This is a genomic window from Streptomyces sp. NPDC037401 (genome assembly GCF_055602345.1).
The window spans coordinates 1-57,671 of sequence record NZ_JBVJWO010000011.1 but is presented as its reverse complement, the minus strand read 5'-3'; the positions used below and the strand labels follow the sequence as shown (position 1 = coordinate 57,671).

The 57,671-nt window shown below is 72.3% G+C and carries 48 protein-coding genes and 1 pseudogene (1 of these 49 running past the window's edge); 28 read left to right on the top strand and 21 right to left on the bottom strand.

Annotation, left to right across the window (positions count from 1 at the left end; genetic code table 11):
• On the top strand, nt 1-853 hold the 3' portion of the coding sequence (locus tag ACZ7H1_RS13690; protein WP_470786394.1) for a dipeptidase. 323 nt of this gene lie to the left of the window's left edge; only the last 853 of its 1,176 coding nucleotides appear in the window; the start codon falls outside the window, past its left edge; the stop codon is at nt 851-853.
• Between the two features lie 135 nt (nt 854-988).
• Nucleotides 989-2,131: a membrane dipeptidase gene (locus tag ACZ7H1_RS13685; RefSeq protein WP_470786392.1), complete on the top strand. Its 1,143-nt coding sequence runs from the start codon at nt 989-991 to the stop codon at nt 2,129-2,131.
• Between the two features lie 139 nt (nt 2,132-2,270).
• Here the strand turns inward: ACZ7H1_RS13685 and ACZ7H1_RS13680 are convergent, their stop codons facing one another.
• A complete protein-coding gene (locus ACZ7H1_RS13680; RefSeq protein ID WP_470786391.1) occupies nt 2,271-2,633 on the bottom strand; it encodes a VOC family protein in 363 nt (120 codons plus the stop codon).
• A gap of 92 nt (nt 2,634-2,725) precedes the next feature.
• Between ACZ7H1_RS13680 and ACZ7H1_RS13675 the strand changes: the two genes are divergently transcribed.
• Nucleotides 2,726-3,238, top strand: coding sequence for a CGNR zinc finger domain-containing protein (locus ACZ7H1_RS13675; RefSeq protein WP_470786390.1), 513 nt, complete (start codon nt 2,726-2,728; stop codon nt 3,236-3,238).
• 10 nt (nt 3,239-3,248) lie between these two features.
• Here the strand turns inward: ACZ7H1_RS13675 and ACZ7H1_RS13670 are convergent, their stop codons facing one another.
• Entirely contained in the window at nt 3,249-4,589 is a 1,341-nt protein-coding gene (locus ACZ7H1_RS13670; RefSeq protein WP_470786388.1) for a UDP-glucose dehydrogenase family protein, read from the bottom strand.
• A gap of 259 nt (nt 4,590-4,848) precedes the next feature.
• On the opposite strand from ACZ7H1_RS13670, the gene ACZ7H1_RS13665 reads away from it, so the two are divergent.
• On the top strand, nt 4,849-5,955 hold the full coding sequence (locus tag ACZ7H1_RS13665) for an acyl-CoA dehydrogenase family protein (protein ID WP_470786387.1): 1,107 nt from the start codon (nt 4,849-4,851) through the stop codon (nt 5,953-5,955).
• Between the two features lie 201 nt (nt 5,956-6,156).
• On the opposite strand, the gene ACZ7H1_RS13660 is transcribed toward ACZ7H1_RS13665, so the two are convergent.
• A complete protein-coding gene (locus ACZ7H1_RS13660; RefSeq protein WP_470786635.1) occupies nt 6,157-7,332 on the bottom strand; it encodes a tyrosine-type recombinase/integrase in 1,176 nt (391 codons plus the stop codon).
• 126 nt (nt 7,333-7,458) lie between these two features.
• Between ACZ7H1_RS13660 and ACZ7H1_RS13655 the strand changes: the two genes are divergently transcribed.
• Entirely contained in the window at nt 7,459-8,001 is a 543-nt protein-coding gene (locus tag ACZ7H1_RS13655) for a hypothetical protein (RefSeq protein ID WP_470786385.1), read from the top strand.
• Between the two features lie 136 nt (nt 8,002-8,137).
• Here the strand turns inward: ACZ7H1_RS13655 and ACZ7H1_RS13650 are convergent, their stop codons facing one another.
• Both ACZ7H1_RS13650 and ACZ7H1_RS13645 read right to left on the bottom strand, forming a co-directional pair.
• Complete coding sequence (locus ACZ7H1_RS13650) at nt 8,138-8,773, bottom strand: class I SAM-dependent methyltransferase (protein WP_470786383.1); 636 nt, start codon at nt 8,771-8,773, stop codon at nt 8,138-8,140.
• 129 nt (nt 8,774-8,902) lie between these two features.
• On the bottom strand, nt 8,903-9,364 hold the full coding sequence (locus tag ACZ7H1_RS13645) for a glycine-rich domain-containing protein (protein ID WP_470786381.1): 462 nt from the start codon (nt 9,362-9,364) through the stop codon (nt 8,903-8,905).
• Nucleotides 9,365-9,914: 550 nt separating this feature from the next.
• Here ACZ7H1_RS13645 and ACZ7H1_RS13640 point away from each other — a divergent pair.
• Entirely contained in the window at nt 9,915-10,694 is a 780-nt protein-coding gene (locus ACZ7H1_RS13640; RefSeq protein ID WP_470786379.1) for a helix-turn-helix domain-containing protein, read from the top strand.
• A gap of 269 nt (nt 10,695-10,963) precedes the next feature.
• Here ACZ7H1_RS13640 and ACZ7H1_RS13635 read toward each other — a convergent pair whose 3' ends face one another.
• Nucleotides 10,964-11,278, bottom strand: a complete 315-nt coding sequence (locus ACZ7H1_RS13635; RefSeq protein WP_470786377.1) for an antibiotic biosynthesis monooxygenase family protein — start codon at nt 11,276-11,278, stop codon at nt 10,964-10,966.
• Nucleotides 11,279-11,324: 46 nt separating this feature from the next.
• Nucleotides 11,325-11,963 (bottom strand): tellurium resistance protein, encoded by a 639-nt coding sequence (locus tag ACZ7H1_RS13630; RefSeq protein WP_470786375.1) that lies wholly within the window; start codon nt 11,961-11,963, stop codon nt 11,325-11,327.
• Between the two features lie 88 nt (nt 11,964-12,051).
• Between ACZ7H1_RS13630 and ACZ7H1_RS13625 the strand changes: the two genes are divergently transcribed.
• Genes ACZ7H1_RS13625 through ACZ7H1_RS13605 form a run of 5 tightly spaced genes read left to right on the top strand, consistent with a single transcriptional unit; the run spans nt 12,052 to nt 17,116 of the window.
• Complete coding sequence (locus ACZ7H1_RS13625) at nt 12,052-13,500, top strand: methyl-accepting chemotaxis protein (RefSeq protein WP_470786373.1); 1,449 nt, start codon at nt 12,052-12,054, stop codon at nt 13,498-13,500.
• Nucleotides 13,497-13,991 (top strand): hypothetical protein, encoded by a 495-nt coding sequence (locus ACZ7H1_RS13620; protein WP_470786372.1) that lies wholly within the window; start codon nt 13,497-13,499, stop codon nt 13,989-13,991. Before ACZ7H1_RS13625 ends, ACZ7H1_RS13620 begins: the two co-directional genes overlap by 4 nt.
• Before the next feature lie 20 nt (nt 13,992-14,011).
• A complete protein-coding gene (locus tag ACZ7H1_RS13615) occupies nt 14,012-14,677 on the top strand; it encodes a vWA domain-containing protein (protein WP_470786371.1) in 666 nt (221 codons plus the stop codon).
• A 7-nt stretch (nt 14,678-14,684) separates the two neighbouring features.
• A complete protein-coding gene (locus ACZ7H1_RS13610) occupies nt 14,685-16,172 on the top strand; it encodes a PP2C family serine/threonine-protein phosphatase (protein ID WP_470786369.1) in 1,488 nt (495 codons plus the stop codon).
• Nucleotides 16,169-17,116 (top strand): hypothetical protein, encoded by a 948-nt coding sequence (locus ACZ7H1_RS13605; protein ID WP_470786367.1) that lies wholly within the window; start codon nt 16,169-16,171, stop codon nt 17,114-17,116. The genes ACZ7H1_RS13610 and ACZ7H1_RS13605 overlap by 4 nt, the downstream gene beginning before the upstream one ends.
• Before the next feature lie 95 nt (nt 17,117-17,211).
• Here the strand turns inward: ACZ7H1_RS13605 and ACZ7H1_RS13600 are convergent, their stop codons facing one another.
• Entirely contained in the window at nt 17,212-18,516 is a 1,305-nt protein-coding gene (locus ACZ7H1_RS13600; RefSeq protein ID WP_470786366.1) for an LCP family protein, read from the bottom strand.
• A 105-nt stretch (nt 18,517-18,621) separates the two neighbouring features.
• Between ACZ7H1_RS13600 and ACZ7H1_RS13595 the strand changes: the two genes are divergently transcribed.
• Nucleotides 18,622-19,158, top strand: a complete 537-nt coding sequence (locus ACZ7H1_RS13595; protein WP_470786365.1) for an acyl-CoA thioesterase — start codon at nt 18,622-18,624, stop codon at nt 19,156-19,158.
• 79 nt (nt 19,159-19,237) lie between these two features.
• On the opposite strand, the gene ACZ7H1_RS13590 is transcribed toward ACZ7H1_RS13595, so the two are convergent.
• Complete coding sequence (locus ACZ7H1_RS13590; protein ID WP_470786363.1) at nt 19,238-20,698, bottom strand: LCP family protein; 1,461 nt, start codon at nt 20,696-20,698, stop codon at nt 19,238-19,240.
• A gap of 156 nt (nt 20,699-20,854) precedes the next feature.
• Here ACZ7H1_RS13590 and ACZ7H1_RS13585 point away from each other — a divergent pair, with 156 nt between their 5' ends.
• Nucleotides 20,855-21,898, top strand: coding sequence for a glycosyltransferase family 2 protein (locus tag ACZ7H1_RS13585; protein WP_470786361.1), 1,044 nt, complete (start codon nt 20,855-20,857; stop codon nt 21,896-21,898).
• A 64-nt stretch (nt 21,899-21,962) separates the two neighbouring features.
• Here the strand turns inward: ACZ7H1_RS13585 and ACZ7H1_RS13580 are convergent, their stop codons facing one another.
• From ACZ7H1_RS13580 to ACZ7H1_RS13560, 5 genes are all read right to left on the bottom strand, one after another.
• Complete coding sequence (locus ACZ7H1_RS13580) at nt 21,963-24,551, bottom strand: FG-GAP repeat domain-containing protein (RefSeq protein ID WP_470786359.1); 2,589 nt, start codon at nt 24,549-24,551, stop codon at nt 21,963-21,965.
• 128 nt (nt 24,552-24,679) lie between these two features.
• Nucleotides 24,680-26,389 carry an LCP family protein gene (locus ACZ7H1_RS13575; protein WP_470786357.1) on the bottom strand — a complete coding sequence of 570 codons (1,710 nt, stop codon included), beginning with the start codon at nt 26,387-26,389 and terminating at the stop codon, nt 24,680-24,682.
• 81 nt (nt 26,390-26,470) lie between these two features.
• Complete coding sequence (locus ACZ7H1_RS13570; protein ID WP_470786355.1) at nt 26,471-28,207, bottom strand: LCP family protein; 1,737 nt, start codon at nt 28,205-28,207, stop codon at nt 26,471-26,473.
• 222 nt (nt 28,208-28,429) lie between these two features.
• Entirely contained in the window at nt 28,430-29,614 is a 1,185-nt protein-coding gene (locus ACZ7H1_RS13565) for an LCP family protein (RefSeq protein WP_470786634.1), read from the bottom strand.
• A 239-nt stretch (nt 29,615-29,853) separates the two neighbouring features.
• Entirely contained in the window at nt 29,854-30,612 is a 759-nt protein-coding gene (locus tag ACZ7H1_RS13560; RefSeq protein ID WP_470786353.1) for a TIGR03089 family protein, read from the bottom strand.
• Between the two features lie 139 nt (nt 30,613-30,751).
• Here ACZ7H1_RS13560 and ACZ7H1_RS13555 point away from each other — a divergent pair, with 139 nt between their 5' ends.
• From ACZ7H1_RS13555 to ACZ7H1_RS13545, 3 genes are all read left to right on the top strand, one after another.
• Nucleotides 30,752-32,152: a peptidoglycan recognition protein family protein gene (locus ACZ7H1_RS13555; protein WP_470786352.1), complete on the top strand. Its 1,401-nt coding sequence runs from the start codon at nt 30,752-30,754 to the stop codon at nt 32,150-32,152.
• Between the two features lie 63 nt (nt 32,153-32,215).
• A complete protein-coding gene (gene manB, locus ACZ7H1_RS13550; protein WP_470786351.1) occupies nt 32,216-33,298 on the top strand; it encodes a mannose-1-phosphate guanylyltransferase in 1,083 nt (360 codons plus the stop codon).
• Between the two features lie 179 nt (nt 33,299-33,477).
• On the top strand, nt 33,478-34,500 hold the full coding sequence (locus ACZ7H1_RS13545; RefSeq protein WP_470786349.1) for a DNA-3-methyladenine glycosylase family protein: 1,023 nt from the start codon (nt 33,478-33,480) through the stop codon (nt 34,498-34,500).
• 81 nt (nt 34,501-34,581) lie between these two features.
• Here the strand turns inward: ACZ7H1_RS13545 and ACZ7H1_RS13540 are convergent, their stop codons facing one another.
• The 3 genes from ACZ7H1_RS13540 to ACZ7H1_RS13530 form a co-directional block, all read right to left on the bottom strand.
• Nucleotides 34,582-35,874 carry a coenzyme F420-0:L-glutamate ligase gene (locus ACZ7H1_RS13540; protein WP_470786348.1) on the bottom strand — a complete coding sequence of 431 codons (1,293 nt, stop codon included), beginning with the start codon at nt 35,872-35,874 and terminating at the stop codon, nt 34,582-34,584.
• Complete coding sequence (cofD, locus tag ACZ7H1_RS13535; RefSeq protein WP_470786346.1) at nt 35,871-36,830, bottom strand: 2-phospho-L-lactate transferase; 960 nt, start codon at nt 36,828-36,830, stop codon at nt 35,871-35,873. The genes ACZ7H1_RS13540 and cofD overlap by 4 nt, the downstream gene beginning before the upstream one ends.
• Before the next feature lie 63 nt (nt 36,831-36,893).
• Complete coding sequence (locus ACZ7H1_RS13530) at nt 36,894-37,418, bottom strand: cysteine dioxygenase (protein ID WP_470786345.1); 525 nt, start codon at nt 37,416-37,418, stop codon at nt 36,894-36,896.
• A gap of 617 nt (nt 37,419-38,035) precedes the next feature.
• Between ACZ7H1_RS13530 and ACZ7H1_RS13525 the strand changes: the two genes are divergently transcribed.
• From ACZ7H1_RS13525 to ACZ7H1_RS13515, 3 genes are all read left to right on the top strand, one after another.
• Nucleotides 38,036-38,299: a WhiB family transcriptional regulator gene (locus tag ACZ7H1_RS13525; RefSeq protein WP_470786343.1), complete on the top strand. Its 264-nt coding sequence runs from the start codon at nt 38,036-38,038 to the stop codon at nt 38,297-38,299.
• A 262-nt stretch (nt 38,300-38,561) separates the two neighbouring features.
• Nucleotides 38,562-42,449 carry a glycosyltransferase family 2 protein gene (locus ACZ7H1_RS13520; RefSeq protein WP_470786341.1) on the top strand — a complete coding sequence of 1,296 codons (3,888 nt, stop codon included), beginning with the start codon at nt 38,562-38,564 and terminating at the stop codon, nt 42,447-42,449.
• On the top strand, nt 42,446-43,930 hold the full coding sequence (locus ACZ7H1_RS13515) for a DUF5719 family protein (protein WP_470786339.1): 1,485 nt from the start codon (nt 42,446-42,448) through the stop codon (nt 43,928-43,930). The genes ACZ7H1_RS13520 and ACZ7H1_RS13515 overlap by 4 nt, the downstream gene beginning before the upstream one ends.
• Nucleotides 43,931-43,982: 52 nt before the next feature.
• Here ACZ7H1_RS13515 and ACZ7H1_RS13510 read toward each other — a convergent pair whose 3' ends face one another.
• Nucleotides 43,983-44,459 carry a metallopeptidase family protein gene (locus ACZ7H1_RS13510; protein ID WP_470786632.1) on the bottom strand — a complete coding sequence of 159 codons (477 nt, stop codon included), beginning with the start codon at nt 44,457-44,459 and terminating at the stop codon, nt 43,983-43,985.
• A gap of 247 nt (nt 44,460-44,706) precedes the next feature.
• On the opposite strand from ACZ7H1_RS13510, the gene ACZ7H1_RS13505 reads away from it, so the two are divergent.
• The 6 genes from ACZ7H1_RS13505 (at nt 44,707) to ACZ7H1_RS13480 (ending at nt 50,236) form a co-directional block, all read left to right on the top strand.
• Nucleotides 44,707-45,120 (top strand): DUF3499 domain-containing protein, encoded by a 414-nt coding sequence (locus ACZ7H1_RS13505; RefSeq protein ID WP_470786631.1) that lies wholly within the window; start codon nt 44,707-44,709, stop codon nt 45,118-45,120.
• A gap of 66 nt (nt 45,121-45,186) precedes the next feature.
• A complete protein-coding gene (locus ACZ7H1_RS13500; RefSeq protein WP_470786338.1) occupies nt 45,187-46,551 on the top strand; it encodes a phosphomannomutase/phosphoglucomutase in 1,365 nt (454 codons plus the stop codon).
• Nucleotides 46,552-46,662: 111 nt separating this feature from the next.
• The gene (locus ACZ7H1_RS13495) at nt 46,663-46,845 is read left to right on the top strand and encodes a Trm112 family protein (protein WP_393573055.1); all 183 of its coding nucleotides are present in this window, start codon (nt 46,663-46,665) and stop codon (nt 46,843-46,845) included.
• A 24-nt stretch (nt 46,846-46,869) separates the two neighbouring features.
• Nucleotides 46,870-48,003 carry an SIS domain-containing protein gene (locus tag ACZ7H1_RS13490; RefSeq protein ID WP_470786335.1) on the top strand — a complete coding sequence of 378 codons (1,134 nt, stop codon included), beginning with the start codon at nt 46,870-46,872 and terminating at the stop codon, nt 48,001-48,003.
• A gap of 71 nt (nt 48,004-48,074) precedes the next feature.
• Complete coding sequence (manA, locus tag ACZ7H1_RS13485) at nt 48,075-49,232, top strand: mannose-6-phosphate isomerase, class I (RefSeq protein WP_470786334.1); 1,158 nt, start codon at nt 48,075-48,077, stop codon at nt 49,230-49,232.
• Between the two features lie 71 nt (nt 49,233-49,303).
• Nucleotides 49,304-50,236: a cation diffusion facilitator family transporter gene (locus ACZ7H1_RS13480; RefSeq protein ID WP_470786333.1), complete on the top strand. Its 933-nt coding sequence runs from the start codon at nt 49,304-49,306 to the stop codon at nt 50,234-50,236.
• 103 nt (nt 50,237-50,339) lie between these two features.
• Here the strand turns inward: ACZ7H1_RS13480 and lepB are convergent, their stop codons facing one another.
• Complete coding sequence (gene lepB / locus ACZ7H1_RS13475) at nt 50,340-51,038, bottom strand: signal peptidase I (RefSeq protein ID WP_470786332.1); 699 nt, start codon at nt 51,036-51,038, stop codon at nt 50,340-50,342.
• A 109-nt stretch (nt 51,039-51,147) separates the two neighbouring features.
• A pseudogene (locus ACZ7H1_RS13470) lies at nt 51,148-52,635 on the bottom strand (fructose PTS transporter subunit IIA).
• Between the two features lie 449 nt (nt 52,636-53,084).
• On the opposite strand from ACZ7H1_RS13470, the gene ahcY reads away from it, so the two are divergent.
• Nucleotides 53,085-54,521: an adenosylhomocysteinase gene (ahcY, locus tag ACZ7H1_RS13465; protein ID WP_470786330.1), complete on the top strand. Its 1,437-nt coding sequence runs from the start codon at nt 53,085-53,087 to the stop codon at nt 54,519-54,521.
• A 96-nt stretch (nt 54,522-54,617) separates the two neighbouring features.
• On the top strand, nt 54,618-55,256 hold the full coding sequence (locus ACZ7H1_RS13460) for a hypothetical protein (protein ID WP_470786329.1): 639 nt from the start codon (nt 54,618-54,620) through the stop codon (nt 55,254-55,256).
• Here the strand turns inward: ACZ7H1_RS13460 and ACZ7H1_RS13455 are convergent.
• Nucleotides 55,253-56,140, bottom strand: a complete 888-nt coding sequence (locus ACZ7H1_RS13455) for an RDD family protein (protein ID WP_470786328.1) — start codon at nt 56,138-56,140, stop codon at nt 55,253-55,255. The two genes, ACZ7H1_RS13460 and ACZ7H1_RS13455, sit on opposite strands and share 4 nt — an antisense overlap.
• Before the next feature lie 124 nt (nt 56,141-56,264).
• On the opposite strand from ACZ7H1_RS13455, the gene ACZ7H1_RS13450 reads away from it, so the two are divergent.
• Complete coding sequence (locus ACZ7H1_RS13450; protein ID WP_470786326.1) at nt 56,265-57,272, top strand: stage II sporulation protein M; 1,008 nt, start codon at nt 56,265-56,267, stop codon at nt 57,270-57,272.
• The last annotated feature ends 399 nt before the right edge of the window (nt 57,273-57,671 follow it).

Below are 57,671 nucleotides of genomic sequence, written 5' to 3'. Positions count from 1 at the left end.
GGCGGACGACATGGAGAAGGCCCGGTCCGAGGGCCGGATCGCCTCCCTGATGGGTGCCGAGGGCGGCCATTCCATCAACAACTCCCTCGCCACCCTGCGGGCCCTGCACCGGCTGGGCGTGCGCTACATGACGCTCACGCACAACGACACCATCGACTGGGCCGACTCGGCGACGGACGAGGCGCGGCACGGCGGTCTCACGGACTTCGGCCGCGAGGTCGTCCGCGAGATGAACCGGATCGGCATGCTGGTGGACCTCTCGCACGTGGCGGCGACCACGATGCGTGACGCCCTGGCCGTCACCACCGCGCCGGTGATCTTCAGCCACTCGTCCTCGCGGGCGGTCTGCGACCACCCGCGGAACATCCCGGACGACGTCCTGGCGCAGCTGCCCGGCAACGGCGGCGTCGCCATGGCCACCTTCGTGCCGAAGTTCATCCTCCCCGCGGCGGTGGCCTGGACGGCGGCGGCGGACGACAACCTGCGCGCGCACGGCTTCCACCACCTGGACACCACCGCCGAGGCGATGGCCCTGCACCGGGCGTTCGAGGCCGTCAACCCGCGCCCGGTCGCTACGGCGGCCACGGTGGCCGACCACCTCGACCACATGCGCGAGGTCGCGGGCATCGACCACATCGGCATCGGCGGGGACTACGACGGCACGGCCTTCACCCCGGCGGGCCTGGACGACGTCGCGGGCTACCCGAACCTGGTCGCGGAGCTCCTGACCCGCGGCTGGTCCCGTGCCGACCTGGCGAAGCTGACCTGGTCGAACGCCGTCCGGGTGCTGCGCGACGCGGAGGCGGTGGCGTCCGCGCAGGCCGCCCTGCCGCCGTCGAACGTCCGGCTCTAGGCGAGTCGGGGAGCGTACTCCGGGTGCCCCGTTCCAGGGCGGGGCACCCGAACGCCACATCCCACGAGAACCCACGCGTCCCACGTGTCACGGTGGCAACAACTCCCTGCTGCCTCCGAGACCGGAGCGAACGCCATGGCCGACCTGCAGGACGAAACCTCCCCCGTGGGGGCGGAGCCCGGGGCCGTCGGAGCCGACGACCCGCCCGCCTTCGAGACCGGGACGGACCCCGGCACCGATGCCGGAACCGACACCCGCACGGATCCCGGCACGCCGGGCATGAACGCGGCCGACCGCGCCGCGGCACTGCTCGCCGTGCACCCCGTCGCCGACGGGTTCAACACCCTCCCGTGGACGCTGCGCCAGAGTCCGTACCACGACATCTCGACCCCCGACACGGGCGTCGACACCGATATCCCGCGGCTGCGGGCGGGTGGTGTGGGCGCCCAGTTCTGGTCGCTCCTCGTGCCCGGGGCGGATACGGAAGCCGGCCCGCCGGGCGGCGACCGGATCGTCGCCGAGACCCTCGAGCAGATCGACGTGGGCCGCAACCTCGTCCGGAGCCATCCCGACGCGCTGTGCCTCGCGCTCTGCGCGGACGACATGGCCGATGCCCGCAACCGGGGCCGGATCGCGTCGTTCCTCGGCCCCGTGCCGGGCCGGACGCTCGCCGATTCGCTGGGCATCCTCCGCGCCTTCCACGCCCTCGGCGTCCGAAGCCTGGCCCCGGCGGGCGCGGCCTGGGCCGAGCCGGACCTGACGCCCTTCGGGCACGAGGTCGTACGGGAAGCCAACCGGCTGGCGGTGCTGCTGGACCTGACGGGCTGCGCGCCCGCGGCCGCGTGCAGCATCATCGCGGCCTCGAAGGCGCCGGTGCTGATCTCGCACACCGCGGCGGCCGCCCTCGTGCCCCATCCGGCGAACGTCCCGGACGAGGTGCTGGTGGCGCTGCGCGCCGGGAACGGCCTGTGCATGGTGACCTTCGCGGCGGACCAGGTGGGAGACCGGATCGCCATGGTCGCCGACCACCTGGACCACCTCCGTACGGTCGCCGGGCCGCACTGCGTGGGCCTGGGCGGCTCCTTCGGCGCCGAACCCCGCGCCCCCCGCCCTGAGGGCCTGACCGACCCGGCAGGCTATCCCCGCCTGGTCGCGGAACTCCTGGACCGCGGCTGGACGGAGCCGGACGTGTCCCTCCTGACCTGGGGCAACGCCCAGCGCGTCCTGCGCGACGCGGAATTCACCGCCCGAGCCGAACGCCACCGCCACCCGGCCTGACCCCTCTCTCGGGTTCAGCACGCGCAGAGGCAGAACGGGTGCCCCGCCGGGACCCATTTCCCGACGCCGCTCCCGCGGGTTTCGGCGCCGGGGCGCCTCACTGGCTTCGAGCGGCTGCGCCGGACTCCGTCCGTCGGGTTCAGCACGCGCAGAGGCAGAACGGGTGCCCCGCCGGATCGGCGTAGACGCGCCAGGTGCGGTCCTTGTCCGCGGCGTCGAGCGGTGTGGCGCCGAGGGCGAGGATCCGGCCCTCCGCGGCATCGAGGTCCTCGACGGTCAGGTCCAGGTGGAACTGCTGCGAGGCCTCGGCCGAGGGCCACTGCGGAGGCACGTGCCCGCTGGCCTTCTGGAAGGCCAGCGGGGTGCCCGCGTGGCCCGAGAGCTGCACCCACGTGTCGTCCTCGACGGCCGGGGTGCCGCCGAGGAGGCCGGCGTAGAACCCGGCGAGGGCCAGCGGGTCCGGACAGTCCAACACGACGGTGCCGAGCTTGGCGATGGCCATGATCTCTCCTCCGTTACCTGAACAACGCATGTACCGGTAACGCCCACCCTAGGCGTTACCGGTACTGCTGCCAAGGAGGTAACGTCGCGTGTATGACGGAGAGAGCGCCCGCACCCGGAGGCCTCGCGCTCGTGGAGGCGCTGGTCAACACGCTCAGCGTGGACACCGGACAGGACCGCCTTGCGGCGGAGTTCGGCCTCGCGGGCGACGCCCTCGCCGAGGCGGCCGAGCTGCGCGAAGCCCTGCGGGCGGCGTGCCTGGCGCACGCGGGCCACGGCATCCCCGATCACGGGCTCGACGCCCTGAACACCCTGCTCGCCGACGCCCCGCTCACCGTCCGGGTCGCGGCCGACGGGACCGCCGCGCTGACCGCCGTCGGCGAGGGGCTGCGGTCCCGGATCGCGGCGGCGATCGCCGCCGCGGTGGCGGACGGCACCTGGGTCCGGCTCAAGGCCTGCGAGGCCGAGGACTGCCGGTGGGCGTACTACGACCGCAGCCCGGCGGGCCGCAGCCGCTGGTGCACCATGTCGGTCTGCGGCAGCCGCGCCAAGATGCGCAGCTACCGCGCCCGCCGGGGGGACGGCCCCCCGGCTCCACGGGCCTGACGCAGGGGGATCAGGCGCGCGGGCGGCCCATCGCGCGGTACGTCCAGCCCGCCTCGCGCCACGCCTCCGCGTCCAGCGCGTTGCGGCCGTCCAGGATCAGCGGCCGGGTCACCGCACGGCCCAGCTCCGCCGGGTCCAGCTCGCGGAACTCGCGCCACTCGGTCAGGTGCAGCACCACGTCGGCTCCGCGCACCGCCTCCAGCGCCGAGTCCGCGTAACCGAGCGTGGGGAAGACGCGCCGGGCGTTCTCGATGCCCTTCGGGTCGTACACCGTGACCTGGCCGCCCTGGAGGTGGATCTGCCCGGCGACGTTCAGCGCGGGCGAGTCCCGGACGTCGTCCGAGTCCGGCTTGAAGGTGGCGCCCAGGACGGCCACCCGCTTGCCGAGGAACGCGCCGCCGACCGCGTCCCGCGCGAGCTCCACCATGTGCCCGCGCCGCCGCATGTTGATCGAGTCGACCTCGCGCAGGAAGGTCAGGGCCTGGTCGGCGCCCAGCTCCCCGGCGCGGGCCATGAACGCCCGGATGTCCTTGGGCAGGCAGCCGCCGCCGAAGCCGATGCCGGCCCGCAGGAACTTGGCGCCGATCCGGTCGTCGTGGCCGATGGCCTCGGCGAGCTTGACGACGTCGCCGCCGGCCGCCTCGCAGACCTCGGCCATGGCGTTGATGAAGGAGATCTTCGTGGCCAGGAAGGAATTGGCCGCGGTCTTCACGAGCTCGGCGGTCGGGAAGTCCGTCACGACCAGCGGGGACCCGGCCGCCATCGGGGTCGCGTACACCTCGCGCAGCAGCTTCTCGGCCTGCTCGCTGCGTACGCCGACCACGATCCGGTCCGGGCGCAGGGTGTCCTGGACGGCGAAGCCCTCGCGCAGGAACTCCGGGTTCCACGCCAGCTCCACCGCGTCCCCCGCGGGGGCCAGCTCCGCGAGGCGCGCCGCGAGCCGCTCGGCGGAGCCCACGGGCACGGTGGACTTGCCGACGACGAGCGCCGGCCGGGCCAGGTGCGGGGCGAGGGAGTCGACGGCGGCGTCGACGTACGACATGTCGCAGGCGTACTCGCCGTGCTTCTGCGGGGTGTTCACGCAGATGAAGTGGACGTCGCCGAACGCGCCGGCTTCCTCGTAGGAGGTGGTGAAGCGCAGCCGGCCGGTCGAGCCCTCGATGCCCGCCACGTGCGCCTTGAGCAGCTCCTCGAGCCCGGGCTCGTACATCGGGACGCGGCCTTCGGCCAGCATCTCGATCTTCTCGGGGAGGATGTCGAGCCCCAGCACCTCGAACCCCAGTTCGGCCATGGCTGCGGCGTGGGTGGCGCCGAGGTAGCCGGTGCCGATCACGGTGATCTTGAGGGCCATGCGTGCTCCTGGGAGGTGCGGTGCGGTGTGCGGCCACCGAGCATAGTCGGGCCCGTTCGGGGGACGTTTCCCCCCGAGGCCCCCTGCTGTCATGCAGCTCACGTGCGGCTCTCGTATCCCTGCACGGGACGGGGCCCTTAAGCTGGCACTGCAGCTGTGGTTACTTAACGGTAGTTAGCATGACCTTGGGGAGTGAGAGACCTTGGCGGGTTCTGCGAAGTCGGAGTTTGACCTGTACCGGCCGGCCGAGGAGCACGACATGCTCCGCGAGTCCGTCCGTGCGCTCTGCGAGGCCAAGATCGCGCCGTTCGCCGCCGCGGTCGACGAGGAGGCCCGCTTCCCGCAGGAGGCCCTCGACGCGCTGGTCGCCAACGACCTCCACGCCGTCCACGTGCCGGAGAGCTACGGCGGCGCGGGTGCCGACGCCCTCGCCACCGTGATCGTCATCGAAGAGGTCGCCCGCGTGTGCGCCTCCTCCTCGCTGATCCCGGCCGTGAACAAGCTCGGCTCCCTCCCGGTGATCCTCTCCGGCTCCGAGGAGCTGAAGAAGAAGTACCTGGGCCCGCTCGCCAAGGGCGACGGCATGTTCTCGTACTGCCTCTCCGAGCCCGACGCGGGCTCCGACGCCGCCGGCATGAAGACCCGCGCCGTGCGCGACGGCGACTTCTGGGTGCTCAACGGCGTCAAGCGCTGGATCACCAACGCAGGCGTCTCCGAGTACTACACGGTCATGGCCGTCACCGACCCGGAGAAGCGCTCCAAGGGCATCAGCGCCTTCGTCGTGGAGAAGTCCGACGAGGGCGTCTCCTTCGGCGCCCCGGAGAAGAAGCTCGGCATCAAGGGCTCGCCGACCCGCGAGGTCTACCTCGACAACGTCCGCATCCCCGCCGACCGCATGATCGGCGAGGAGGGCACCGGCTTCGCGACGGCCATGAAGACCCTGGACCACACCCGCATCACCATCGCGGCCCAGGCGCTCGGCATCGCCCAGGGCGCCCTGGACTACGCCAAGGGCTACGTCCAGGAGCGCAAGCAGTTCGGCAAGCCGATCGCCGACTTCCAGGGCGTCCAGTTCATGCTGGCCGACATGGCCATGAAGCTGGAGGCCGCCCGCCAGCTGACGTACGCGGCCGCCGCCAAGTCGGAGCGCGTGGACGGCGACCTGACCTTCTTCGGCGCCGCTGCCAAGTGCTTCGCCTCCGACGTCGCCATGGAGGTCACCACGGACGCCGTCCAGCTGCTCGGCGGCTACGGCTACACCCGTGACTACCCGGTCGAGCGCATGATGCGCGACGCCAAGATCACGCAGATTTATGAAGGCACGAACCAGGTCCAGCGCATCGTGATGGCAAGGAACCTGCCGTAGCAAGGTTTTCGCAGGTCACCGGCCCACTCGGCCGATCCGGCGGCCCTGATCGGCTTCTGGTCCGTTCGGGTCCGTTCCGGGGTGTTCCTGGGCGTCATACTGGGGAAATCCTGGGCTGACACTGGGTTGGAAACATTGTGCTGACCTGTACAAACGACAAGGCCTCCGGCATGATGCCGGGGGCCTTTCGTGTGGGTTGGATCAGGCGACTTCATCCCGCTCGGTGGGGTCGTCCGCGCCGGGGGTCAGCATGCTCGCGATGGCTGCGCGCCCGCGCTGCTCGGCCCCTTCGAAGATGTAGTGATAGTGCTCGCGGAGCACGTCCGTGCTGCTGTGTCCCATCCAGTCGGCCACGTCGTTCTCAGGCACGCCCGCATAGAGCAACCGGGACCCGTAGTAGTGCCGCATGGAGTGCGGCTTGCAGTAGGTCACCCCGCCCTTCGTCAGGGCGACCAGCCAGATTTGCCGGTAGAAGTACGACGCGTACAGGTACCCGGTCCGGGTTACGTTCGGGAACAGCAGGCGCTCAGGTCCCCACACGCCGTGGTTCTTGATGTGCCTGCGCAGCTCGAACGCCACGTTCGGTGGAAGGGGCACAACGCGCCCCGGTTCCTCCTCGTCTCTGGCCTTGACGTGGCGCCGCTGGAGCGCGCTGTTCTTCCCAGACTCGGATTCGCCGTCCTCCGCCATCTGGAAAACGACGCGCAGGACCTTCGCCTGGAAGTCGATCTGGTCGCGTGAGACCGCCATGGCCTCGCCGATGCGGAGACCGCATCCCGCCATGAGCCAGAGCATCGCCCGGTACCGGGGCGGGGCCCCGTTCAGCATGGCTAGGACTTCCCGAGTCGTCAGCCGCCGGGCGTTGCTCTTGTGCTCGCGTATCTCCTTGGCGCGGCTGCCCGCGTGCCTGATCTTCTTGCACGGATTGCGCCCGATGATCTCGTTTACGACGGCCCAATCCATCATCCCGGAGAAGAACGAGAACCGTTGACGCCGTGTGCGGGCAGAAAGCTTGCGGTCCTGCTCCATCCACAGGAGCCACTGCTCAATGTCTGCGACCTTCAAGGACACGATGGAGCGAGCCTTGAAGAACGGTTCCAGCGTCGTGTTCTGGATCGAGCGGTACTGCTTCTTCGTGCTGTTCGTCAGCTTCCTTTGATTCGTCCACTGCTCCCACACGGCCGTCACGGGCTGCTTCCCGAGCTTGTCGTCCAGGTAGGCCCCGGCATCTAGCTCCTGCTCCTTCCGCTTCCGGTGGTCGTCGGCGCGCTTCTTGGTCTCGAACGACTTCTGGCGCTGCTTCCCGTCCGGGTCGTACCAGAAGGCCGTCCACTTCTTCGCGTCGTCCTTGGAGCGCGCTACCCATGCTCTCGCCACGTCTGAGCCGGCCTTTCCCGTCGTGGGCCCCACCTGCCGTGGCTCGCCCTCGGCCACAGTTTTCGCATGGTCCACCCTGGGTTGTCAACACGGGGTGGACCACACCAGGTGGTGTATGGTCGGGGTATGCGAGAGGACGAGAGCGGATTCGAGATCACTCAGCAGCAGGGGGGCTGGGTGATCCGGATGTGGTGGCCGGAAGGGCCGATTACGGGAGGCCCGCAGCGCATGACGGTGCAACCAGGCGAGGGCGCCGAGCCCCGCGACGTGGTTCGTGGTATCTCCACGACCGTGCTCCGCAGGCTCGACCTTGCGGCTGCGGTGAACCTGGCCAAGATGGCGCCGAAGGCGCAGCAGACCTTGGAGGACGTCACGCGTGAACTGGATGCCTCGGGGGAGGCTGCTGGCCGCCTGCTAGCGGCTGAGGGTGTCTCGGACCGATACCTGGCATTGCTGGCGGCGACGTACGCCGCCATGGCCGAGAGTGGCGCCCCGGCGCCGGTCCCGTGGCTGGCGCGACTCATTGAGCGTCGCCCAGAGACGATCAAGGACCACTTGAAGAAAGCGCGGCGGGACGGCTACCTGGGCACCGTGGCGGGCAAAGCCGGGGGAGAGGTGACCGACAAGGCCAGGGCGGCGCTGGAATCCATGGGGAGCACTGACGACTAACCCAGCCCGCATTTTTCATAATTCATACTCGATGGCCCCGAGGTGACTCGGGGCTTTCTCATATGTGGAGGTCGTGTTGGTGAAGTTGTTGACGGTGGCCGAGGTGGCCGAGGAGGCTCTCCCGCCGATTCGCCTTCTAAAAGAGCTGGGCTTGGTCTCCCCGTACGGCGCGGACTAGGAGCGTGCCCGTGGTGCGCTTTTCCTTCTCGGGGGCTGGGAGCACGGTCGCGGTCACTTCGGGGAACCCGTATTCCTTGAGGAGCGAACACCAGATGTCGGGCTGGTAGTCCCACCGCTTCACGATGGCGGGGTCTTCCTCGGGGCCGCGAGGGATGTACGAGGCTTGGCACCCGTAGCAGCCTTCGACGGGCGGCCGCTGAGAGAAGGCGAACACGCCCCCCGGCTTGAGCGTGGCGTGAACGATGGGGAGCAGTGGGCCGGGGTCGGTGAACCAGGCGGCGCCGAAGACGCTGAAAACGGCGTCGAAAATGGTGAAGGTCCCGCCGAGGTAGGCCAGGGCCTCGCCCTGGTGCAGTTCCATGCCGTCCACGTCCGGCCACCGCTCTCGGGCCTTGCCGAGCTGCTTCGCGGAGATGTCCACGCCGATGGCCTTGATACCGAGGGTGGCGAGGTGGGCGAGGTTCCCGCCGGACCCGCAACCGAGGTCGAGTGCGGTGTCACCCGGGTTGAGTGCCAGTACTTCGGCCCCGGGGCCGTGGTCGGCGTACTGGGTCCAGTTGAACCAGGTGGTCTCACCCTTGGCGTTGGTCACCCTTCGCTGGGGCTTGCTCTGCGAATAGGTATCCCATGCGTCACTACGAGCGTCAGTCATCGGTGTCCGTTCTCGGTCATGGCGACAGCCGCCCGGCACGATACCGGGCGGCTGAAGCGGTGGGACTGGTTACTTGTTGACGGGGCTGTCAGAGCACCCGGCGTAGGACTGGGTGCAGTCAGCCGCGTCGTCGAGGGGCCAGAACTCGGGGTCGGTCGGGTACCCGGCCTCGCGGATCAGGCCGGCCGTCCGGCGCATCGCGGCCCGGCCCTCTTCGGGGTTGTGGCCGCTGTTGCGGTCCGGGACGTGGTGGATGAACCCGCCGCCGAGCGCGCTGCAAAAGTCGGCGTACGCCTTGGTGTGCAGCACGAACGCGTGCCAGAACAGGTCCACGCGGAGGCTGGGGGTCACCTTCTCCGTGGTCGTCGTGGCGACGGCGAGAAACGCGGCGAGCTGCTCCACGCCCCGGTTGCCCTGGTCGTCGGTGATCTCCGGCCAGTAGTCCTCACGGACCATGGTGATGAGGTCGGCCCGCAGACTGGGGCCGATCAGGTTGAGGGTGCTGGTGGTGTCGTGCTGGGTGATCGTCACTGTTGTGCCTTCCTTGTCGGTGCAGAACATCGGGGGCACTTGCACGGGGGCCATGCGGCGGACGCCATGGCGGTGAGAGGCTTCTCGGCGCTGTTGCTCGGGTAGGTCACCGAGCCTTCCCACGTCCGGCCGGAGTCGCGGGAGACCCGAACGGTGAGGGTCACCGGATGGCCCGGTGGTACTTGTGATTGCGGAGCCTGACATTCGCGTCGCTGACGGCGGAGTAGTCCCCACGCTGGTGCGCGGCCGACCGCTGCGCTGCCTGCTCTCCGCAGATCTCGCAGCCCTCCACGGGGGCGGGCTGAAGTACCGGCATGGAGAGGGTTACGGCTGCTCCGGGCCCCCCTCCGGGGGCTCCGTCGTTATGGCTGGCCATCACTCGCCCTCTCGTCCGGTTGCCTGGTTCGTGAGGTAGATGTTCCTGCCACCGGAAGGGCAGAGCGACGACACTTCGGGCGTCACCTAGGCGTCACTCGACCGGGCGTCAATGGCGCCCCCAGGGGCGTCAAACCGGTGTCATTACAAGTGGGTTGGGTCTAGCTTTGACGTCATGACGACGACCGCCGTGGTGCCGAATGATGTGCTGCGGGCCGTGCGTATCGGCCTGCGCTTAAGCCAAGACGACTTTGCCAAGGCTCTGCGCCGGGCAGGGGAAGAGCTGGGAGAACCCAACGAAGCGTCGAAGCGTCTGGTACAGCGCTGGGAGTCAGGTACGAGCAAGACACCCCGAGGCGTGTACGCGAGGGCGTTAGAGCGGGTCACGGGCCGTCCCGTCGAGGCCCTGGGGTTCTCCCTGCCCGTGCCGATGGCGAGAGTCCACGCAGACGGGACAGGAGGGCACGACATGGATACAGGGGCAGAGGGTGTCACCTCCGCCGCCGTAGGGGCGCAGTCGGCTGCACAGAGCGTCGGGGAGACGTTCTCGGGGGTGTGGCTCAGCCGGTACGAGTTCTACTCGTCCAGCCGGGGAGACACATACGAGGGCAAGCACTACGTGGTGATCGTCCAGCACGGCAACCGGCTGACTGCTCAGAGCCTGCCGGGGGCGTCCTCGAACCCGGACAGCCCGCTCACCCTCGATCTGACCGTTGACCGCAACGTGGTCACAGGGTCATGGGTGGAGCAGACCGCTTCGGACGGCTACTACAACGGGGCTCGTTACCACGGGGCCATTCAGCTCCTGGTCGAGCCGACTGGCCGACGGATGGCCGGGAAGTGGGTCGGCTTCGGAAAGGACTTCGACGTGAACACGGGGCCGTGGGAACTGCGGCTTGTGGACAAGTCCACATCGAAGGCGACGCTGGAGCGATACAGCCGCGCCCCCGAGTAGGGTCGGATAGTAGAAGACCCTGATCAGGCGTACTGCCTGATCGGCTCGGACCTGGCGCAGCGAGCTGGCGATCATGGGGGAATCCTGGGGTGTCCCCCTACATAGGGGGTGTCCGTGCAGGTCAGCGGCGGATGTGCCGTAAAGCACGCTGATCTACGAGGGCACCAACCAGGTCCAACGCATCGTCATGGCGCGCAACCTGCCGTAGCGCCCCGCGCGCAGCACGCAGTACACCGGAGGCACCCCCGCGGGGGTGCCTCCGCGGTGTTTCAGGCGTCCGACGCGCGGGCCAGGGTGAAGCCGCCGCTCTGTACGTCGTCGCACAGCGCCCGGCAGGCGCCGAAGTGCTCGGCGAACTCCGGGGAGCGCTGCCAGGCGTTCATCGCGTCCGGATCGCGCCAGGAGGAGAACGACACGAAGTGCGCGGGCTGGTTCAGGTCGCGCAGGAGCCGCGCGAAGAGGAAGCCGTCGGCGGACTCCTTCGTCCACTCGATGAAAGCCGTCCACCGCTCCACGAACTCGGTCTCGCTGCCCTCGGACACCCGCCAGTTCCCGGACGCCCAGAACTTGCTCGCCTCGGCCACGGTAACCACCGCCTCACTCGGGGTCCCTCCACCAGGTTAGGACGGCCTACCCGCCATCGCGCGGGGGCTTGTAGCCGGGCGTCCACTCCAGACCGAAGCCGTACGCCCGGTCGATGTCCTCGTGCGGCCCGCACTCGCCGGTCCCCGTGAACCACGCGACCTCGCGGCGCACCGACAGGCCGCCCGCCTCCGGCGCGGCCAGCGCGATCGCACAGCCCGTCGCTCCGGCGGGGGAGTCGTCGAGCAGGATCCGGCAGCCCGGCCCGGACGGCGCGGTGACCGTCACCGAGGCCCCGAGCCGCCGGAAGTCCGCCGAGCCCTCGTAGATGTAGACGAAGAACAGCAGGCGGTCGAACAGCTCGCGGTGGCGCAGGTTGACCCGCAGCGTCTCGCCGTCGGCGCTGGCGCCCGTACGGTCGTCGTGGTCCAGCGCGACGTACGGCCACGCGTCGAGCGAGCCGAAGGAGTCGCCCAGCGCCTGCACGACCGTCGCGGTGCCGTCGCGGTACGAGACCAGCGCGCACAGGTTGACGTCCGCGCGGGTTCCCGGCAGCCAGTTGAGGTTCGCCTGGAGGGTGCCCCGGCCCGTGATGCGCGCCTGTGGCGCGGCCCTGGTCAGGAGCGGGCGTTCGGCGCCCGTTCCGCGCAGCGGGATGACCCCTCTGGGGCGGTTGTCCGAACTCATTAACCCACCTTCCGATCTGATGGATGATCATATGACGGCCCGTCCGTGTGAGCTATGATCCGACGGCTTTCTGTCATGGGGGTGGGGAATGCCCGTAGGGGCACTGGCGACTGCACCTGACGTCGCCGCGCAGCTCAGGAACATGGCCGGCCGCCCGGGACTCGCCTCCCGCCGCGACGAGCTGGCATCACTGGCGGACGCCCTCCAGGGCCTGGGGGACGGGGACGTGGACCCCTGGACCGAACTGGACCTGCTCCAGGCCTTCGCCCGGCCCGAGAGCGTCGGCGCCCTGGGTGCGGAACCGCCCGAGGCGGTGTGGTGGTCCCGGCTGGAGACCTTCATCGGCGCCCTGGTGTTCGTGCCGCTGCTGGTCACCTGGCTCGGCCTGACGCGGGCGACCAGCGCGTACGAGGCCCTGGTCGGCGCCGACCCGAAGGCCGCCGCCCGGCCCTTCCTCCAGCTGTGGCAGTCCGGCTTCGAGGGCCGCCTGACGGGCGTGTTCACCTTCGGGCACGTGGCCCTCTTCGCGAGCCTGACGATCCTGCTGCTCCTCGTCCTCGTAACGGTGCACGGCGTGCGGCGCGCGAAGTCCGAGCGCCGCGCCGACGAAGGGCAGCGCACGGCGGACGCCCTGCTCGCCGAGCTGGTCCCCGTCCTCACCCGGGCGCAGCTGCTGCTCAACGACCGGCGGCTGTCCTCCCCGCAGCGGTTCGCCGCGGAGCTCGCGGGCGCCGCCACCACCCTCGGCAAGCTCGGCGACAAGGCCCTGCGGGTCCACAAGCAGTTGGACGCGGCCGCGAGCGCCGTCGAGACCGCCGTGAAGAGCGCCGAGGAGCGCATCGCCCACGTCGAGTCCGCCGTCCGCCCGCTGGAGCAGGCCGTCGGCCGGGTCGAGGCCGCCGTGATCGGCAACGCGTCCGACATCGAGCAGGCCGTGGCCTCGCTGAGCGGCCCGCTGGAGAAGAACGGCGAGCGCCTGGAGGCCGCCGTGCAGGGCAGCGGGGCCATGGTCCGCCAGGCCCTGGAGGGCGTACGGACGGTCAACGGCGAGGTCCGGGACGCGGTGAGCGCGGCCGGGGACCGGGTCGAGGGGTCGGTGACCGTACTGGCCGCCGCGCAGCGCTCGTTCACCACGAGCACCGAACTGGCCACCGACGTCTCGGCGCAGGTCCTCTCGCGCCTGGGCGAGGTGACGGACCGTACGGCCGAGGCGGTCGCGTCCTCGCAGCAGGCCGTGCTGCGGCTCGACGAGCAGACCGGGGCGCTGCGGCGGGCGGCCGAGCGGTTCGCCGGACTGGCCGAGGCACTGGCCGCGCTGCCGGTGCAGGCGGCGGTGCCGGCGCAGCCGGGCCCGGGCGGGCCGGGGGCCCCGGCGGGGTCCGGGGTGCACCTGGAGAAGGCCCCGCCGCGGGATGCCGGGCCCCGGGACGCCATGCGTCCGGCGCCCTGGGACGCCGTACCCCGGGACAGCGCGCCCCGTGATGCCGTACCCCGTGATGCCGTACCCCGTGACGCGGTGCCGCGGGACACGCGGTGAAGGGGCGGCGGCCGCGGCTGCGGTTCAACCCGCTGCACCTGGCCGGCTGGCTCTTCGCCGACATGCTCCTCGTCCTCGCGCTCGTCGCAATGGGGGACCAGGGCGATCCGGTGAAGGCGGCCGAGGCCGCGCGGTCCGTGAAGCCGGGCGCCTCCGCGAGCCCCGGGCCGCCGCCGAAGCCCAAGGGCCCGCGGGCGGTGGTGCGTACGGCCAAGGAGCTCTCCCTCGACGCCGGCGCCGGGGACACCGACCGCATCCTGCGGCAGCTGCGCGACAAGACCGCCCGCTGGGAGGGCCGCAAGGCGGCCTTCGTGCTGACCTTCGGGCGCAACCCGGACGTCGGCGGCGGCGTCGACTACGCCCGCAGGATCAACTCCCTGCTGGTCAAGGCCCGTCCGGACATGTTCACGGGGGCGACCACGCGGGACTTCTTCGTCCAGGGCTCCTCGGGTGGCCACGCGGACATCGAGATCTACTTCTACACCTACTGACAAACCGGAGGCGTGCGGCCGTGCAGATCCTTCCCTTCTACCTGGTGTGCGACGAGTCGGGGTCCATGGTCGGAGACCCCCTCGACAGCATCAACAGTGCGCTGCCGGAGCTCCACAAGGAGATCAGCACCAACCCGACGGTCGCCGACAAGACCCGGTTCGCGCTGATCGGCTTCTCGGACGACGCCACCGTCCTCCAGCCGCTGGTCGACCTGAGCGACATCGACTCGCTGCCCGCGCTGGCGGCCGGCGGACTGACGGCGTACGGCCAGGCGTTCCGGACCCTGCTGCGCAGCATCGAGACCGACGTGGAGGCGCTCAAGGCCCAGGGCCACGAGGTCTACCGGCCCGTCGTGTTCTTCCTCTCCGACGGCGGCCCGACGGACGAGGGCTGGATGGAGGCCCACAAGGAGCTCACCGACGCGCGCTACCGGCCGAACATCATCGCCTTCGGCATCGGCGAGGCGGACCGGGCCACCATCGGCCACGTCGCGAACTTCCGCGCCTTCATGCAGGAGGACAAGAACGTCTCCCCGGCGGCCGCCCTGCGCGAGTTCGCGGCCAGCCTCACCCGCTCGATCGTGCGCTCGGCCAACAGCATCGCGGCGGACGGCAGCGGCGGCTTCAACCTCGCCGTGGACGACACCGTGCCCGGCTTCACCACCGTCTCCCTCGACAAGCTCTGAGGCGACGATGCACGAGGAACACCAGGCAGTGGACGCGAGCCAGAGCCCGACGCCGGACACCGCTGCGGACGCGGTGGGCGACGTGGTGGGCGATGCCTTCGACACGCTTCCCGAGGGCATCGCCGGGCCGCGTCCCGCGTCGCGTCCGGCTTCGGCTCAGGCGCCCTCGCCGGATCCGCGCCGGCCCGCGCCGGTGGACTGGCACGACGCGGCTGCCGGAGAGGCACCCGGCCAGGCCACCCAGACGTTCACCGAGCCCTTCGACCACGCCGCCGATCCGGCTGCCGGGCATGTCCCCGAGCCGGCGGCCGGGCCACCCGGCGCACCCGCCGCCGGGCCGGTGCCGCCGGCCGGGGAGGACGCCGCCCCGGACGAAGACGACTACTGGACGCCCATCACGGCGACGCCCGTCACCGCGACGCCCCCCGGAACCGCGCCCGCGCCCGCCCCCGCCGCGGAGCCCACAGCCGTCCCCGCACCCGTGTACGTCCCCCAGCCCGCCCCCGAGCCCCCGCGGCTGTCCGTTCCCGAGCCCGGGACCGGTCCCGCGGACGGGCCCGTGCCCACCCGCCCGGCGCCGCCCGTCCTCGGCACGCCGTGGTTCAGCGGCCCCAGGCCGCCGCTCTACTCCCCGGTCCCAGGCGCCGCGGTCTCCGCCCGCGCCGACGTGGCCGCCGCCCTGGTGCCCGACCTCGTCGTGGACGGTGCCACCCACGGCCCGCTGACCGTACGGGCCGCGTCCGTGCGCGGTGACTCGCACCGCTACCACGGCGAGCCCCGCCAGGACTCCCTGTGCGTGGCCCTGCTCGGGGACCCGCACACCGGTCTGCTGCTCCTCGCCGTCGCGGACGGCGTCGGCTCGGCCGCCCGCTCGCACATCGGCTCGGGCGCCGTCTGCCGCGATATCGCCGAGGTCCTCGACCCGCACGCCGAGGACCTCGCCGAATGCGTACGGGCCGACGACGCGCTCGCGCTGACCGCCCTGGTCAACTCCGCCGTCGGTTCGGTCGCCGAGCGCCTGGCGCAGCGCGCCGCCCGCGCCGGTGAGCGGCCCGAGGCCTACGCGACCACCCTGCGCGCCCTGCTCGTGCCCCTCGACCCGCAGATCCGCTCCCGCGGCTACTTCGCGGTCGGCGACGGCGGGGCGGCGCTGCTGCGCGACGGGACCTGGCACCACGACGTGGACACGCCCCAGCTGCCCGGTGCCGCCCCGGCCGGGGGCGGGATCATCGACACCCGTACCGCCGCCCTGCCCAGCACCCGGCACGCCCAGGCCCGCATCCTCGGCCCCGCCCGGCCCGGCGACGTGTTCGTCCTGTGCACCGACGGCCTGTCCACCCCGCTGGCCGGGGACGCGGGGATGCGCGAGTTCCTGCGCGACTCCTGGGGCGGCGAGGCCCCCGGCCCGGTGGACTTCCTGTGGCAGCTGCAGTTCCGCGTGAAGTCGTACGACGACGACCGCACCGCGGTCTGCCTGTGGGAGGGGACGCCGTGACCGCCGCCGACGGCGCCGACGTCCCGCTCGCGGCGCTCCGTACGCTCCGGAAGATCGGGGACGGCGGCCAGGGCGAGGTGCACACCCTCGACGGGCAGCCCGACGTGCTCTACAAGAGCTACCGCGAGCCCCACCGGGTCGCCGGGGCGGCGCTCAACGACCTGGTGGCCGTGCGCCAGGCGCTCGGACCGGCGGACCGCGCGCGGCTGGACGCGGAGGCGGCCTGGCCGCTGTGCCGGGTCGTCGACGGGCCGCGCGTCACCGGCTTCCTGATGTACCGCGCGCCCGCCGCCATGTCCTGGTCCGCGGGCGCCGGCGACACCCGGCTGACCGAGCTCGCCTACCTGCTGCACCCGGCCAAGGCGGCCTGGAAGGCGGTGGTCCAGCCCGGTCCCGCCGAGCGCCTCGCCCTCGCCACGGCCCTCGCCGGGCTGCTCGCGCGGCTGCACGCGATGGGGCTCGTCCTGGGCGACCTGTCGCAGGCCAACGTCCTCTGGACGGTCCGGCCCGAACCCGCCGTCCACCTGCTCGACTGCGACGGAGTGCGGCTCGCGGGCAGGCCGCCGGTGCTCGCCCAGGCGGACACCCCGGACTGGAACGACCCGAAGGCCCCGCCCGGGCAGGTGTCGGTGGACAGCGACCGCTACAAGGCCGCCCTCGCGGTCGGCCGGATCCTCGCCCAGGACGCGTACGTGCGCCCCGGCGCGCCGCTCGCGCTCGTACCCGGGGTGCTGGACGAGCGCCGGGAGGCCGCCGTGCGCAGGCTCTTCGCGGAGGCGGCCGGCGACTACGGCACCCGCCCGCACCTGGGGCAGTGGCGGGTCGCCCTCGCGGGACGGGACAGCATCCGGCTGGCGGCCGCCGAGCCGGAGGTCCGGCCGGCGATCGACCGGTCCAAATTCGACGGGCTGCGCGACCGCGGCAGCATCAGGCTGCGCGACTGACGCGAGCGAAACGAGCGACACGACGGGCGGTGGTGCAGGAGCCGGACCCGGCCCCGTGCAGCACCGCCCGTAGCGCCGTACTGCCCGTACCGCCGTCAGTTGCCCTTGACGGTGACCTTCTCGTCGTTCTGGATCTGCTTCACGAGCTCCTTGACCTTCGCCTTGTCCCAGACGAGGTTGCCGCCGCGGCTGCCGGAGATCGGGATGTTCATCGACGTGCCGTCGCCGCCGGTGATGCCCTTCATCGCGAAGAACATCTCGCCCAGGTCGAACAGGCCCATGTCCTCGTCGACGATCAGCGTGTCCAGGCCGGCGCCCAGCGTGGGGTACAGCGCGAACGGGTTGAGGATCGTGCCCGGGGTCGCCGCCTCGTGGGCCAGCGCCGCCAGGAACTTCTGCTGGTTCTTCGTACGGTCCAGGTCGCTGCCCGCGAAGGCGTACCGGGTGCGGACGAAGGCCAGCGCCTGCTCGCCGTTGAGGGTCTGCTTGCCGGCCTGGAAGTCGGCGCCGGACTTCTTGTCCTTGAACGCCTTCGGGATGTCCATCTCGACACCGCCGAGCGCGTCCACGATGTTCGCGAAGCCCGCGAAGCCGATCTCTGCGTAGTGGTCGATGCGCAGGCCGGTGTTGTACTCGACCGTGCGGACCAGGAGTTCCGGGCCGTCCATCGCGTACGCGGCGTTCAGCTTGGTGCGCAGGCCCTTGGCCGGGTACTTCTTGCCGGACTCGGAGCCGACGAAGGACGGGATCTCCACGTCCGAGTCGCGCGGCAGAGAGATCATCGAGGTCCCGCCCGAGCACGTGGCCAGGATCATCATCGAGTCGGTCCGCTTGCCCTCGGCCGAGCCGGTGTGCAGCTTCTTCTTCTCCTCGGCGGACATGCCCTCGCGGCTGTCCGAGCCGACGATGAGGTAGGTCGTGCAGTCGTCGTCCTCGGGGCGCTCGATGACCTTCGACAGGTCGACCTCGCGGCGCACCTTGGAGTCGGCCCAGAAGTACGTGCCGACGGTGGTGACGACCAGCACGGACGCCAGCACGATCGAGCCGACCTTGATCCGCTTGCGCCAGTCCGGTGCGGGCTGCGGGGGACGGCCGGGGCGCGCCGACGGGGGCGCGGGCGGGCCGCCGGGACGGCCGCCGCCGGGACCGCCGGCGGGGTTCCCGTACACCTGGCCGGTGTTGTAGCCGCTGTCGTAGCCGGCGAACGTGTCGTGCTGCTGCGCGGGCTGGGCGGGGACTCCGTAGGCGGGCGGCGCCGCCGGGGGCGGGCCGGCCGGCCGCTGCGGGGGCTGGCGGCGCTGAACGTGCCGCATGGCCCGGGCACCCTCCGGCTGCGTGCTTCCGCTGCCGTGTCCGTACGGGTCGCGGTTGTCGGTCCGCCCATCGGGCCAGTCATTCATGCGGACAAGAATGCCCGGCCCGCTGGGCCGGGCGACAGGGCGGGGGGCACTTCGTGCCAGGGCTGTTGCACAGCTGCTGCCTTGTCACCGGCTTAAGGTGGCTGCATGAACGCGATACCCGGTGATCTCCAGGGCAAGCCGACGTCGGCCTCCCGGACCACGCTGAGCCACATCATGACGGCCAACGACACCAACCTGCTCGGGACGGTGCACGGCGGCGTGATCATGAAACTCGTGGACGACGCGGCCGGAGCGGTCGCCGGGCGCCACTCAGGGGGCCCCGCGGTCACCGCCTCCATGGACGAGATGGCCTTCCTGGCGCCGGTCAAGGTCGGCGACCTCGTCCACGTGAAGGCCCAGTGCAACTGGACCGGCCGCTCCTCCATGGAGATCGGCGTACGGGTCCTGGCCGAGCGGTGGAACGAATCCACCCCCGCCACCCAGGTCGGCAGCGCCTACCTCGTCTTCGCGGCCGTCGACGCCGAGGGCAAGCCCCGCCACGTCCCGCCGGTGCTCCCCGAGACCGACCAGGACAAGCGCCGCTACCAGGAAGCGATGATCCGCCGCACGCACCGGCTGAGCCGCCGTCGCGCCATCATGGACCTGCGCGAGCGCCGCGCCGCCGAGGGCCTCGACGACTGATTCCGCCGTACGACCCTCCAGGCCGGTCCCTCCGGGCCGGTCCCGAACGCCAGGCCGGTCCCGCCCCGCGCGCCCGTCGTCACTGGCAGGTGACCTGGTCGCCGGTGGCCACGCCGAACTCGCCCTGGTACGGGTCCTCGGCCCGCACCCGGTTCACCTTGCGGTGCTCCGAGCCCGCCGTGACCCGCAGCGTCGGCCCCAGCCCCGCCACCGCCCGCAGCTCGCAGCCCGGCAGCGCGGTCGCCAGGGTCCGTGCCGAGCGGTCCCAGCGCGGGTCGTAGGACACCACCGTGCGCTTCACGTCCCGGCTCGCCCCGGTGCTCGGGGCCTGCGTGGTGTTGAAGCCGGTCGCCCGCAGCGCCGTGTCGACCCGGCCGCCGAGCCCGTCGATCCGGGTGCCGTTCTCCACGTGCACCCGGATCTGCTGCGGGGCCACGTCCACCAGCGCGGCCGGCTCGGGCCGCCGGGGCCGGGCGGGCGCGAGCGGCTTGTCGTCGCGCAGCGCCTGGAAGAGCCGGGCCGCCTTCGGGCCGTCCCAGCGCACGACCGAGCCGAGCCCCTTCACCGGTGCCCCGCTCTGGGCGACCGGCACGGACGCGAACTCGGACGACGACGGGGAGAAGTCCCGCATCGCCTGCCCCAGCGCCAGCATCTGTTCCGACCCGAAGCCCCGGTCCGCCCGTACCGACCCCAGCAGCGTCGAGCTGACCTGCTTGAACTTCACGGGGTTGAGCAGGACCCCGCTGGTGGTGGCCCGCTTGATCAGCGCGGCGAGGAAGCGTTGCTGGCGCTGCATCCGTCCCAGGTCCGCCGCCCCGTCCACGTGCCGGGAGCGTACGTACTGCAGGGCCTGCCCGCCGGTCAGCTTGTGGGTGCCGGGCGGCAGGTCCAGGCCCGTGGCGGAGTCCCGCATCGCCTTGGCCGTGCAGATCTCCACCCCGCCCATCGCGTCCACGGTCTTCATGAAGCTGGTGAAGTCGACTTCCAGGTAGTGGTCGATCTTCACCCGGGTCATGTTCTCGACGGTCCGCACGGTGAGGTTGGGCCCGCCCTCCGCGTACGCGGCGTTCAGCTTCACCGGGTGCGGCCCGTGGTGCTTCCCGGTGAGCGGCGCGGTGTGCGCCGGGACCTCCGCGTAGCTGTCCCGCGGCAGGCTGACCACGCTCGCCCGCTCCCGGTCCGCCGACACGTGCACCAGCATGATCGTGTCGGTGCAGTGGCAGGGTGCGCCGCCGAGGCGGTACTCCCGCTTGTCGTCCTTGGTGATCTTGTCGCGGCCGTCGGTGCCGACCAGCAGGAAGTTCAGGCCGTGCCCCGCCTGCGGGCGGTTCTTCATGTCCTTGAAGGGGTCCACCCGGTCGATGCCGGTGTCCAGTCCCGTCATCACCGCGTGCCCGATCGCCCCCGAGCCGAGGACGGCCGCCGAGACCGCCGCCGCCAGCCGCACACCCCAGCGGGGCCGCCCGCCGCGCCTGGCCGGGCGGCCGCGCCGGGCGGTTCGCGCGGGCCTCGGACTGGGGGAGCGGTGCGGGTGGGGCACGGCGTACACCTCCGCGGGCGGCAGGGAGACGGCGGGGAGATTCGTCAGAACAGTAGGTCGATACGATCGACGCCCGCCCGCACCGCCCTTCCGGCGCGCACCCGTGTCCCCCGTACGCGGTAACGTGACCACCGTTACCGACCCATGAAGGACCACATGCCCACCCAGCAGCCCGCAGTCTCGGTGATCATGCCGGTGCTCAACGAGGAGCGCCATCTGCGCGACTCCGTCCGGCACATCCTCGGGCAGGACTACGCAGGCGAGATGGAGGTGGTGATCGCGCTCGGCCCGTCCACGGACCGGACCGACGAGATCGCCGCCGAGCTCGTCCGCGAGACCGCGTCCGACGAACGAGCGCGCGTCCAGACCGTCCCGAACCCCTCCGGCCGCACCCCGGCCGCCCTCAATGCCGCCATCAAGGCGTCGCGCCACCCGATCGTGGTGCGCGTCGACGGGCACGGCATGCTCTCCCCGAACTACATCGCCACCGCCGTCCGGCTCCTGGAGGAGACGGGCGCACAGAACGTCGGCGGCATCATGCACGCCGAGGGCGAGAACGCCTGGGAGGACGCCGTCGCCGCCGCGATGACCTCGAAGATCGGTGTCGGCAACGCCGCCTTCCACACCGGCGGTCAGGCCGGCCCGGCGGAGACCGTGTACCTCGGTGTGTTCCGGCGCGAGGCGCTGGAGCAGCAGGGCGGGTACAACGAGGAATTCATCCGCGCGCAGGACTGGGAGCTGAACTTCCGCATCCGCGAGGCGGGCGGCCTCATCTGGTTCTCGCCCGAGCTCAAGGTCCAGTACCGGCCGCGGCCCAGCGTGCGCGCCCTGGCCAAGCAGTACAAGGACTACGGCCGTTGGCGGCACGTGGTGGCGCGCTACCACTCCGGCTCGATCAACCTGCGCTACCTCGCCCCGCCGACCGCCGTGTGCGCGATCGCGGCCGGCCTGGTCGCGGGCGCGGTCCTCACCCCGTGGGCGCTGGTCGTCCCCGGCGGCTACCTCGCGGCCATCACGCTGGGCTCCGTCCCCGCGGGCAGGGGGCTGTCGCTCAAGGCCCGGCTGCAGATCCCGGTGGCCCTGGCGACCATGCACATGTCCTGGGGCTTCGGCTTCCTGACCAGCCCCAAGGCCCTGGCGCGCAAGGTCATCGCCTCGCGGCGGCCCACGGTCCGCCCGGACTCGGCCCCGGCGGTCTGAGGCACGTACGCACACGGCAGGGCCCGGCGGAATCCCTCCGCCGGGCCCTGCCGCACGTCCGCCGCTAGTGGATGCCGGCGTACACCTGCCAGCCGGTGGCGATCTTCTCGCGGTTGCCGAAGGTGCCGTAGCCGGTGTTCTGGTAGCGCCACAGGGCGCCCGCGATGTCCCGGGCGATCAGGTCGCTCCGGCCGTCACCCGTGAGGTCGCCGACGCCCACGAGGGCGTTGACCGAGCTGCCCCAGTTGGTGGCGAGCAGGGCCCGGGAGCCGAACGTGCCGGTGCCGCTGCCCAAGCTGCGCCACAGCTCGTCGCTGTCGTCCTGGAGGAGCAGGTCGCCGATGCCGTCGTCATTGGCGTCGATGCCGACGATCTTCTTGTAGTTCTTGAAGTTGTAGCTCAGGCCGATGCGTGCGGACAGGACGCCCGTCTTGGTGGTGGTGTAGAGGTACAGGCCGCCGGTCTTCGGGTCGCGGGCGATCAGGTCGGGGCGGCCGTCCTTGTTCACGTCGCCGGGCGAGGTGAGGATGTCGTACGCGTTCCAGCCCTTGCCCAGGACCTTGTGCTTGGTGGTGGGCTTGAGGGCGGCCCCGCAGGCGGGGGTGTAGAGGCGCATCTCGCCGCTGGGCAAGCGGACGAGGGTGTCGTTGCAGCGGTCCCCGTTGGTGTCGCCGAAGGGGATCGGGCGGAAGCCCTTGGGCCAGCCCGTGGTGGTCGTGCTGCCGCTGAAGTGGCCCTTGCCGGTGTATCCGTACGCGGTGCGCAGGCTCGTGCCGGAGGCGGAGGTCTGGAGCAGGTCGCCCAGTCCGTCGGGGTGCCCGGCGCGGCTGCCGAAGTCGCGGGGTGCGGAGGCGCCGCCGGTGACGGCGACGGTGCCGGAGCCCAGGACGGAGGCCTTGGGGGCGTTGACGGCGGTACCGCGGAGGGTCCACTTCAGGCTGCCGTTGACGGGCAGTGCACCGGTCTCCGTACGGCCCTTCCAGGCGGCGGTGACCTTCTTGGTGGTGGGGGCACCGGTGCCGGTCAGGGTGGCCAGGGTCTTGCCGCGGCCGTCGGCAAGGGTCACCGACCAGGCGCTGACGGGCTGGGTGAGGTCCCAGGCCGGGGCCCAGACGGTGTTCGAACCGGTGCTCCCGGCGAGCGGGGCGGTGGCGGGCACCTTGGAGGAGGCGATGCCGAGCGGGGCCTCGGAGGTCGCCCGGGAGGAGTAGAGGGTCCCGTACCCGAGCCGGTAGGCCTTCTCGACCAGCATGGTGGCCGATCCGCCCCCGCCGGCCGTCACGGCGTACGTGGGGACGCCGTCGCGGTTGGCGGTGCCGGGGACCTCCTCGGGCTCGGTCCACACGTTGTCGGTCGAGGTCCGGGAGACGTGCAGCAGGCGTGCGTCCCCGCCGTCCTTCTCGGACCACACGATGCGCACGGTCCCGTCGGGCCCGATGGCGGCCGAGGCGGACCCGCGGTCCCAGCCGCCCGCGGACAGGGTCACCGGCTGCCAGGCCCCGGTGTCCGCACGGAGGGTCTCGACCTGATCGGCCGAGTCCAGTCCGTCCGACCCGCCGCCGTCGCTGAGCTCCGTCCAGAGCACGGTCACGTCCCCGTCGGGGGCCACCAGCGGCTCGGGCGAGTTCACCGCTCCCTCCGAGGAGGCGGAGGTCTTGGCCGGGGCGCCCCAGCCGGCCGCCGCGGACGGGCGGACGGAGACGTTGACGGACTGGTACGCGTCATCGCCGTTGTTGCTGTTCGTCCAGCTCAGGGCCATGATCCCGGTATTGCTCGCGGCGATCCGGGGCGCGCGGACGTGCTGGATCGGCGAGGTGTGGGCCACGGGCGCGGCCCAGGCCGCACCGGGGGCCGGGCGCGTGACGGTCTCGACCACCGACACGTCGTCGTACTTGTCGGACGGCTCCTTCGGGTCCGTGGTCCGCAGGTAGCCCACGACCGTCGTGCCCTGCGGGTCCACGGCCACGTCGGCCCCGCTGACCGCGCCGGAGGCCACCGTGACGGGCTCCGACCAGGTGCCGTCGGCGGCCCGGTCGGCGGCACTGACCGTCCACTCGTCCGTGCCGACGGGGCGGGAGGACCACACCGCGGTGGCGGTGCCGCCCGGGCCGGCGGCGATGTTCGCGGTGCCCAGGAACCGGCCCGCCGGGGTGTCGACGAGGGCCTTGGCCTCGGACCAGACCCCGCCGGACACCGTGGCGGTCATCAGCCGGGTGGCCGTGGGCGGGTTCTCCCACGGGGTGTCCGAGGGCTCGTCACCAGGGTGCTCCGCCCAGAGCACGGTGACCTTGCCGTTCGTTTCCGTGACCAGCTGGAGGCCCATGGTGCTGCGCAGCGTGGGTGCGCTGCCGAGGTACCGCGGAATCCCCCAGTACGCGGTCCCCGTGGGTCGGACGGCCGCGACGAGCCGGTAATTGCCCTCGTAGCCCTTCCACCAGGCGGCGACCGCGGTCCCGTCCGAGGCCGTGGCCGCCTTGATGTTGCCGATCCTTTCCGTCTGGCCCACCTTGACCGGGTCGGACCAGGACGGCAGCGGTGCGGCAGCGGCCGTCCCCGCGGCGATCAGCGGGGTGACCGCCCCGCCGGAGACTACGAGTGCCGCGGTGGCCACGGCCGCGGCCAGGCTGCGGTGCGTACGGGCGCGCTTGCCCATGAAGTGTGTTCCTTCCCCCGTCGAGCGTCGTGCTCGTACTGAAGATCAGCTGTCGATCACGGGTTTGACACCGCAGGGGCGCCAACGGTTGTACGGGGGAAGGGAGATGTTTCTCGCGGCGCTCCGGCCTACCAGGTGAAGCCGGGCTGGATCGGCATGCAGGCCGAGTCGTCGTCGCCGTTGAGGGCGTTCGCGGACTCCGGGGCCTTGCTCGGCGCCGCCGCGGGCGGTGCGACCGCGTCGCCGGTGCGCCAGTCCGCGCCGACGAACAGGGTGACCCCGGAGACGTCGGTGGAGCGCTGCACGGCGGTCGGCGGCAGGCCCAGGGCCGTGGCGAGGGCCATGGCGTCGCCCGCCTGGTCGAGGCCGGCGTAGCGGATCACGGTCGTGTCCTCGGCGGCGTTCTGGCCGTCGGCCAGGGCCTTCTTGAAGCCCTTGCCCCCCAGTAGCGTCGCGACGTCCTTCGCGCGTCCCTGCAGCGTGCCCTTGGCGCCGTCCTTGCCGCCGGTGGCGTTGCGGACCATGACGGGGATCTCGGCGGCCGGGGCGGCGGGGTCGGTGACGGCGGGCGTCTGGGTCGCCGCCTTCGGCTTCGCCGGGGCCTTGCCGTCGAGCGGGACGTCGTCGCGGACCATCGCGAACAGGGCCTGCGCGTCGCCTTCCTTGGGCTCGACCTTGGAGCGCAGGCCGGGCCGCTGCGAGTACACCCACGGCATGGTGGTCATGGTGATCCGGCTGGTCGGGATCTTCTTCAGCTCCATGGCCAGGTCGAAGAGCTTGTCGATCCGGTCGAGCCCGGGGTCCACGACGGTGGCCTTGGTGGCCGCCTGCGCCAGGCTGTTGAGCTTGAGCGGGCTGCGGAGGTTGGCGTTCTTGCGGAACTCGCGGGCGAGGGAGTTCATGTACATGTGCTGGGCCCGGGTGCGCGCCACGTCGGTGCCGTCGCCGAAGCCGTAGCGGGTGCGCAGCCACTGGAGCGCCTGCTCGCCCTTGATGGAGGTCTCGCCCTTCTCGAGCTTGAGCCCGGACCCCTTGCCCTCCTTGTTACGGGAGAAGACGTTCTGCTCGACGCAGACCGGCACGCCGCCGATCGCGTCGGCCATCGAGACCACACCCGCGAAGTCGATCATCATGAAGTGGTCGATCGGGATGCCGGTGAGCTGGTGCCAGGCGGCGACCGTGCAGCCCGGACCGCCGCGGCCCAGGCTCTCGTTGGTCGGCTTGACGCCCTGGCTGGCCTCGTAGACCTCGCCGTCGCCGTCGGTGCACTTGGGCATCTTGATCAGGGTGTCGCGCGGCATGCTGATCACCGACATGTTGCTGCGGTCCGCGGACAGGTGCAGCAGCATCTGGACGTCGGCGAGCGGGGGGCCGTTGAAGGTGTCCCGCGCGCCGCCGAGTGCCTGGTTCGCCTCGTTGTTCCGGGCGTCGGAGCCGATGAGGAGGATGTTCAGCGGGATCTGGCCGAAGGCGTTGGGCTTGGAACCGCCCATCTTCGCGTCGCCGAGGTTCAGGGCTTCCGTCTGGATGTTGTCGTTCAGGTGCCGGTAGTACAGGTAGCCGGCGCCGGCCGTGACCAGGACGAGCACGGCGAGGCCGGTCGCCATCCAGCGCAGTACGCGGCGGCCGCCGCGGCGGTGCGACCTGGCCGGGCGGCGGGAGCCGCCGGCAGAACGCCGGTGGGAGCCCGCCTTGGGCCCCTTGCCGGAATCGCCGCGGCGGCCACCGGGTATCGACCCGGAACCGCCGTCCTCGTCCGCCGCGTCCGCTATGCCGTCGGGCGCCTCGGCGGGCGCACCCGCCCCCCGCACACTGCTCTGCCTCACGTATTCCCCCATGATTGCCCTGTTTCGTCAGGCATTGTGCCGGTTGCCGCGGTCGCGGGCCGTGATGCGTGGCCGACTGCCGGGCGCAGTCGGCTACTTCGCGCAGACTTCCTCGTCGGCTTCCATGCGCTGGATGCCCTCGGGAGCCTTCTCGGGCGCGGTGATCGGGATCCCCGCCCCCTTGAAGTCCTCGCCCAGGGTGAGCACCATCGGCGTCCGCGGCTCGGCGTCCGCCGTACCCGGCTTCAGCGCCGCGGCGGGCAGCCCCATCATGTCCGCGAGCGCGCGCGCCTGGTCGGCCTGGTTGGGCGCGTACTCCAGGGTGGTCTTCTTGCGCTTCTCGGGGGCGTTGCCGAGGTTGCTCGACTTCTGCACCTGCTTGGTGAGCTGGAGCCAGTTCAGCGTGGTCGATGCCGAACCCTGCGGCCCGCCACCGTTGTAGACGTTGACGCGCACGTCCGCGGCGGCGGCCCGGGTGCCTTCGAGCAGCGCTTCCTGCGCCGCCTCCTTGGCGTCCTTGGCCTCCTTCTCCTGCCGCTTGACCTCGGTCAGGGAGGTGTCGGACTGGATCATCGCGAACAGGGGCTCGGCCTTCTCCTTCTTGACCACGACCGTTGCCTTGACCCGCTCCGCCGGGTTGTCGTCCACCGGGAGCGTCGTGAAGGTGATGTTCTTCGGGTTGACGCCCTTCAGCTCGCGGCCGAGGTCCATCAGCCGCTTGATGCTCCCTATCCCGGTGTCCACGCTCAGCGCGTCGGTGGCCGCCTCCGCCAGCGTGAAGAGCTTCTTCGGGTTGGTCAGGGTGTCCTTGGACTTCATCTGGCGGATCATCGAGCCGAGGAAGGCCTGCTGGGTCTTGATCCGGTCCAGGTCGCTCTTGTTGCCGAACGCCTTGCGGGTGCGTACGAACGCGAGGGCCTGTTCGCCCTCCAGCAGGTGCTCGCCCCGGGTCAGCTTCAGCTTGGACTTGTCGTCGTCCACGTCCTTGGCCAGGCAGACCGGTACGCCGCCGACCGCCGAGCTGAGCGTCTTGACGGCGTTGAAGTCGGCCATCATGAAGTGGTCGATCTGAACACCCGTGAGCTGCTTGACCGTCCGCATCGTGCAGCCCGGGTCGCGGCCCGCCTGGCCGAGGCTGGTGTTGAAGCGGACCCCGGTCTCGCCCGGGATCGTCTTCATCGACCCGTCCTCCTGTTTGGTCGGGCAGTCGGGGATGTCGGTGATCAGGTCACGCGGGATGGACATCGCGGTGGCGTTCGTCCGGTCCTTGGAGACGTGGAAGAGGATCGTCGTGTCGGCGTGGCCCTTGCTGTTCTTGTCGCCGTAGCCCTCGTTGCCGTCACCGGTGCGCTTGTCGGTGCCGATGACCAGGATGTTGATGGCCTGGTCCTTCTTGAAGCCGCCGCTGCCGGCCGTGCCGACGTCGGTGGTCTTCAGGTTGGAGTCGAGGTGCCGGTAGTAGAGGTAGCCGCCCACCGAGGCCGCGACCAGCACGAAGGCGACCGAGCCGCCGGTGATCTTCAGTACGCGTTTGCCGCGCGGCTTCTCCTGCTTGCGCTTGCGCGCACCACGCCTGCCGCCGGGCGGCGGCCCGTCACCGCGCCTCGGCCCGGGGACACCGGCGGGCGTACGGGTCGGGGCACCGGCCGCGGACGCCCCGGGGGCGGCGGCTCTGCGGGACCGGGGTGCCGGCCGCGGCGCCGCGGGTTGTGGGTTCGGCTGCCCTGCGGAGTGGTCCAGTCGCAGTTCGTAGTTGCCGGTGCGAGGGTTGAGGACCCACTGGTCTGCGGGGTCGATCTCTTCCGCCCGCCCACGGCCTTGCGCATCCACGGTTGTTTGGTCCTCCGTCGGTGCCACACGAAGCGCCTCCCCCCAGGCGCTCGGTCATCGATCCGGCAGTGCACGGCCTGGTCTGTGGCGGCCGGGGCACCGGATCGCTCACCTTATCCGCCCTGTTCGGCTTCAAACCATGCTGGTGACAAACTCCACTGCCCTTATAACGGGGCAATCAGCGCATCCCGCTACGTGAGACGTCTGCCTTTTGGGATTGCTTTACCGGCAGGTCGCCGAGCTGGCCGTGGTCCCCGTGAACGTGGGCGCCGGGCTGGCCGTCCCGGAGGGCGTGGCGGCCGTCTTCGCGTCGCCCGTCGCGTCCGCCGTCACGGTCACCGGCTGGTCCATCCGCAGCTGCCGGAACAGCCGCGCCGCATCCGGCTCCAGCAGCTCGTCGCGGTTCGGGTTCGCCGCGTAGGGCTGCCGGGGCGTGGTCAGGAACTGCACGCGCTCGGTGGGCACGTCCCGCATGCTGCGCACCAGCTCGTACAGCCCGCGCAGGGAGGCCAACCCCGGGTCCGTGGTCACCGAGGAGGTCGCCGCGTCCAGCAGCGGGTACAGCCGGGCCGGGTTGAGCAGGACCCCGTTGCTCTGCACCTTCTTGACCAGCGAGGCCAGGAACTGCTGCTGCCGGTCCATCCGCTCGGTGTCGCTGCCGTTCCCCAGGCTGTACCGGGCCCGTACGAACCCCAGGGCCTGCTCGCCCCGCAGGGTCTGCCGGCCCGCGGGCAGCTTCAGCTTCGCCTCGGTGTCGTTCACCGGCTCCTTCAGGCAGATCTCCACCCCGCCGACGGCGTCCACCATCTTCTTGAACCCCTGGAAATCCACCACCATGTGGTGGTCTATCCGGATTCCGGTCATCTTCTCGACCGTGCGGATCGTGCAGGCGGCGCCACCGAACTGGAAAGCCCAGTTGAACTGCGCGAGCTGCGTGCCGGTGCGCGTGCCGTCCGTCTTGCGGCAGGGCGGGATCTCGGTCATCACGTCCCTGGGTATCGAGACGGCCGTCGCGCTGTTCCGGTCGGCCGCCAGGTGCAGCAGGATCGTGGTGTCCGAACGCTCCGTGCCGCCGTCCCGGCCGTACCGGCTGTTGTCCGCGCCCGCGCGCGAGTCCGAGCCGATCAGCAGGATGTTCCGGGCGCCCTGCACCGTGAGCGCCGGACGCTCGCTCTCGTACCGCTCCAGCTCGGAGGTGGCCGTGGTGTCGGTCTTGATGTTCCCGTCGAGCTTCCGGTACAGCCACCAGCCCAGCCCGGCCCCCAGCAGCACCAGCAGGACCGTGCCGAGTCCGATCCAGCGCAGCAGGCGCCGCCGCCGGCCGGCCGGGGGCTTGGGTATCTCCCCGTCCCGGTCGGCAGGGGCGTCGTTCCGCCTGCCTGGGCTGTCCGTCACGGCTGCGTCCATCCCCTTCACGGCGTCGACGGCGGCCGCCGGATCCCGACTGCGACCTCCGTCGATCATCCATCGGAGGTACCGACGGGGCTCGGGGGCGAGGGTCCGTATTCCGCCATGTGAGTGACAAAACGGACCTTACGCCTGTTGGGCGGTCCGGGTGACCCGGCGCTGGGCGGTACGGGTGACGCGCCGCTGAGCAGGACGGGTGACGCAGGTCAGAGGGTTTCCGGGGGCCGGGGCGGCACCGGTCAGACGGTGTGGGTGACCCGCTCGCTCGCGGTCCGCGCGGCCAGCCCCTCCGGCGACAGCCGGTCGAGGTTCCGGCACAGGACCACGGAGCCGCCCGCCGCGAGGGGCGCGAACAGCCCGGCCGAGAGCCCCTCCCAGGTGTCCCACGTGTCGGACCCGGCCCCCGTCAGCACCCGCGAGCCCGGCTCCAGCCCGAGCTTCGCGGCGTCCTGCCGGGCCCGCTCCACCAGCTGCTCGTACGAGAACTCCGCACCCCGCACGGACAGCCCGGCACCCGCGGGGTCCACCGGCACGAACGGCGCGAACCGGTCGCCCTGCCCCGGCACCTCCACGGCGTAGTCCGCGAAACCCGTCGGCGGCTGCGGGAAGCGGCCGCCCAGCGGCCGCAGCGCCAGCGCCACCCGCTCCCCGGAGCAGGCCCGCGCCTCCTCCAGCCGGTCCGGGCCGCTGACGACCAGGTCCGCGTCCGCGGGATCCCCGCCCACCTCGACCGTCACGCCCACCGAGGCGCAGGCCAGCAGCCACACGGCGCTCTGCCAGTGCGGGGGCAGCAGCAGCGCGAGCCGGTCGCCGGGCCCGGCCGCCAGATCGCCCTGGAGGAGGTTGGCGGTCTTGGCCACCCAATTGGCGAAGGTGGCCACGGACAATTCCACGCGCTCGCCCGTCGCGTCGTCGTAGAACGTGACCAGCGGGCGGGCCGGATCGGCGGCGAGCGCGGATCGCAGCAGGTCGGCAGGGGTGCGGTCGTTGGCATTCACCCGGCACAGGGTACGCGGGCCCCTCGCCCGTACGGACGCAGCGCCCGTGGACCGTACGGGGGACCGCTGACGAGATGCCATCAGACGGTCCGTCAGCCTCCGATGGCGGCCCGCCGGAAGTGTGCTCAGCATCTTCTACATGCGTGGATTCCTTGCTTCCTCGATCGGCGTCGCGACCGCGGCCGCACTGGCCCTCCCGCTCGCGCTCCCCACCCCGTCCCTGGCCGCGACCGCTCCGGTGACCCCCCTCGGAGCCACCCAGTCCCTGCCGCTGGCCACGCTCGCCCCCGCGGCCGGCCGTGTGACCCGCGTCCCCGGCATGACGGCCGCGCCCGGCGCCCCCGAGACGCAGGGCCTGGCCGCCCGCGAGGTCAAGACGTTCTCGCTGGTCGGAGTCGTCTGGGACGACGCGGCCACACAGCTCTACGGCCGGGTGCAGGTCCGCACCCGGGCGGTCCCGACCGCCGTCTGGTCCGACTGGCAGGACGTCGAGACCCACAACGCGGAGCACGCGGCGGACCCGGACGCGGCCGAGCGCACCTCGGGCCGGGTACGCGGCAGCACCGCCCCCCTGTGGGTCGGCGAGTCCGACGGCATCGAGGTCCGCGTCCAGGCGGAACCCGGCTCCTCCGACCGCGCGGTGCCGGGCCACCTGCCCACGGGCATGCGGATCGAGCTGGTGGACCCCGGCGCGGACGACGTGCCCGACGCCAAGAACCCCGGCAAGGGCAGCACCAAGGACCCGGGCAGCGCCTCCGGCAACGACAACAAGACCGGCACCGCCGGAATGAGCATGGCGGCGACCGAGACCTCCGCCGCCAACGAACCGCTGGCCCCCCTCGGCGCCGACGAGATCGGCGCCCAGACCAAGGCCGACTCGACCGCCGACGCGATGGTGGCCCTCGGCGGTCCGATCAGCTTCGCCGCCCGCCCGTACATCGGCCCGCGCCCGCGCATCGTCACCCGCAAGGGCTGGGGTGCGAGCGAATCCCTGCGCGAGCCCGGTTTCGCGTACACGAAGACCGTCAAGGCGGCGTTCGTGCACCACAGCGCCTCCGGCAACAACTACAAGTGCAGCGAGGCCCCCGCCGTCCTGCGCAGCCTGTACCGGTACCACGTGGTCAGCAGCGGCTGGCGCGACTTCGGCTACAACTTCGCCGTCGACAAGTGCGGCACCGTCTACGAGGGCCGGGCGGGCGGTGTCGCCAAGCCCGTACTCGGCGCCCACACCATGGGCTTCAACAGCAACAGCATGGGCGTCGCGGTCCTCGGCTCGTACACCAACTCCAACCCGCCGGCCGCCGCGGTGACGTCGATCGCCCGCCTGACGGCCTGGAAGCTCGGGCTGTACGGCGCCAACCCGCTCGGCAAGACCACCCTCGTCTCGGGCGGCGGCAACCGCTACCCGAAGGGCAAGAACGTCAAGCTCAACGTCATCTCCGGACACCGCGACGGATTCGCGACGGAGTGCCCCGGCCGCAAGCTCTACGGAAAGCTCGGTACGGCCCGCACCTCATCGGCCCGATACCAGGGCCGGTGACGCTCTGCCTAGACTGACGCACCCATCCGTGGCGCAGCAGGAAGCAGAGACACCACCTTGACCTTGACGGAAGCGATCCTCCTGGTAGGCGGCAAGGGCACACGGCTGCGCCCGCTCACGGTGAACACACCGAAGCCGATGGTCCCGGCGGCGGGCGTGCCGTTCCTCACCCACCAGCTGGCCCGGGCGCGGGCCGCGGGGGTCGAGCACATCGTCCTGGCCACCTCGTACCTGGCCGAGGTGTTCGAACCGCACTTCGGTGACGGCTCGGCCCTCGGCCTCCACCTGGAGTACGTGACGGAGGAGGAGCCGCTCGGCACCGGAGGCGCCATCCGCAACGTCGCCTCCCGGCTGCGGTCCGGCCCCGACGACCCGGTCCTGATCTTCAACGGCGACATCCTGACGGGCCTGGACATCGAGGCCCTCCTCGACGTGCACCGCACGTCCGGCGCGGACGTCTCCCTCCACCTCAGCCGCGTCGAGGACCCGCGCGCCTTCGGCCTGGTCCCGACGGACGGGACCGGCCGCGTCACGGCCTTCCTGGAGAAGCCCCAGACGCCCGAAGAGATCGTCACCGACCAGATCAACGCGGGCGCGTACGTCTTCCGCCGCTCGGTCATCGACACCATCCCGACGGGCCGCCCGGTCTCCGTCGAACGCGAGACCTTCCCGGAGCTCCTCGCCGCCGGCGCCCACCTCCAGGGCATGGTGGACTCCACGTACTGGCTGGACCTCGGCACCCCGCAGGCCTTCGTCCGCGGCTCCGCCGACCTGGTCCTGGGCCGCGCCCCCTCCCCGGCGGTCCCCGGCCGCCACGGCGAGTCCCTCGTCCTCACGGGCGCGACGGTCGCCGCCGACGCCAAGCTGTCGGGAGGCACGGTGGTCTCCCCCGGGGCGTCCATCGCCTCCGGCGCCCGCATCCACGGCAGCGCGATCCTCCCGGGCGCGGTGATCGAGGAGGGCGCGGTCATCACCGACTCGTACGTGGGCCCCGCCGCCCGCATCGGCGCCCGCACCACGGTGACGGGTTCGGTCATCGGCGACGGCGCATCGGTGGGCCCGGACAACGAACTGACGACGGGCGCCCGCATCTGGTGCGACGCCGCCCTCCCCCCGGCATCAATCCGCTTCTCCCCGGACCAGTAACCACCCCGGGCGCCCCGCCGCCGCATATCCACCCCCGCCGGCCCCACCGGCCTTTGAGGCGCGGGGTACGGGGCGGAGCCCCGGGAGGGGTCCGGGGGCGCAGCCCCGGCGGGGTCCGGGCACGAGCCCGGTTTTCGAGGAGGGGCGGGGTGGGGGAGAGCCCCGGCTACCCTCGAAGGGTGGCAGGCCGCTTCGACCCCCTCACCCGCACCGCCGTCCGCGGCGGCCGCACCGACGTGCCCGAGGCACCCACCACACCCCCCGCGCCCACAGCCACCCCCCGCCCCCCCACCGCCGGCACCACGCGCCGCTGGACCCCGCCCGCCCCCACCCACCTCGGCCTCACCCTCGGCCCCCTGCGCCGCGGCCCCGCCGACCCCGCCTTCCGCGTCACCCCCGACGGCTCCGTCTGGCGCGCCACCCGCACCCCGCAGGGCCCCGGCACCCTCCGGGTCGCCGCCCGCGGCGGCGCGATCGAGGCCGAGGCCTGGGGCCCGGGCGCCGACTGGCTCCTCGAGACCCTCCCCACCCTCCTCGGCGCCGACGACGACCCCTCCGTCTTCGTCCCCCGCCACCGCCTCGTCCACGCCAGCCACCGCGCCCGCCCCGGGCTGCGCCTGACCCGTACCGGCCTGGTCCTCGAATCGCTGGTCCCGGTGATCCTGGAGCAGAAGGTCACCGCCGACGAGGCGTACCGCGCCTGGCGCCGCCTGGTCCGCCAGTACGGCGAGCCCGCCCCGGGCCCGGCGCACCCCGACCTGTACGTGATGCCGGACGCCCGCACCTGGGCCCGCATCCCCTCCTGGGACTGGCACAAGGCCGGCGTGGACATGAAGCGGTCGTCCACCATCGTCCGCGCCGCCCGCGTCGCCGCACGCCTCGAAGAGGCCGCCGGCATGGAGCTCTCCGAGGCCGCCGCCCGCCTGGAACTGATCCCCGGCATCGGCCCCTGGACCTCCGCCGAAACCCTCCAGCGCAGCAACGGCGCCCCGGACGCCGTCACCACCGGCGACCTCCACCTCCCCGGCATCATCGGCTACGCCCTCACGGGCAACCGCGACGCCGACGACGCCGAGATGCTGGAGCTCCTCTCCCCGTACGCCGGCCAGCGCCACCGCGCCGCCCGCCTGATCCTCCTCGCGGGCGCCACCCCTCCCCGCCGCCACCCCCGCATGCCCCGCGGCGACATCGGCAAGCTCTGAACCGGAGCACCACCACGCACCGGTGCCCCCGTGCGATCCGCACGGGGGCACCGGCACGTCCGCCTTCCGCACCGGGACGGCTCAGCGCACCTCGATGAAGTCCGACGCGTCCCGCGGCGCCCGCTCCCGCGGCGCCTCAGCGGCGTGTCCCACCGCGACCGCGCCCATCGGGTCCCAGTCCTCCGGCAGGTCCAGCACCTTGCGGACCACGTCGCGGCAGAACATCGTCGACGAGACCCAGGCCGAGCCCAGGCGCTCGCCCGCCAGCGCGACCAGGAAGTTCTGGACGCCCGCGCCCGTCGCGACGACGAACATCTCGCGCTCCGCCGCGTCCCGGCGCTCGTGCCCGTAGTGGTGGGCGCCCTCCGTCACCAGGCACGGGACCACCAGGTACGGCGCCCGGCGCAGCACGTCCCCGCGCCGGACCCGCTTCGCGATCGACTCCGGGGACTTGCCGTCCCGCTCCAGGTCCGCGACCCACGCGTCGCGCATCGCGTCCAGGAGCTCCGTGCGCGCCCGCTCCGATTCGAGCAGCACGAACCGCCACGGCGTGGTGTGGTGCGGGGCCGGGGCCGTGACGGCCGCCGCCACCGCGCGGCGTACGGCGCCCGGGTCGACCGGCTCGTCGGTGAAGGCCCGTACCGTACGGCGCTGGGTGACCGCCTCGCGGACGGCCTCGGAGGTGCCGAGGCGGAACATGTCGTCGGCGGCGGAGCGGACGAGCTCGCGCGCCGAGCCCTCGCCCAGCACGTGCGGCAGCCCGCGGACCACGGCCACCGGCAGGCCGCCCGCCTTGCCCTTCACCAGGTCGCCGGCCGCGGCCAGTTCGTCGGCGGTGGCCACTATCGTCGCGCTGAGTTCGTTGCCGTAGGAGTCCGTTGCGCCGCGCAGGTCGTCCACGACCCGTACGCCGGCCGCGCCGATCGCCACGTCCGTCAGGCCGTTGCGCCACGGGCGCCCGAAGGTGTCCGTGACGACCACGCCGACCGACACCCCCAGCGCGGAGGCGATGCCCTCGCGCAGGGCCCGCGCCGAGGCGTCCGGGTCCTCGGGGAGGAGCAGGACGGTGCCCTGCTCGGTGTTGGAGGCGTCGACACCGGCCGCGGCCATCACCAGGCCCTGCCGGTTCTCGACGATCCGCAGGGTGCCCCGGCGGGCGACCACCCGTACCGTCTCGGCGTCGATGGCCTCCTCGCGGGAGTCCGCGGCGAGGATCCGGCCCTCGGACTTGGAGACGATCTTCGAGGTGACGAGCAGGACGTCACCGTCCGCCAGATCGGGGGCCGCCGCCGCGATCAGGGCGGCGAGGTCGTCTCCGGACCGGACCTCGGGGAGGCCGGGCACGGCCCACACCTCGTAGGAGGGGCCCCTCACCGCGAGGCCTCCGCCAGCGCCAGCGCCTCGCGGGCCATGGCCGCCGTGGCCTCGGTGTCCGTCATCATCAGCGGCACCGCGCGGCAGGTGATCCCGGCCGCCTCGACCTCGGCGACGGCCGCCGCGTCCGAGGTGTCGACCAGCCAGCCGTCCAGCAGCCCGGTCCCGTAGTGGAGGGCGACCGCGGCGGCCGTGGACTCGACGCCGACGGCCTCGAGGACCTTGTCGGCCATGCCGCGCACCGGCGCCCCGCCCACGATGGGGGAGAGGCCCACCACGGGGGCGGCCGCCTCGGCGACGGCCTCGCGGATGCCGGGTACGGACAGGATGGTGCCGACCGACACGACGGGGTTGGACGGCGGGAAGAGGATGACGTCGGCCGCGGCGATCGCCTCCAGCACGCCGGGTGCGGGCTTGGCCTGCTCGGCGCCGACCGGCACGACGGCCTGCGCCGCCACCGAGGCGCGCATCTTCACCCAGTACTCCTGGAAGTGGACGACGCGCCGCTCGCCCGTGCCGGGCTCCTCGATCGCGACGTGCGTCTCCACCCGGTCGTCCGACATGGGCAGGAGCCGTACGCCGGGCTGCCAGCGGTCGCACAGCGCCTCGGTGACCGCGCTGAGCGGGTAGCCGGCCGAGAGCATCTGGGTCCGCACGATGTGGGTGGCGAAGTCGCGGTCGCCGAGGCCGAACCAGGACGGTCCGACGCCGTACGCCGCGAGTTCTTCCTTGACGGTGAAGGACTCGTCGGTACGCCCCCAGCCCTGGTCCTCGTTGATGCCACCGCCGAGGGTGTACATCACCGTGTCCAGATCGGGGCACACCTTCAGCCCGAACAGGTGAATGTCGTCACCGGTGTTGCCGATGACCGTGATGTCCGCGTCGGGCACGGCCGACTTCAGTCCGCGGAGAAAGCGGGCGCCGCCGATACCGCCGGCCAGTACAACAATGCGCATGCGGACAGTGTGTCAGCCGCAGGCCGTCCGCCGGGGGGCGGTGGTCGGCAGACGGGCGGGACCTCAGGCGCTGAGTGCGTCCTGCGGGGAAGGGGCGTGGTGCAGCGCCCCGTACGCCGTCGCCGGACCGCTGTGCATCGGCATCTCGGTGAGGCCGGGGAAGTAGACGTGCAGGCTGACGGCCGGTTCGAGGGAGTCGTTGACGACCTCGTGGACGTGGCCGGGGGCGAAGACCCGCTCGCTGCCCGCGCCCAGTGCCAGGTGGCCGCGCTGGTTGCGCTCGGTCAGCTCGCCGTCGAGGACGGTCATGACCGCGGACGAACCGCCGTGGTCGTGCAGTCCGCTGACCTGGCCGGGGACCCAGCTGAGCAGCCAGACCTCGTAGCCGGGGCCGGTGCGCAGGCGGTGGTACCAGCGGGTCGTGGCGTCGTACTCGACGAGGTGCTCCCACTCCGCGCGGTCCGCGGCGACCGACCGGGCGAGGCCGACGAACTCGGCCACGGTGGTGGGGTGCTGCTTGGCGGGCTGGAGCAGGTGCTGGACGGCGAGGATGTCGCCGGCGATCTGGAGGTCGCTGTCGCTGTTCATGGGGAGGGTGTCCTCGACGTGTGTCAGACGCGGGGGTCGCGTTGCCGTGGGGGATGTAGCCGGATCTCTGGAGGCATCAACAGCTGCAACAGCAACAGCGGACCTGGGCAGCGCCGAAGAACCCACGAATGGGGGTCCCGGAGTGCGCTGCGGTCGCTGACATGGGGACAAGGAGACCGTTCCGAGGGGGCGACTGTCAACCCAATGTCCGGTTTGAGAGAAAACTTTCACCTCATCCGGTTACCGTGCGCGGAGAAAGGTTTGTGCACCTCTGGGCGGGGGATGTGGCGCACTGCCGAGCCCGCACACAACGTCACGTCGTGACCGGAATGTGATCCACGCCGCTTCTGCCGCCGGACTGCAACAGGGTCGCGTCGCAACGCGTCCGTTACGGGTGAGGTTGCCGAGCCGCGTCATGCATGTGGCATGTGTCACGATTTTTGGCGATATGAACACTTTCTGCATACGCTTGGTTCCGCAGAGTGAATAAGGGGCCCAATAGCAGATCTCGGCTTGACTGCCCCGGATCCACGCACTTGTAATTTCACTCGTGTCGTTTGACCGCATTCGGTGACGGCATCAGCACGGGGACGCACAAAGACAGACGAGGGGCGCACATGACCGAGCTGTTTCAGGAACTGCTGGTCGAGGAGGCGGACGAGGAGGCCGGGTGGCAGGAGCGCGCACTGTGCGCTCAGACCGACCCCGAGTCCTTCTTTCCCGAGAAGGGCGGCTCCACCCGCGAGGCCAAGAAGGTCTGCCTCGCCTGTGAGGTCCGCTCCGAGTGCCTCGAATACGCCCTTGCAAACGACGAACGCTTCGGAATCTGGGGCGGTCTGTCCGAACGTGAACGCCGTCGACTGAAGAAGGCCGCGATCTGACGGGGCGATCTGACGGCGCGCACCCGTAGGGCGCAGCCGAAAACGGAGCCTCTCCGTCCGGGCCGGGAACGGCACAAGCGAAACAAACGACGCAACCCGCCCAACGTGCCGGACGCGTCGCGCACACCGAGTACACGGTCCGCCTCCTGCCCCTTCCCCGCAGGAGGCGGACCGCTGTGTGCGCAGCCGTTAGTGTGGGGCGCTGTCCAGCAGCCTCCGGGGGCACGACCCCCGGTCCCCCGGCCGGAGGGCCCGTACCGCGATGTCCGTGCACAGCCACTCGACGGCCCCCTACGCGTCGGCCGCCGCCCCCGAGTTCCCACGGCATGTCGTCACCGCCGTCCTCGTCGCCCACGACGGATCCCGCTGGCTCCCCCAGGCGCTCTCGGGCCTCCTCGGCCAGGAACGCCCGGTCCAGAACTGGGTCGCCGCCGACACCGGCAGCGCCGACGACTCCGCCCGGCTGCTCTCCGAGGCCCTCGGCGACGACCGGGTCCTGCACCTCGCCCGCCGCACCGGCTTCGGCACCGCCGTCGACGAGGCCGTCCGCTCCGCCGGCGTGCCGACCCCCGAAGAGCTCCCCTATCTGAAGCGCCCCAGCGGCTGGGACCCCGTCAGCCGCACCTGGCGCGACGACACCTACGACCTCCCCGAGCTGCCGCACGGCGAGCCCGTCCAGTGGCTCTGGCTGCTGCACGACGACTGCGCACCCGAGCCCGACGCCCTCACCGAACTCCTGCGCGTCGCCGACGAGAACCCGGAAGCCGCCGTCGTCGGCCCCAAGCTCCGCGGCTGGTACGACCGCAAGCAGCTCCTCGAGGCCGGCGTCACCATCGCCCACAGCGGCCGCCGCTGGACCGGCCTCGACCGCCGCGAACAGGACCAGGGCCAGCACGACCAGGTCCGCACCGTCCTCTCCGTCTCCACCGCCGGCATGCTCGTGCGCCGCGACGTCTACGACCAGCTCGGCGGCTTCGACCGGCGCCTGCCCCTCATGCGCGACGACGTCGACCTGTGCTGGCGCGCCCAGTCCGCCGGCCACACCGTCCTCGTCGCCCCCGACGCCGTCCTGCGCCACGCCGAGGCCTCGGCCCGCGAACGCCGCCCCATCGACTGCGCCGGCCGCAGCGTCGCCGGACCGCACCGCGTCGACAAGGCCGGCGCCGTCCACACCCTCCTCGTCAACACCCCGGCCGCCGGACTCCCCTACGTCCTGCTCCGCCTCCTCCTCGGCACCGTCCTGCGCACCCTCGCCTATCTCGTCGGCAAGGCACCCGGCCAGGCCGTCGAAGAAGCGGGCGGCCTCATCCGGCCCCTGCTGCGCCCCGGCCGGATCCTCTCCGCCCGCCGCCGCCGGGGCCGCGCCGCCGTACCCGCCAAGGAACTGCGCCCCCTCTTCCCGCCGCCCGGAGCCACCCTCCGCGCCACCGTCGAACAGATCGCCGGATACCTCGGCGCGGGACGCGACACCGAACCGGGCAACGCCGGCCGCCACGGCGGGGCCGTCGAATCCGGGCCCGGCGGCGACGACGCCGACTTCCTGGAGATCGAGCAGTTCGCGCGCATCAAGCGGATCGCCCGCAAGCCCGCACCCGTCCTCTTCGGACTGCTCCTGCTCGTCTCCCTCGTCGCCTGCCGCGCCCTGCTGGCCGGCGGCTCCCTCACCGGCGGGGCCCTGCTGCCCGCACCCGGCAGCGCCTCCGCGCTCTGGAACGCCTACCTCGGCGAATGGCACGCCGTCGGCACCGGCGGCACCGCCACCGCACCCCCCTACCTCGCGGTGCTCGCCGCCCTCGCCACCCTCCTCCTCGGCTCCACCGAGACCGCCCTCACCCTCCTCCTCGTCTGCTCCGTGCCGCTCGCCGGACTGACCGCCTACTTCGCCTCCCGCCCGCTCGTCGAGTCCCGGCTGCTGCGCGCCTGGGCGGCCATCGCCTACGCCTTCCTGCCGGCCGTCACCGGAGCCCTCGCGGGCGGCCGCCTCGGCACCGCCGTCCTCGCGGTCCTGCTCCCGCTCGCGGCCCGCGCGGGCGTCGCCGCGTACGGCTTCGGCGGCGCGGACGGCGCCAAGGGCAGCTGGCGCGCCGTGTGGACGTACACCCTCCTGCTCACCCTGACGACCGCCTTCACCCCCGTGGTCTGGCCCCTTGCCGTCCTCCTCGGCGTCGCCGCGCTCGTCCTGCACCGCAGCTCCCTCAAGACGTACGCCCCGCGCTTCCTCGCCGTCGCCCTCACCCCGCTGCTGGTCCTCGCCCCCTGGTCGCTCTCCCTGCTGAGCGACCCCGGCGCGTTCCTGCGCGAGGCCGGACTGCCCTACGGACAGGGCTCCGCGACCGCGCTCGGCCTGCTCGGCACCAGCCCCGGCGGCCCCGGCACCACCGGCGGCCTGCTGCTCGTCGGCATCCTGCTCGCCGCCCTCGCCGCCCTGCTGCGCGGCGAGCGCCAGTTCGCGATCCGCGCCGCATGGGCGGTGGCCCTCACCGGCCTCGCCTTCGCCGTCCTCGTCAACCGCACCGGCTGGGCCGGACCGGCCACCCTCGTCTACGGCATCGCCCTGCTCGCCGCCGCCGTCCTCGGCGCCGACGGCGCCCGCGAACGCGTCGCCGCCGAGAGCTTCGGCTGGCGCCAGCCGCTCGCCGCCCTGATCGCCCTCGCCGCCGTGGCCGCCCCCCTGGTCGCCGCCGCCGGCTGGATGCTCTCCGGCGCCGACGGCCCGCTCACCCGCCGCGACCCCGTCCAGGTGCCCGCCTTCGTCGCCGAGATGAGCGGCTCCCGCGACCAGCCCCGCACCCTCGTCCTCGTCGGCGACTCGCCCGCGAAGGTCTCGTACACCCTGGTCCGCGGCTCCGGCGGCCGCCTCGGCGACGCCGAGGTCGCCGCCGCCAACGGCACCGACCCCCGCCTCGACAAGGTCGTCGCCAACCTGGTGGCCGGCTCCGGCGCGGACCAGACCGACCAGCTCGGCGCCTACGCCGTGCGCTACGTCCTCCTCAAGGACGGCGCCCCGCAGCAGATGGGCCGCGTCCTCAACGCCACCCCCGGCCTCAACCGCCTCAGCAAGCTCGACGGGATCTCCCTGTGGGAGGTCAAGGGACAGGTCGCCCGCGCCGTCATCCGTTCCGGCGACACCGCCGGAACCGGCGAGGACCCCATCCCGGTCGCCGCGGGCCCCGTCGAGGCACACACCCAGATCCCCGCAGGACCCGCCGGACGGGTCCTGCGCATCGCCGACACCGCCGCCCCCGGCTGGCAGGCCACCCTCGACGGCAAGGCGCTCCCCGGGAAGACCCTCGACGGCTGGGCCCAGGGCTTCGAACTCCCTGCCGAGGGCGGCCGCCTCGACCTCACCTACCGCGACTCCTTCGCGGCCGCGGGCTGGCACTGGGTGCAGGGCTCGCTGGCCGTACTGCTGCTGGTGATGGCCCTGCCGGGCCGCCGCCGCGAGCTGGACGACGACCTGCCCGAGGAGGAGGCTGCCGTCCCGGCCCAGCCCGTCGACGGCGAAGGCCGCCGCGCCCGCCGGCTGCGCGCAGAGGCCGCCGCCGCTGCCGGTGAGGAGCACGGCGGCCAGGCCGACCCGTACGCCGTCCCCGCCGCGGCCGAGCAGGACGACGACGCCTTCGCCGGGGTCCCCGCCCAGCCCGACTACGGCCAGTGGGACAGCCCCGCCTACGCCCCGGCCCCGGCCACGGCAGACCCGTACGCCCAGGCCGGCACGGACTACGGCCCGCCCGGCCACGACCCCCAGACCGGTTCGTACGACCCCCAGCCCGGCTACGACCCCCAGCCCGGCTACGACCCCCAGCCCGGCTACGACCCGCACCCCGGCTACGCCCCCGAACAGGGCTACGACCCCCAGTCCGGCCAGGGCCACCCCGCGCCCGGCTACCCGTACCCGCAGGACCAGCCCGGCCACCCCGCGGCGGGCTACGCGGACGGCGGCTACACGGACGGCGGCTACCCCGACTCCGGTTACGCCGACGGGAGCCACACCCGGGGCGCGGCGCCGGAGTACCCCGGCCACCCGCCGTACCCCGGCCACCCGCCGTACCCCGGGCAGCACGCCGACGGCGACCCGTACCAGCCCTACCGCGACGACGCCCACGACACCCGGGACGACCGGCGCCCCGACGGGAGCAACCAGCAGTGAAGCGCGCACCCCTGACCCTGGCCGCCGTGGCCGCGGCGCTCGCCGCCGTCACCGGCATCGCCGCCTTCACCGCCCCCGGCGCCCCCGCCGAGGGCGGGGCGCCGGCCGCCCTGCTCCCCGTGGAGCGCAGCACCCTCGTGTGCCCGGTGCCCAGCGGCTCGGACGTGGCCGAGACGGCGTACACCGCCTTCACCCCGGCCGGGGCGCGCGCCGGGCAGGGCAGCGCCACGACGGGCACCGGCGCCCTGGTGACCGCCGTCAAGACCCCCAAGGCGCTGCTCACCCTGAAGGAGCCCGGCAAGCCCGTGGGGGCCACCGCCTCCGGTGCCGAGGCCCCCGCCCTGACCGGCTCGGCCGACGGCCTCCTCGCCCCCGGCTGGACCGCCCAGCAGACCACCACCGTGCCGGTCGGGTCGGCCCGCGGCGTGCTCGGGACCCACTGCTCGGCCCCCGACACCGACTTCTGGTTCCCGGGTGCCAGCACGGCCAAGACCCGGCAGGACTACCTGCACCTGACGAACCCGGACGAGGACACCGCGGCCGTCGTCGACATCGAGCTGTACGGCCCCGACGGGGCGCTCGCGTCCGAGTCGGCGGGCAGCGACGGCTTCAAGGTGCCGCCCCGGACCTCCCTGTCGGTGTCGCTGGCGACCCTGACCCCGGCGCCCACCGCCGACCTGACGGCCCACGTCAGCACCCGCAGCGGCCGGGTCGGCGCCACCGTCCAGGCCCAGGAGGACGGAGCGGGCGCCGACTGGCTGCCCGCCGCCGCGGAGGCCGCCTCCTCGCTGGTGCTGCCGGGCATCCCCGCCGACGCCACCTCCGTCAAGCTGGTCGTCTTCGTCCCCGGCGAGGACGACGCCGACCTCGCGCTGCGGCTGGCCGGGCCCACGGGTTCCATCACCCCGGCCGGGCACGAGGTCGTCCACGTCAAGTCCCGGATGACCGCGTCCGTCGACCTCAAGGACGTCACCCGCGGCGAGCCCGGCTCCCTGCTGCTCGCTCCGGCCGAGGCCCGCCACAAGACCCCCGTGGTGGCCGCGCTGCGGATCACCCGGGGCACCGGCGCCAAGCAGGAGATCGCGTTCCTCCCCGCCTCCGTCCCGGTGGGCGCGCGGGCGAGCGTCGCCGACAACCGCGCCACCGGGACCACGCTCTCCCTGACGGCGCCCGCCGCGGACGCGACCGTCAAGGTCACCGCCTCCGCGGGCACCGGAGCGGGCACGCCGGTCTCCAAGACGTACACGGTGAAGGCAGGGACCACCCTGGCCGTCAAGCCGCCCGTCCCGTCCGGGCTCAAGGGCTCGTACGCGCTGACGGTCGAGACGGCGCCGGGGAGCGGCCCGGTGCACGCGGCGCGCACCCTGGCGCTGCCGGACGACGAGGGCGTCCTGATGTTCACGGTGCAGACGCTCCAGGACGACAGGGGCACGGTCGCCGTCCCGGAGGCCGCCCAGGACCTGTCGGTCCTCGGCCGCTGACGGGGACCCGCCCCGACCCGGTCCCTGCCTGCGTCCCTGCCTGCGTCCCCGACTAGTCCTGGCCGTCCTGCCCGTACCGGGGGTCCACGGACTCCGGGGCCAGGCCGAGCAGTTCGGCGACCTGCTCGACGACGATCTCGTGCACGAGCATCGCGCGGTCGTCGCGGTTCTTCGTGCGGATCTCGACGGGCCGGCGGTAGACGACGATCCGGGCCGGCCTGCCCTCGTGCGGCGCGACCAGTCCGCCCAGCGGCACGGCCTCGTCGTTCCACCCGCTGTCCGGGCCGCCCGGCTGCGGCACCTCCATCACGACGAACTCCACCTCGGCGAGCTGCGGGAAGCGGCGTTCGAGCCTCTCGACCGAGTCCTGGACCAGGTCGCCGAAGAGATCGGACCGGCTCGCCGACAGCGGCACCTGAGGGGGCGCCACCGGCCCGCGCATCCCGCGGCCGTGGCGGTCCCGCCGACGCGGCCGGGGCTCGCTCTGCCGCTCGCCGGTGCCAGGAGTCGGGGGTACGGAACTGTCCATCACCCCCGCAGGGTAGCCCTCCGCGAGGCCATGGGCCCCGATGTCGCACCTTGAGCGATCCGGCCGGCCCCGGGAGCGTTCCGGATCTCCCGACGACCGCACGTCCCGCGCCAATTGGCCGTATTTATGCGTACTGGTGACCGCATTCATCACCGACAACACCCTCCGCGTCGGCCCGCGCGCAGGTCAGCCCGCTCCCTCTCGGCCGCTCTATGGCGGAGATCACGCCACGACACGGGGGAGTGAGCTGAGGGAGAGTCGTCGCGGCCCGGTCAAGAGTGCGGTACCGTCCAACGTCGTGAGCCCTGTACGTCGCTGTTCGCGCACCGCGTGCGGCCGCCCTGCCGTCGCAACACTGACGTACGTCTATGCCGACTCGACCGCAGTCCTCGGCCCGCTCGCCACCTACGCCGAACCCCACTGCTATGACCTGTGCGCCGAGCACTCCGAGCGCCTGACCGCGCCCCGCGGCTGGGAGGTCGTACGCCTCTCGGACGGCTCCGGCCCCTCCCGCCCCAGCGGCGACGACCTCGAAGCCCTCGCCAACGCCGTACGGGAAGCAGCCCGGCCGCACGGGCGGGCGATGGAGGCCGGGGGCGGCGGCATGCCCGCCGGCGAGCCGCGCCGCCATCTGCGGGTCTTGCGCTCACCCGAATCCTGACCGCTTGGGTTCACGTGCTGCGGGTAGGTTGGACCCACCGCACAGGACCTCAGGAGGGCTGGCCACGTGGCTGCTGATCTGTCGCAGATCGTCAAGGCTTACGACGTACGCGGGGTCGTCCCCGACCAGTGGGACGAGCCGCTCGCCGAGCTCTTCGGCGCCGCATTCGTCCAGGTCACGGACGCATCGGCGATCGTGGTCGGACACGACATGCGGCCCTCCTCGCCCGGCCTGTCCGCGGCCTTCGCCCGCGGCGCCGCCGCCCGAGGCGCGGACGTGACCCTCATCGGGCTCTGCTCCACCGACCAGCTGTACTTCGCCTCCGGGCAGATGAACCTCCCGGGCGCCATGTTCACGGCCTCGCACAACCCGGCCCAGTACAACGGCATCAAGATGTGCCGTGCGGGCGCCGCGCCCGTCGGACAGTCCACCGGGCTCGACGAGATCCGCTCGCTCGTGGAGGAGTGGTCCGAGAAGGGCGCCCCGGCCGCGGCCCCCGTCGCCGGCACCGTCACGGAGCGCGAGACCCTCGATGACTACGCCGCCCACCTGAAGTCGCTCGTCGACCTCTCCGGGATCCGCCCGCTGAAGGTCGTCGTGGACGCGGGCAACGGCATGGGCGGCCACACCGTGCCCACCGTGTTCGCGGGCCTGCCGCTGACCGTGGTCCCCATGTACTTCGAACTGGACGGGACGTTCCCCAACCACGAGGCGAACCCGCTCGACCCCAAGAACATCGTGGACCTCCAGGAGCGCGTCCGCGCCGAGGGCGCCGACCTGGGCCTCGCCTTCGACGGCGACGCCGACCGCTGCTTCGTGGTGGACGAGCGCGGCGAGGGCGTGTCCCCCTCCGCCATCACCGCCCTGGTCGCCGCACGCGAACTGGAGCGCAACGGCGGCTCCGGCATCGTGATCCACAACCTGATCACCTCGTGGTCGGTCCCCGAGGTCGTCCGCGAACAGGGCGGCACCCCGGTGCGCACCCGCGTCGGCCACTCCTTCATCAAGGAGGAGATGGCCAAGTCCGGCGCCATCTTCGGCGGCGAGCACTCGGCGCACTACTACTTCAAGGACTTCTGGAACGCCGACACGGGCATGCTGGCCGCGCTGCACGTCCTCGCTGCGCTCGGCGGCCAGGAGACCCCGCTGTCCGCGCTGGTCTCCTCGTACGACCGCTACCGCGGCTCGGGCGAGATCAACTCCACCGTCGACGACCAGGCCGGCCGCCTCGCCGCGATCCGCGCCGCGTACGCCGACCGCCCGGACACCACCCTCGACGAGCTGGACGGCCTCACGGTCACCGCGGCGGACTGGTGGTTCAACGTCCGCCCGTCCAACACCGAGCCCCTGCTGCGGCTGAACGTGGAAGCCCGCGACGAGCAGACCCTCGCCGCCGTCCGCGACGAGGTCCTCGCCTTGATCCGCAGCTAAGGGCTCAAGCCGCACCCCGCCCCGCTCGGCGGTACGCTGACCAGGCCCGAAGCAGCACACCCGCAGCTCCACGCGTACGCACGACGCGCCGCACCCCCGAAGGGACACCTCATGCCGCTCGAAGCCGGCCTCCTGGAGATCCTCGCCTGCCCTGCCTGCCACTCGCCCCTCCAGGACGAGACCAAGGCGGAGACGCCCGAGCTGATCTGCACCGGCACGGACTGCGGCCTGGCGTACCCCGTACGCGACGGCATCCCCGTCCTCCTCGTGGACGAGGCCCGCCGCCCCGCCTGACCCGACCCCGACCGGAGGCCGCCAATGCTCGACGAGTCGCTGCTCGACGAACCCGAGTCGCTCGCCCGGGCGGACCGCCGCGGACTGCTCCGCGGCGCCGCCGAGGCCGGGGCCCGGGTCCGCACCGCGGTCCGGCATGCCGCCGAGGCCGGAATCGACGACCTGCGCCCGGACGGCCGCCCGCGGGCCGTCATGATCGCGGGTCCCGGGACGGCCGCCACCGGAGTGGCCGACCTGCTGAGCGCGCTCGCGGGCGCCTCCGCACCGGTCACCCGGCTCCACCCGTCCGGCGTAGCGCCCGCCGCCGGGGCCCTGCGCTGGACCCTGCCCGGCTGGGCCGGATCCGTGGACCTGCTCCTCATCGCCACCATCGACGGCTCCGAGCCCGGCCTCGGCCTCCTCGCCGAGCAGGCGTACCGGCGCGGCTGCACCGTGGTGGCCGTCGCCCCGGAGCGCTCCCCGCTCAGCGAGTCCGTCGCGGGCGCGCACGGTCTGCTCGTACCGATGGCCAAGGCTCCGTACCAGGAGTACGACGAGAGCGCCGCGGCCGGGCCCGGCGCGCTGTGGGCCCTGCTCACCCCGCTGCTGGTGCTCCTCGACAAGCTCGGGCTGATCTCGGCGCCCCCGGCCGGCCTCCAGCTCGTCGCCGACCGCCTCGACCGGACCGCCGAACGCTGCGGACCGGCCATCGCCACGTACGGCAACCCGGCCAAGACCCTCGCCGCCGAGCTCGCCGACTCCCTCCCGCTGATCTGGACGGAGGGCGCGGGCGCCGGACCCGCGGGCCGCCGCTTTGCCGCCACGCTCGCCGAACTCGCCGGGCGCCCCGCGCTCGCCAGGGAACTGCCCGAGGCCCTCCAGGCACACGGCGTCCTGCTCGCCGGGGCCTTCGCCGCGGGCGCCGATCCCGAGGACTTCTTCCGCGACCGGGTCGAAGAGCGGCAGGCCCTGCACGCCCGTGTCGTCCTGCTGCGTGACCGGCCGGGCGGCGGACTCACCGCCGCACCCGCCGCGCGCGAGCTCGCACTCAGCCACGACACGGCCGTCAGCGAGCTCGAACCGGAAGAGGGCGGAGAGCTCGAACTGCTCGCCGAACTCCTCGCCGTCACGGACTTCGCCACCGCCTACTTGGCGCTGGCCTCAGGGGGACGTCCCTAGCGGACGTACCGATCGGAGGCCCGGCACCACGACAGGCACGGTCCTCCTCCCTCCTCCCAGGAAGACGACCGATGGACCGTCTCTCGAACACCATCCGCCCCTACGCCTGGGGCTCGACGACCGCGATACCCGGCCTGCTCGGCGTGGCGCCGACGGGCGAACCCCAGGCCGAGATGTGGATGGGCGCCCACCCCGGAGCCCCCTCCCGGCTGGACCGCGGATCCGGCGCGACGACCCTGCCGGACGTCATCGCCGCCGATCCCGAGGGCGAGCTCGGGGCCGCCGCCGTCGCCCGGTTCGGCCCCCACCTCCCCTTCCTCCTGAAGATCCTGGCCGCCGGCGCCCCGCTGTCCCTGCAGGTCCACCCCAACCTCGAGCAGGCCCGCGAGGGGTACGCGGACGAGGAGCGCCGCGGGATCCCCGCCGACGCCCCGCACCGCAACTACCGGGACGCCAACCACAAGCCCGAGCTGGTCTGCGCGCTGACGCCGTTCGACGGGCTGTGCGGCTTCCGCCCGCCGCTGGAGGCCGCCGACCTGCTCGCCGGACTCGGCGTCGACTCGCTCAAGCCGTACGCCGACCTGCTGCACGCCCAGCCCGAGGAAGCGGCGCTGCGCGAGGTCCTCACCGCCGTCCTGACCGCGGACCGCGAGGAGATGGCGCACACCGTCACCGAGGCCACCGCCGCCGCCGAGCGGCTCGGCGGCCCGTACGCGCCGTACGCCACGCTCTCCCACCACTACCCCGGCGACCCGGGCGTCATCGCCGCCATGCTCCTCAACCACGTCCGACTCCAGCCGGGCGAGGGCATGTTCCTCGGCGCGGGCATCCCGCACGCCTACCTCGACGGCCTCGCCGTCGAGATCATGGCCAACTCGGACAACGTGCTCCGCTGCGGGCTCACCCCCAAGCACGTCGACGTACCCGAACTGCTGAAGGTCGTCCGGTTCGAACCGACCGACCCCGCCGTCCTGCGCCCCGAGGACGGTGCCGAAGAGGTCTACGAGACCCCCATCGACGAGTTCCGGCTCTCCCGGTTCGTCCTCGCCCCCGGCGGCGCCCCCCGGCAACTCCCCGACGCCACCCCGCAGATCCTGCTCTGCACGGCCGGCGCCCCGGTGGCGGGCGAACTGACCCTGGCCCCGGGCGAGTCCGTGTTCGTACCCGCAGGAGAAAAGGTTGAATTGTCCGGGACCGGCACGGTCTTCCGCGCCACAGTGGTGGCCTGACGCAGCCTCCTCCCCGGCTGCTGCAACAATGTGCCGCCGTACCAGTGGCTAGGAAGGGACACCCTGCACCCATGAGCGCGTCAGGCGGAACCAAGGCGATCGTGGCGGCACTCGCCGCCAACCTCGCCATCGCTGTAGCCAAGTTCGTGGCATTCATCTTCAGCGGTTCGTCGTCGATGCTCGCGGAGAGCGTCCACTCGCTCGCCGACTCCGGCAACCAGGGCCTGCTGCTCCTCGGCGGCAAGAAGGCCCGGCGCGAGGCGACGCCGCAGCACCCCTTCGGATACGGGCGCGAGCGCTACATCTACGCGTTCCTCGTCTCCATCGTGCTCTTCACCGTCGGTGGCATGTTCGCCATCTACGAGGGCATCGCGAAGATCCAGGACCCGCACGAGATCGAGGCCTGGTACTGGCCGGTCGGCGTCCTCGTCTTCGCGATCATCGCGGAGTCCTTCTCCTTCCGCACCGCGATCAAGGAGTCGAACGCGATCCGCGGCGGGCAGACCTGGAGCGAGTTCGTGAAGCGGGCCAAGGCCCCCGAGCTGCCCGTCGTCCTCCTGGAGGACCTCGGCGCGCTCGTCGGCCTGATCCTCGCCCTCGGCGGCGTCGGCATCGCGCTGCTGACCGGCAACGGCGTCTGGGACGGCATCGGAACCCTGTGCATCGGCGTCCTGCTCATCGTGATCGCGATCGTCCTCGCCGCGGAGACCAAGTCCCTGCTGCTGGGCGAGGCCGCGGGCACCGAGGACGTCGACAAGATCAAGGCCGCGGTCGTCGACGGCGAGACCGTCACCGCCCTGATCCACATGCGCACCCTGCACCTCGGCCCCGAGGAACTGCTCGTCGCCGCCAAGATCGCGGTGCAGCACGACGACTCCGCCGAGCAGGTCGCCCACGCGATCAACGCCGCCGAGGACCGCATCCGCGCCGCCGTGCCGATCGCCCGCGTGATCTACCTGGAGCCGGACATCTACCGCGAGCAGGCCCCGGCCGCCGGCGCCTGACGCCCGTACGCCCGTACGAAGGCTCCCGTGGTGCGCACCGCTGCGCACCACGGGAGCCTCGCGTTTTCCCGGCCCGTTTTCCCGTCCCGGGAGCGCGGTCGGCTCAGGCCTGTTTCCGCCCGGCCGCGGCCAGCGGCGGCGTCTGCTCCACCGGCGGGACCTGCGCCCCGGCCCCGGTCCGCCGCCGCGCACGGCGCGCCGTGATCCCCAGTCCGACGCCGGCCGCCAGCAGCACGGCGCCGCCCAGGGCCACCCCCGCGTACGTCCGCAGCAGTCCGTCCGGATCCCCGACCGCCACGCCGATCACGTCCTTCACCGCCACCGTGCCGTCGTCCAGCCCCAGGTGGTAGCGGGAGTCGTTCGAGTTCCCCCGGTTGTCGCCCATCAGGAACACCCGGCCCTGCGGCACGGTGATGCTGAAATGCGGGGTGTCCGCCATCGACCCGTCCGCGTACGGCTCGACGAGCCGCTGGCCGTTGCGCGTCAGGGTGCCGTGCCGGTCGTACGCCAGCCGGTCGCCGCCGACCGCCACCACCCGGCTGATCAGCTCCGTCCCCGGCGGCACGTCGGACCACTGCGGCACCGAGAAGAGGACGATGTCCCCCCGGGCCGCCGCACCGTCGCCCTTGGCGAAGGCGACGCTGGCGCCCTGCTCCCACGTCGGGCGCATGCTCCCGCTCGGCACGCTCAAGGCCTGGTACTGCACGCGGAAGGCCACCAGGCTCGCCAGGGGCACCAGCACCCCGGCCCCCAGCAGCACCACTGCCCAGATCCCCAGTCTTCGGACCGTCCTGTGTTCCATCAAACCCCTCCGTACGACGCGCGAGCTGCGCATCGTACGGAGGGGCCGGGGCGCCGTCGGCGACGGGGTCGGCTCCACCGCCCCGCGGGACCGGTCCGGTTGCTCGCGGCTACCGGATCTCGCGCAGGACCTCCAGGACCGACGGCTCGTCCGGGGCGGACGAGAGCCGCGCGCGGAAGTCGCCGTCCATCAGCTTCCGGGACAGCAGCGCCAGGATCCGCAGGTGCTCGTCGCCCGCCGCCGCCTCCGGCACCGAGATCATGAACACCAGCTGCGCCTTCGTACCGTCCAGCGCACCCCACTCGATGCCCTCCGACGAGCGCGCGAAGCCCACCGTCGGGCGGCTGACCGCATCGGTCTTCGCGTGCGGGATGGCGATCGACTCGCCGAGCCCGGTGGTGCCCTGCGCCTCTCGGGCGAGCGCGACCCGCACCAGCTCGTCGACGTCGCGGACGTTCCCGGTGTTGGCCAGTATCTGCGCCATCTCGCGGATCGCGGCATCCTTCGTCCGCGCGGCCAGCTCGGTCCGTACGGTCTGCCCGGTGAGGTAGCCCGACAGGACCTCGGGCGCGGCGGAACCGGCAGCGGGCGCCGGGCCGCCTGCGGACGCGGGGGCGGGGGCACCCGTTCCGGCCCCGGCCCCCGCAGCCCCGGCTCCGGTCGCAGCCCCGGCACCCACCAGTGCCGGCTCCGGCTCCGGCTGCGCAGCCGGCCCGCCCGCACCGTCCCCGCCGCTCCTGCGCTGCTTGATCCCGATGAGGGCGTTGGTGGTCAGCGCGGTGACGACCGTGCCCGCCGCGATGGCGATCAGGAACCAGGCCCAGTTGTCGATGGCGCCCAGCGCCGCCACGATCGGACCGCCGTGCGGGACGTGGTCGCGCCCTCGGAAATGCCGAACATGCCCATGAAGATCGCCGCCATGCCGGTCTCCCGCTCCTGCTCGGAGTAGAGCTTGCGGCGGATCAGTGTGGCCAGGCCCTGGCCCAGCGGCATCACGGGGATGGCCGCGGCGCACATGCCCATGACGGCGTAGTTGCCGGACGTGATCAGGCCCGTACCGAACAGGAAGGCGGTCTTGTTGACCGGGCCGCCCATGTCGAAGGCGATCATCAGGCCGATGATCGCGCCGAGCAGGATCGCGCTGGTCGCGGTCCGGGGTGGCGTGCCCGCCCAGGGCCAGCGACACGGCGATCAGCAGACCGCCCACCACCACGAACGGGATCATGTACGAGACACCGTTCATCAGCGCCTTGTACGCGAGGCTGCGCTCCTTGCCGCCGACCGGGCCACCCTTGCTGCCGCCGCCCGGGGCCTCCGCGGTGCCGGTCTGCCCCGGCGCGCTCTGCACCGGCGCGCTCTGCACCCGCTCGATCAGCTCCTCCGGCCGGTGGATGCCGTCCGCGACCCCGGCGGACAGGACGCGCTTGCCGGCGAACCGCTCGCGGTCGACCTCCTTGTCGGCGGCGATGATGATCCCGTCCGCCTCTCTGACATCGTTGTCAGAGAGTACGTTTTCGGCCCCGATCGAGCCCTGCGTCTCCACCTTCATGTCGACACCGAGCCGCTCGGCCGCCTGTTGCAGCTTCTCGGCGGCCATGTACGTGTGCGCGATCCCCGTGGGACACGCGGTCACCGCGAGCAGCTTCAGGCGCTTCTGCCCGCTGGGCCCCCCGCTTCCGGGACGGCCGGCCGGACTGGTCGCGTGGAATCTCCTCACACCCTGGGTCCTGCGGGACCGCGCTGATGACCCGACCCACCGGCATCCTGCCCCACGTAAGGGGTGCACCAAAAAGCCCAAAAGGCCTAAACCGGTCCATCCGGATGGCCCCAAAACCGTCGACGACTTGACCAGGATCGGCTGGGGCGTGATCGGCCGTTCGGTGTAGATTCGACGTCAGTGTCAGGCGTCGCTGCTGATGGCGGTCGGGCGGTCCACGGGACCGGCCGAGAGGAGAGAGGGCCTCCGACGGACTGCGCTGTGTGCGCCCATCCGCGGTGCACGGCTCAGCCGTACCCTCTCGCATCCCATCACGAGGAGCAGGACGCATGGACTTCAAGGTCGCAGACCTCTCCCTTGCCGCCTTCGGCCGCAAGGAGATCACCCTCGCCGAGCACGAGATGCCCGGTCTGATGTCGATCCGCAAGGAGTACGCCGCCACGCAGCCGCTGGCCGGCGCCCGGATCACCGGCTCCCTGCACATGACCGTGCAGACCGCCGTCCTCATCGAGACCCTGGTCGCGCTCGGCGCGGATGTCCGCTGGGCCTCCTGCAACATCTTCTCCACCCAGGACCACGCGGCCGCCGCCATCGCCGTAGGCCCGAACGGCACGCCGGAGAACCCGCAGGGCGTCCCGGTCTTCGCCTGGAAGGGCGAGACCCTGGAGGAGTACTGGTGGTGCACCGAGCAGGCGCTGACCTGGCCGAACACCCCCACCGGCGGCCCGAACATGATCCTGGACGACGGCGGTGACGCCACCCTGCTGGTCCACAAGGGCGTCGAGTTCGAGAAGGCCGGCTCCGCCCCGGACCCGTCGACGGCGGACTCCGAGGAGTACGCCCACATCCTCACCCTGCTCAACCGCACCCTCGGCGAGTCCCCGCAGAAGTGGACCCAGCTCGCGTCCGAGATCCGCGGTGTCACCGAGGAGACCACCACCGGCGTCCACCGCCTCTACGAAATGATGGCCGAGGGCACCCTGCTCTTCCCGGCGATCAACGTGAACGACGCCGTCACCAAGTCGAAGTTCGACAACAAGTACGGCTGCCGCCACTCCCTCATCGACGGCATCAACCGCGCCACCGACGTCCTCATCGGCGGCAAGGTCGCGGTGGTCTTCGGCTACGGCGACGTCGGCAAGGGCTGCGCCGAGTCCCTCCGCGGCCAGGGCGCCCGCGTCATCGTCACGGAGATCGACCCGATCTGCGCCCTGCAGGCAGCCATGGACGGCTACCAGGTCGCCACGCTGGACGACGTCGTCGAGACCGCCGACATCTTCATCACCACGACCGGCAACAAGGACATCATCATGGCCTCGGACATGGCCAAGATGAAGCACCAGGCGATCGTGGGCAACATCGGCCACTTCGACAACGAGATCGACATGGCCGGCCTGGCCAAGATCGACGGCATCGTCAAGGACGAGGTCAAGCCGCAGGTCCACACCTGGAAGTTCCCCGACGGCAAGGTCCTGATCGTGCTGTCCGAGGGCCGCCTGCTGAACCTCGGCAACGCGACCGGCCACCCGTCCTTCGTGATGTCGAACTCGTTCGCGGACCAGACCCTGGCCCAGATCGAGCTCTTCACCAAGCCCGAGGAGTACCCGACCGAGGTCTACGTGCTCCCGAAGCACCTCGACGAGAAGGTCGCCCGCCTTCACCTCGACGCCCTCGGCGTCAAGCTCACGACCCTCCGCCCGGAGCAGGCCGCGTACATCGGCGTCAAGGTCGAGGGCCCGTACAAGCCGGACCACTACCGCTACTGATCCAGCCCCAGCGGTGACAGCACAGCACTGAGGCAGGCCCCCGGCACCCGTTGCCGGGGGCCTGCCCTGTACGCACGCCACACGTCAGGAACCCCCATGCCCCGCGGCCGCTATTCGCTCCACGACCCCCACGACCACACCCCCCTCGGTGACGAGCACTTCCACTGCGCCCCCGGCCCCTCCGGCTGGCGCTACGTCTCACAGATCACCACCCCCGCCGGCGACCACGCGGGCTCCGTCGACCTGGCCGTCGACGAACTCGGCCGCCCCATCCGCCTCGAACTGCACGCCGCGAGCTGGCAGGTACGCGGAGCCGCACTCGAAGGCGTCACCTGGGTCCGCACCGACCCCACCGGAACCGAGGCGACGGAAGGCAACGTCCGCGCCCACGCCTTCACCGGCACCTCCCCGGCCTTCCTCGTCGCCACCGCCCGGCTGCTGCGCCTCGCCCCCGCTTCCCCCGCGACCCGCGTCCGCCTCGTGGCCTTCACCGACCCGGTCCTCGCCCCCCGCACCGTGGACCAGGCCTGGGCCCTGCTGAAAAGTGAAGCGCACGCCACTGACAGCGGCCCGCTGACGGTCGACGAGTACCAGATCAACGACCTGGCGACGGGGGAGCAGCACACCGTCCACATCGCAGGGGACGTGGTCCTGTCGGCACCGGGCATCGAACTCGAAGAGCTCGAGACCCCCCCGTCGGTCTTCACCGACCAGGGAGACTCGGCCGGCGACTAGGACGGCGGCGCGAACCCGGACGCCGGCGGCTCGGGCCGCTCACCCACGGACGACTGCACCGGAGCCGGCGCCTGTACGTGCGCCTGCACCTGCACGTCCCCGTACGCCGGCGCCTGCGGGTATCCCTGTACCTGCGCCTGGCCGAAAGCCCGCCGCGCGTCCCGGGACTGCCGCTCGTGCACCACCGCCGCCAGGTACGCCGCCGCCGGAACCCCCGGCGGCGCCGGAGTCCCCGTGCACGCCACCAGGTCGTCCCCCAGGCGGGCCGCCATCGACGCACCGACGTACGGGTCCAGCTGCCCCATCCGGGTCAGGTACTGCCGTATAGCGAGCCACAGCCCGTCAGGTACGGCCGACAGGTCGAGCTCCGTGAACCGTCCGGCCAGCCAGGGCGGAGGCGGTGGCACATACGAGACGCGCGCCCCGGGCACCCGCTCCCGCACCACCAGCGTCCCGGCGAAGACGTCGCCGAGGCGCCGCCCCCGCGCGGACACCAGCGAGGCGATGCACGCGATCGTCCCGAACGTCATCAGCAGTTCCACGACCCCGAGCGCACCGCGCACCAGCGCGTGCCGGAACCGCACCGGACCGCCGTCGTCCCGAACCACCCGCAGCCCGCAGACGAGCTTGCCCAGCGAGCGCCCACGGCTCAGCGTCTCCACCGCGATGGGCACGCCGATCAGCACCAGCACGAACGTCGCGATCTGCACGGCCATCCGGGCCGCGTCGTCCATCGAACCGGTCGCCGCCAGCAGCGCCATGGAGACGAGGAGGAACACGGCCCACTGCACGACCATGTCGACCACGATGGCCAGCGCCCGGCTCGGCAGCCGCGCAGGCTGAAGCCCCAGGACGACCGCGTCCCCCGTCACCAGATCGCTCACCGACGCCCGCCCTTCATGCCGCCCTGCCCTGCCCCGTGGTCATCAAGTCTGCCAAGCTGACCGGACTACGTCTGCAGTCGACCGCAGACGACCGACGGCTCACCGGGGCAGGAGCGGCAAGCGGATGGATCTCGACGTCTTCGTCAGCGCCCACCGGGCCGAGTGGGACCGCCTGGAGCAGCTCCTGCGCCGCGGCCGCCACCTTACGGGCGCCGAGGCGGACGAACTCGTCGCCCTCTACCAGCGCACCTCCACCCACCTCTCGCTGATCCAGTCCAGCGCGCCCGACCCCATGCTCACCGGCCGGCTGACCCAGCTCGTCGCCCGCGCCCGGGCGACGGTCACCGGCGCCCGCCGCGCGAGCTGGCGCGACGCGGTCCGCTTCTTCACCGCCGGATTCCCGGCCGCCGTCTACCGCAGCAGGCACTGGTGGATACCCACCGCCGTACTGTCCACGCTGGTGGGCGCCCTCATCGGCTGGTGGATCGCCGCGCACCCCGAGGTCCAGGCGGCCATCGGCGCGCCGGCTTCCCTGCGCGAGATGACGAAGCCCGGCGGCCAGTACGAGACGTACTACTCCAGCCACCCCGCGGCCTCGTTCGCGGCGCAGGTGTGGACGAACAACGCCCGGGCGGCCGCGATGTGCCTGGTCCTGGGCGCCTTCCTGTGCGTCCCGGTGCTCTGGATCCTCTTCCAGAACATGCTGAACCTCGGTATCGGCATCGGCCTCATGTCCGCGGCCGGCCGCCTCGACACCTTCCTCGGCCTGATCCTCCCGCACGGCCTGCTCGAACTGACCGCGGTCTTCGTGGCCGCCGGTACGGGCCTGAAGCTCGGCTGGACCGTCATCGACCCGGGCCCGCGGACCCGACGTGCAGCCCTGGCCGAAGAGGGCAGGTCCGCCCTGGGCATGGCCATCGGCCTCGCCGCGGTCCTCTTCGTCTCGGGCCTGATCGAAGGCTTCGTCACCCCCTCCGGCCTGCCCACCTGGGCCCGGATCGCGATCGGCATCGCGGCCGAGGCGGCCTTCCTGGTCTACGTCTACGTCGTGGGCGGCCGGGCCGCGCGGGCCGGTGAGTCGGGCGACGTCGAAGCTGCGGACCGGAGCGCGTCCCTGCCCACGGCCGCCTGATGTGCGGGCACCCGTGCTGAGCTGCTAGTCTCCTCGTCGTCCCGCAAAGACCGTTGACACGGACCGAGCGGGGAGGTAGATTCGAACGGTTGCCTCGGACTGGACAGTTCGACCGCAACGGTCTAGACTCTGTCTCGCTCCCAAAATTTGGAATCGAATTCCAAGCGCGGAGCACATCCTCCGAATGCCTAACGGATTTCGAAGCCGGGAAAACCCGGTGAGGACATCTGATAGAGTCGGAAACGCCGAAAAGGGAAACGCGAAAGCGAGAACCTGGAAAGCGCCGAGGAAATCGGGTCGGAAAGATCTGATAGAGTCGGAAACGCAAGAACGAAGGAAGCGCCCGGAGGAAAGCCCGCGAGGGTAAGTACAAAGGAAGCGTCCGCACCTTGAGAACTC

Coding starts and splice junctions, on each gene's coding strand:
- ACZ7H1_RS13510 (WP_470786632.1), bottom strand. CDS start 44,459: ATGGACAGTTCCGTACCCCCGACTCCTGGCACCGGCGAGCGGCAGAGC.
- ACZ7H1_RS13565 (WP_470786634.1), bottom strand. CDS start 29,614: ATGGACGCAGCCGTGACGGACAGCCCAGGCAGGCGGAACGACGCCCCT.
- ACZ7H1_RS13525 (WP_470786343.1), top strand. CDS start 38,036: ATGACCGAGCTGTTTCAGGAACTGCTGGTCGAGGAGGCGGACGAGGAG.
- cofD (WP_470786346.1), bottom strand. CDS start 36,830: ATGCGCATTGTTGTACTGGCCGGCGGTATCGGCGGCGCCCGCTTTCTC.
- ACZ7H1_RS13655 (WP_470786385.1), top strand. CDS start 7,459: ATGCGAGAGGACGAGAGCGGATTCGAGATCACTCAGCAGCAGGGGGGC.
- ACZ7H1_RS13575 (WP_470786357.1), bottom strand. CDS start 26,389: ATGGGGGAATACGTGAGGCAGAGCAGTGTGCGGGGGGCGGGTGCGCCC.
- manA (WP_470786334.1), top strand. CDS start 48,075: ATGGACCGTCTCTCGAACACCATCCGCCCCTACGCCTGGGGCTCGACG.
- ACZ7H1_RS13680 (WP_470786391.1), bottom strand. CDS start 2,633: ATGGCCATCGCCAAGCTCGGCACCGTCGTGTTGGACTGTCCGGACCCG.
- ACZ7H1_RS13670 (WP_470786388.1), bottom strand. CDS start 4,589: ATGGCCCTCAAGATCACCGTGATCGGCACCGGCTACCTCGGCGCCACC.
- ACZ7H1_RS13625 (WP_470786373.1), top strand. CDS start 12,052: ATGCCCGTAGGGGCACTGGCGACTGCACCTGACGTCGCCGCGCAGCTC.
- ACZ7H1_RS13450 (WP_470786326.1), top strand. CDS start 56,265: ATGGATCTCGACGTCTTCGTCAGCGCCCACCGGGCCGAGTGGGACCGC.
- ACZ7H1_RS13520 (WP_470786341.1), top strand. CDS start 38,562: ATGTCCGTGCACAGCCACTCGACGGCCCCCTACGCGTCGGCCGCCGCC.
- ACZ7H1_RS13675 (WP_470786390.1), top strand. CDS start 2,726: ATGACGGAGAGAGCGCCCGCACCCGGAGGCCTCGCGCTCGTGGAGGCG.
- ACZ7H1_RS13610 (WP_470786369.1), top strand. CDS start 14,685: ATGCACGAGGAACACCAGGCAGTGGACGCGAGCCAGAGCCCGACGCCG.
- ACZ7H1_RS13495 (WP_393573055.1), top strand. CDS start 46,663: ATGCCGCTCGAAGCCGGCCTCCTGGAGATCCTCGCCTGCCCTGCCTGC.
- ACZ7H1_RS13490 (WP_470786335.1), top strand. CDS start 46,870: ATGCTCGACGAGTCGCTGCTCGACGAACCCGAGTCGCTCGCCCGGGCG.
- ACZ7H1_RS13665 (WP_470786387.1), top strand. CDS start 4,849: ATGCTCCGCGAGTCCGTCCGTGCGCTCTGCGAGGCCAAGATCGCGCCG.
- ACZ7H1_RS13630 (WP_470786375.1), bottom strand. CDS start 11,963: ATGAGTTCGGACAACCGCCCCAGAGGGGTCATCCCGCTGCGCGGAACG.
- ACZ7H1_RS13460 (WP_470786329.1), top strand. CDS start 54,618: ATGCCCCGCGGCCGCTATTCGCTCCACGACCCCCACGACCACACCCCC.
- ACZ7H1_RS13530 (WP_470786345.1), bottom strand. CDS start 37,418: ATGAACAGCGACAGCGACCTCCAGATCGCCGGCGACATCCTCGCCGTC.
- ahcY (WP_470786330.1), top strand. CDS start 53,085: ATGGACTTCAAGGTCGCAGACCTCTCCCTTGCCGCCTTCGGCCGCAAG.
- ACZ7H1_RS13555 (WP_470786352.1), top strand. CDS start 30,752: ATGCGTGGATTCCTTGCTTCCTCGATCGGCGTCGCGACCGCGGCCGCA.
- ACZ7H1_RS13640 (WP_470786379.1), top strand. CDS start 9,915: ATGACGACGACCGCCGTGGTGCCGAATGATGTGCTGCGGGCCGTGCGT.
- ACZ7H1_RS13685 (WP_470786392.1), top strand. CDS start 989: ATGGCCGACCTGCAGGACGAAACCTCCCCCGTGGGGGCGGAGCCCGGG.
- ACZ7H1_RS13595 (WP_470786365.1), top strand. CDS start 18,622: ATGAACGCGATACCCGGTGATCTCCAGGGCAAGCCGACGTCGGCCTCC.
- ACZ7H1_RS13600 (WP_470786366.1), bottom strand. CDS start 18,516: ATGAATGACTGGCCCGATGGGCGGACCGACAACCGCGACCCGTACGGA.
- ACZ7H1_RS13585 (WP_470786361.1), top strand. CDS start 20,855: ATGCCCACCCAGCAGCCCGCAGTCTCGGTGATCATGCCGGTGCTCAAC.
- ACZ7H1_RS13480 (WP_470786333.1), top strand. CDS start 49,304: ATGAGCGCGTCAGGCGGAACCAAGGCGATCGTGGCGGCACTCGCCGCC.
- lepB (WP_470786332.1), bottom strand. CDS start 51,038: ATGGAACACAGGACGGTCCGAAGACTGGGGATCTGGGCAGTGGTGCTG.
- ACZ7H1_RS13580 (WP_470786359.1), bottom strand. CDS start 24,551: ATGGGCAAGCGCGCCCGTACGCACCGCAGCCTGGCCGCGGCCGTGGCC.